This window comes from Rhodanobacter sp. FW106-PBR-R2A-1-15 (genome assembly GCF_058789735.1).
In genome coordinates this window covers 1-57,124 of record NZ_JBYTEM010000006.1, presented here as the reverse complement: position 1 = coordinate 57,124, position 57,124 = coordinate 1, and the positions used below count along the sequence as shown (strand labels likewise).

Here is a 57,124-nt window from a genome sequence, read left to right as displayed (position 1 = left end):
CGCTCAGCCTGGTCACCGGCGCCTCCTCCGGCATCGGCGCCGCGTTTGCCCGGCAACTCGCCACACTCGGCCACCAGCTGGTACTGACCGCGCGCCGCGTCGACCGGCTGGAAACTCTCGCTGCCGAGCTTCGCGAGCGGCATGCGGTCCAGGTCACCGTGCTGCCGCATGACCTGGCCGATCCAGCTGCGCCACGAACGCTGTGCGATGAACTCGACCAGCGTGGCCTGCCGGTGGACTGGCTGGTCAACAATGCCGGCTATGGTGTGCCCGGTACCTTCGTCGCGAACGACTGGGCCACCCATGCGGATTTCCTGCAGGTGCTGCTGACCGCGCCGACCGAACTGGCCTGGCGGCTGCTGCCGGGCATGCGCCAGCGCGGCCATGGCCGCATCATCAATGTCGCCTCGCTGGCCGGGCACGTACCCGGCCCGGCCGGACACACCCTGTATGCAGCCAGCAAGGCTTACCTGATCAAATTCTCGCAGTCGCTGGCGCTGGAGAACCACGCGGCCGGAGTGCACGTGTGCGCGCTGTGCCCGGGCTTCACCTGGTCGGAATTCCACGACGTCACCGGTACCCGGGACAAGATGAACCGGTTGCCCGGCTTCATGTGGCTGAGCGCGGAGGAAGTCGTGCGCCAGGGCATCGCGGCGGTCGAGCGCGGCGATGCCGTGCATATTCCCGGCAGGGTCAACCGCGCCATCAAGACGCTGGTGCAGCTGCTGCCGGACCGGCTGGCTCTGCGGCTTTCGGCGCGCGAATCGAAGCGCTACCGGAACACCCAGGTCTAGGCGTGCCGTAAAAAAGCGTCCCGCCACCAGCCACGACCTCGCCACGGCCACCGATCCCCATGTCCCTGTTTCCGACCCAGATGCGCCCATTGCCCTACCGCAAGCCCGTCGAGGGTCGCGACTACTGGGTGGTAGACGACGTGCTGCCGAAGGTCGGCGACGTGCGCGCGCGTTGCCTGGCCCGGTCCGACTGGGAAATGGGTTATCCGTACACCGGCGAAGTCTGGCCGCGAATGCGTGCCATGCCTGCGTTGCTGGATGTGGAACTGGCGACGCTGGAAGCAAGGGTATGCCAGCTCACCGGCGCGAAGAAGCTGTGGGTCGAGCAGTCCGAAGCCGGCACCCGGCTCAATCACAATTGCGTGCAGGTGGTCGGCGCGGTGGAGGGGGCGGTCAAGCCGCACACCGATTCGTCGAATCTGTGCCGCTATGCCGCGGTGCTGTACCTCAACCCCGACGTGCCCGAACACTGCGGCACCAGCTTCTTCCGCCAGCGCATGCCCGGCGGCCAGCTCGGCGGCAACATCGTGCTGCCGCCGCACCGCAACCTGGCCGAGGCGCTGGGCAATCGCTTCGTGCAGCCCAACGCCTTCGTCGAGGACGTGCGCGTGGGGCACCGCTGCAACCGCCTGCTGGTCTACAAGGCCAACCTGATTCACAGCGCCAGCGCGTACTGGGGTCTGGACGGGATCGCCAGCAAGCGCATGACCGCGGTGTTCTTCTGGATGGCCTGACCGTCGAACCAGCCCCGCCAGCTTCTCCGAATCTGGAATCCCGGCTCAGATCAGCTTGATCTCGCGCAAGCGCTGCAGCAGGTACTCGTGCGAGGTGATCGAGCTGTCGTAGCGGCGCGGGTTGTCCGCCGTGATGCATGAATCGAGCGGGTCCAGCACCACATCCGGATTCGGATGCAGGAAGAACGGCACCGAATAGCGCGGCTTGCGCGCGTTCTCATTCTTCGGGTTGACCACGCGATGCGTGGTGGACGGGAACACGTGGTTGGAGAGCCGCTGCAGCATGTCGCCGATGTTCACCACGATGGCGTCACCCTCGGTGGTGATCGGCAGCCACTCGCCCTCGCGGGTGAGCACTTCCAGCCCTTCGGCGCTGGCGCCGACCAGCAGGGTGATGAAGTTGATGTCCTCGTGCGCGCCAGCGCGCACGTTCGGCACGTTCTCGTCGGTGATCGGTGGGTAGTGGATCGGCCGCAGGATCGAGTTGCCGACGTCGGTCTTGTCCTCGAAGAAGTTCTCCGGTTCGCCGATGTGCAGCGCCAGCGCGCGCAGCACGCGGGTGCCGAGCTGGTCCAGCGCCTCGTATAGGCCGTAGCCGTATTGCCTGAAGTCGGGCACCTCGACAGGCCAGAGGTTCGGCGGCATCACGTCGGCGAATGTCGAGTCGCGCGGAATCTCGCGGCCGATGTGCCAGAACTCCTTGAGGTCGGCGTGCTGGCTGTCCTTGGCGGTTTCCACCTTGAACGGGGTGTAGCCGCGCGCGCCGCCACTGCCGGCGACGTGGTACTTCATCTTGGTTTCGGTAGTCAGTGCGAAGAAGCGCCGGAACGCGTCGTACGAGCCGTCGATCAGCTCGCGCGCGATGCCGTGGCCGCTGATGCAGCAGAAACCGAATTCGCGGTAGGCCGCGCCGATCTCGGCGACGAAGGCGTCGCGGTCGGTGTCGTAGCGGCGGATGTCGAGGGTGGGAACTTTCTTCATGGCTGTAGTCACCAGGTTGGCGTGCGGTCGGTGCATCCGCCACCGCGGGAGGCGGGGCACGTCGGGCCAGTCCATGGCGACCCGGTACAACTACAGGTTCACGAGCGTTCGGCGGCGGATTTTACCGTTCCGGCGAGCTGTTCCGCCAACTGCTGCACTTCCGCCGGGTCGGCGCCCTCGACGGTGACGCGCACCAACGGCTCGGTGCCGGAGGCCCTCAGCACCACCCGGCCGCGGCCGCGCAGCACCTGTTCCACTTCGGCCAGTGCCTGCTGCACCTGGTCGCTGGCCAGCGCCTCGCGGGCGCCGGCGGCGCGCACGTTCAGCATCACCTGCGGCATCTTCTGCAGGCCCTGCCGCGCGGTGGCCAGATCCTCGCCGGATCGCGCCAGCGCTTCGAACACCGCCAGCGCGGCGATGATCCCGTCGCCGGTGGTGGCGCGGTCCAGGCACAGGATGTGGCCGGAGGTCTCGCCGCCGAGCACGCCGCCCTGCTCCTTCAACTGCTGCAGCACGTAGCGGTCACCCACGTTGGCACGCAGCAGCGGTACGCCGAGTCCGGTCAGCGCCAGTTGCAGGCCATAGTTGCTCATCAGGGTGCCGACCACCGGCCCGTGGAGTTTCCCCTGCCCGTGCCAGCTGCGCGCCAGCAGGTAGAGGATGTCGTCGCCGTCGGCGAGCACGCCGTTCCGGTCAACCAGCTGCACGCGGTCGCCGTCGCCATCGAACGCGATGCCGATGTCGGCGCCATGTGCCAACACCGCCTGTTGCAGCGCCTGCGGATGGGTCGAGCCGACCTCGCGGTTGATGTTGAAGCCGTCCGGCCGGTCGCCGATGGCGATCACCTCGGCACCCAGTTCGATAAACACCTTGGGCGCCACCTGATAGGTCGCGCCGTGGGCGCAGTCCACTACCAGCCGCCACCCCTGCAGGCTGAAATCCTCGGCCACGGTGGACTTGCAGTACTCCGCGTAACGGGCCACCGCGTCGTCGATCCGGCGCGCCTTGCCGAGCCGCTCCGAGGCCACCGTGGCGAATGCGGCGTCGACCTCCTGCTCGATCGCCAGCTCGACCTCGTCGGACAGCTTCTCGCCGTCGGCGGAGAAGAACTTGATGCCGTTGTCGTGGTGCGGGTTGTGCGAGGCGCTGATCACGATGCCGGTCTGCGCGCGCATCGAGCGGGTCAGGTAGGCCACCGCCGGCGTCGGCATCGGGCCGAGCAGGCCCACGTCGGCACCGGCCGCGACCAGGCCCGCCTCCAGCGCGGCCTCGAACATGTAGCCGGAGATGCGGGTGTCCTTGCCGATCAGCACCTTCGGCCGCTTGCTGCCGTCACGCGCCAGCACGCTGCCGACGGCGCGCCCCAGCTTGAGCATGAAATCCGCGCTGATCGGCCACTGCCCGACCAGCCCGCGGATACCGTCGGTGCCGAAATACTTGCGTTGGGTCATGGGCTGCCTGATGGGGTGGTAGATGGGGAAAGGGAAACGGCAGCTCAATCGTCGTCCGGCCAGCGCGGCATGGCGGGTTTGTCGGCACGCCGCGGCACGGCATCGACCGCATGCACCGCCTGCCACACCGCCAGCGCGTCGACGGTTGCGGCCACGTCATGCACCCGCACCATGCGCGCACCGCGCTGAACGGCTACCAGCGCGGCTGCCACGGAACCGGCGGTGCGCTCGGCAGGCACCGCCCTGCCGGTCATCTCGCCGATCATCGTCTTGCGCGACAGCCCGATGTACGCACCACTGCCGAGATCGGCGAAACGTTCCAGCGCGCACAGCAGCGCCAGGTTGTGCTGCAGCGTCTTGCCGAAGCCGAAGCCCGGGTCGACCATCACCTTGCGCCGGTCGATGCCGGCCAGCTCGCAGGCGAACAGCCGATCGGTGAGGAAGCGGTGAACCTCACCCACCACGTCGTCGTAATGCGGCTCGGCCTGCATGCTGCGCGGCTCGCCCTGCATGTGCATCAGGCACACCGGCACGCCCAGCTCGGCCGCCGCGGCCATTGCGCCGTCGCGGCGCAGTGCGTACACGTCATTGATCATGCCGGCACCGGCGGCTACCGCCGCGCGCATCACCTCGGGCTTGGAGGTGTCGATCGCGATCGGCAGCGTGGTGCGCGCAATCAGCTGCTCGATCACCGGCAGCACCCGGCGCAATTCTTCCTCGACCGGCACGTCGGCCGAGCCGGGACGGGTCGACTCGCCGCCGACGTCGATCATGTCGGCGCCCTGCTCCGCCAGCGCCAGGCCATGCGCCACGGCCGCTTCCAAGCTGTCGTGCGTGCCGCCGTCGGAAAACGAATCGGGGGTGACGTTGAGGATGCCCACCACCCGCGCGCGGTCGAGCCGCAACAGGCGCCCGGCGCAATCCAGCACCGGCGCCAACAAATCGTTCGACATACTCATGACCTCATCAAATGTTCGGAAGCGGTGCCGCGCTCAGGCTTCGACCCGGCCGCCCAGCTCGCCCATGTAGCGACGATAATGGCGCAGCTCGGCGATCGAGTCGCGGATATCCGACAGCGCCGTATGCGCCGATTCCTTGCCGACGCTCTTGGCGATCTCCGGCGCCCAGCGCCGGGCCAGCTCCTTGAGCGTGGAGACGTCCAGGTTGCGGTAGTGAAAATAGCGCTCCAGCCGCGGCATCTGCCGATGCAGGAAGCGGCGGTCCTGGCAGATCGAGTTGCCGCACATCGGCGACTTGCCCGGCGGCACCCACACGCGCAGGAAATCCACCGTGGCCTGCTCGGCCATCGCGTGGTCGGTCTCCGATATCAGCACCTGCCGCCACAGACCCGACTTGTGGTGCTGATTGCAGTTCCAGCTGTCCATCGACTCCAGCCGGTCGATTTCGTGACGTATCGCGAAGGCCGGCCCGTCGGCCAGCACGTTCAGCTCCTTGTCGGTGACGATCGTGGCGATCTCCAGGATGGAGTCGTTGTCGGTGTCGAGGCCGGTCATCTCCAGATCGATCCAGATCAGGTTGTCTTCGTGCGCTTGGCTCATGGGCTCTCCTTGTGGGAGGAAGTTTATCAGCCCCATGCCGGCGTGGCTTTCGGCCATGCGATCATGGCCCGATGCAGACCTTTTTCTGGCACGACTACGAGACCTCCGGCGCCGACCCGCGGCGCGACCGCCCGCTGCAGTTCGCCGGCATCCGCACCATGCCGGAGTTGGAGATCGTCGGCGAGCCGGTGATGTTCTACGGCCAGCCGTCGCGGGAGATGCCGCCGCATCCCGACGCCTGCCTGATCACCGGCATCACGCCGCAACAGGCCGAACGCGAAGGGCTCGGCGAGGCGGAGTTCGCCGCCCGCGTGCACGAACAGCTGGCGGCGCCGGGCACCTGCGGCGTGGGCTACAACTCGCTGCGCTTCGACGACGAATTCACCCGGCAGATGCTGTACCGCAATTTCCACGAGCCGTACGGCCGCGAGTGGGAGAACGGCAATTCACGCTGGGACCTGATCGACCTGGTGCGTATGTGCCAGGCGCTGCGGCCCGAGGGCATCGTCTGGCCGACCCGCGAGGACGGCTCGCCCAGCTTCAAGCTGGAGCACCTGGCCAGCGCGAACGGGCTCACCCAGGAGCGCGCCCACGATGCGCTGTCGGACGTCCGCGCCCTGATCGAGCTGGCCCGGCTGATCCGCGTGCGCCAGCCGCGGCTGTGGGACTGGTACTACGCCCTGCGCCGCAAGCAGAAGGTGTTCGAGCTGCTCGACGTGGTGAACATGACACCGCTGCTGCACGTTTCCTCGCGCTACCCGGCCAGCCGCCACTGCCTGGCCGTGATCGCGCCGCTGGCGGCGCACCCGAGCCGGCCCGGCGAGGTGATCGTGTACGACCTGGCCACCGACCCCGCCGCCTGGCTGGCGCTGGACGAGGAGGAGATCGCCGACCGCATCTTCACCGCGCGCGCCGACCTGCCCGAGGACGTCGAACGCATCCCGCTGCGCACCGTGCGCACCAACCACGCGCCGGCGCTGGCGCCGCTGTCGGTGCTGCAGGGCGTAGACCTGTCGCGCCTGCAGCTGGACCTGGCCCGTTGCCAGGCCCATCGCGACGTGCTGCACGCCGTCGACGGGCTCGCCGAAAAGCTGCGCCGCGTGTTCCAGCGTGCGGCCGAACTGCCGCCGCCGGAAGATCCCGAGCTGGCCCTGTACGGCGGCGGCTTCCTGCCCGATGCCGACAAGCGCCTGCTGGCGCAGGTACGCGCCACGCCACCCAGCGAGCTGGGCACGCGCAGCTTTCCGTTCCGCGACCCGCGCTATCCGGAGTTGCTGTTCCGCTACCGCGCGCGCAACTGGCCGGAAACGCTGGACACGGAGGAATACGCGCGCTGGGAGAACTTCCGCCGCGCACGCCTGACCACCCACACGCCGCTGACCGGGCTCACCCTCGGCGACTATTTCGCCCGTCTCGCCGAACTGCGCCACGCCCCGCAGGCGCAGGACAAGCTGCCCCTGCTCGACCAGCTGCAGGCCTGGGGCGAACAGCTCGCCGCCAGCATTAACGATAATTCCTCCACGTAGGGCGGGCACCGCCCGCCTCTCCGGCATCCCGAAAATCCGGCGGGCACTGCCCGCGCTACCGAGTCTTTCGACAACCCGCCATGCCCCAACGCTATTTCACCCCCGCCACCTTCCGCTTCCTGCGCGCCGTCGAGCGCAACAACAACCGCGACTGGTTCCACGCGCACAAGGACGACTACGAGCGCCACGTACGCGAGCCGTTCCTGCAGCTGATCGCCGACCTGCAGGCGCCGCTGGGGAAGATCAGCCCGCACTACCGCGCCGACCCGCGCAAGAACGGCGGCTCGCTGTACCGCATCTACCGTGACACCCGCTACTCCAACAACAAGCTGCCGTACAAGTCGTGGCAGGGTTCGCGCTTCTTCCACCAGCGTCGGCACGAGATCCAGGCGCCCGGTTTCTACCTGCACATCGAGCCCGGCGAGTGTTTCGCCGGCGGCGGCATGTGGCACCCCGAACCCGATGCGCTGAAACACATCCGCGAGTTCCTGGTCGACAACCCCGCCGCGTGGAAGCGCGCCACGCAGGGCAAGGCGTTCCGCGAGCATTTGAAATTGGGCGGCGAATCGCTGGTACGCCCGCCGCGCGGCTACGACCCCGCCCACGAGCTGATCGAGGACCTCAAGCGCAAGGACTTCATCGCCACCACCGCATTCGATGAAGCGCTGGCCTGCTCGGAGGAACTGCTGCCGTGGACGGTGGCCACGTTCAAGCGCGTCGCGCCGCTGGTCGACTACCTCTGCGCGGCACAGGAGCTGGAGTTCTGACCATTCGACCGTAGGAGCCCGTTCGCGGGCGATGCCTTGAAAGCCGGGATTCGGGATTCGCAAGAGCATCGCCCGCGAGCGGGCTCCTACGCATGGCGGCGACGAAGCTGTGTGTACGCCACGGCGATCCCGATGATAGCGGTGAGCGCCACGTAGTGCGCCGGCGCCAGCACGCCGAACGGCTTCAGCAGCCAACCGATCAGCGGCGGCGTAAGCCCGCCGAACAGCGCATAGGCGATGTTGTACGAAAACGACAGGCCGGAAAAGCGCACCGGTGGCGGAAACGCCGCCACCATCAGCGCCGGCACCACGCCGACCACGCCCACGGCGAAGCCCGCCAGCGCGTACAGCGCGACGAAATGCACGGCACCGGCCTGCAGGTCGATGTACAGCGCGTAACCGCACGCCAACAACCCGATCGCACCGGCCAGCAGCGCACGCGCATGGCCGATGCGATCGGCCAGCCAGCCGTAGAAGAGGCAACCCAGCGCCAGCGCGAACGAAGCCACGCTGTTGCCGAGGAACGCACGCGCGGGCACCACATGGAACACCGACTGCGCCAGCGTCGGCGTCATCAGGATCAGCACCACGATCGCCGCGGTGAGCATCCAGGTCACCAGCACCGACAGCAGCACGCCGGGCAGGTGCCGTTCGAACACCAGCCGCAGCGGCAAGCCCGAAGCCAGCTCCTTGCGCGCATGCATCGCCTCGAACACCGGCGTCTCGCTGAGCCAGCGACGCAGCCACACCGCGACGAAGCCGAACACGCCGCCGGCCAGGAATGGCAGCCGCCAGCCATGGTCGAGCACCTCGGTCGGACTCATGCGGTCGTTGATCGCCGCGGCTACCAGCGAGCCGATCAGGATGCCCACGGTGAGCCCCGAGGTGAGGCTGGCGCAGGCAAAGCCGATCCGCTTCGGTGGCACATGTTCGGCCACGAACACCCACGCACCGGGCACCTCGCCACCCACCGCGATGCCCTGCACCACCCGCAGCAAAAGCAGCAATAGCGGCGCCAGCATGCCAATCTGGGCGTACACCGGCAGCAGGCCGATGGCCAGGGTCGGTACCGCCATCAGGAATACGCTGAGCGTGAACATCCGCTTGCGCCCCAGCGTGTCGCCGTAGTGCGCCATCACGATGCCGCCCAGCGGCCGCGCCAGGTAACCCGCGGCGAAGATGCCGAACACCTGCAACTGGGCCAGCCACGGTGTGGTGTCGGGCGGAAAAAACAGGTGGCTCAGCGGGATCGCGAAGAACACGAACACCACGAAGTCGTAGAACTCCAGCGCGCCGCCCAGTGCGGAGAGCAACAAGGTTTTCACGTCGCGCCGGCGCAGGCGGTCGGAGGGAAAATTGTCGACGGGTGCAGCCTGCATCGCGTGTGCATTCCGGCCATGACCAGCGCGCAACCTTAGCAGCGGCGCCCGCCGCTGCCATTGTGCGGTTGCGTCAAGACGCAGTCGTATGGCGCTGCTAGAGTCCATACCGTGCCGCACGGTCCGGGGGGATCGGACGGCACGTCCCGACGATGCCTCGCTGGCATCACCCGTAGTCGATCTGCCTGCAGCACAGGTGGCTTGGCGCACCTGTGGCTGCATGCGGCCGGCTCCACCCGCGGCGCTTCGCCGCTTCAAGGGGAGAGACTCAAGTGCGACGCACAACGACGATATTGTCCATGCTGCTGGCCTGCGCCACCGCGCAGGCCACCACCACCGGGGTAGCGCTGGTGCACGGCACCGGCAGCCAGACCGACGCCTACAACGACTACTGGCAGGCCGCCATGGTCGAGGGCGTGCGCAACGGCCTGACCGACCGCAGCAACCTGCTGGTGGTCAACTGCGACTTCAACCAGTACATGTGGGACGACCGCGCCGCCGGCTGCCTGGCCGGCCAGCTCACCAGCTTCATCCAGAACCGGCAAATTGACCGCCTGATCGTGATCACCCACTCCAACGGCGGCAACGTGATGCGCTGGATCCTGTCCAACCCGACCTGGGACGCGCGCTACCCGGCCATCATCAGCCGCATCGCCAAGGTCGACGCGCTCGCCCCGTCCAGCGCCGGCACGCCGCTGGCCGACGCGGTGATCGCCGGCAACGTGTTCGAATCCGCACTGGGCTGGCTGCTCGGCTACAAGACCGACGCAGTGCGCCAGCAACAGGTCGGCTGGATGGCCGTCTACAACCAGCAATACCTGCTCGGCACCAGCGGGCGGCCGGCGCTGCCGGTGCCGTTCCGCGCGGTAGTCGGCACCGACGTGGTGTCCGGCTTCTGGAGCAGCCAGGCCTATTGCGGCGGCTATGCGCAAAGCGTGGGGCTGGAGCTCACCCAGAACTGGCTGAACAGCTGCTCGGATGGCTTCATCGAGTGCTCCAGCGCGTCCGCCGCCGGTACGGTGTGGTTCCGCGACACGCAGCAGACCGGCGGCTCCGTGCTGAACCACAACCAGAGCCGGCGCGCCTGCTTTGGCCTCGAATCCATTCTCGCCAACGACGTCAGGGGATGATCGCCATGAAGCCAAGCATTCTTGCCAGCGCCCTGCTGGCGATCTGCCTCGCCGCGCCGGCGACGGCCGGCACCCAGGCCCTGCTGCCACCGCAGCAAGGCGACATGGTGCCGACCGTGTTGCAGGCACGCGTTGCCATGCCCCAGTCCGTGCAGGCGATGGCGGCGACGCCGCAGATGCATGTGGAACACGCCCCGCTCAGCGTGAACTGGCCGCTGCCGCACGACGTCGCGTTGCAACCACAGCCGCAACCATTCGCGCGCAGCAGCCGCGAGTACTGGCGCGACGTTTCGGCCAGCGAACTGCAGCAAGGTCTGCCGCTGCCACTGAGCGCACCTGGTGCCATCATCCGGCTCAGCCCCGGCGACGCCGCGGTCGGCAAGCTGGATCCGGCTGGCGTGCACCTGCAACTGGGACACCAGTCGCTGAACGCAAATACCGCCAGCCGCCAGGTTGTCGATGCCATCGCCCTGCACGCCGCCGGCATGGACGTGCCGGCCGCGTCGATGGCCATGCAGCTCAGGCCCGAACTCGGCAGCGGCGTCGCCATCTTGCGGGTGCCGGCAGCCAGCGGCCGCTACGTGGTGCACGTGTACGAGCCGCAGAGCCCGTTCACCGTCACCGCGAAAGCCGACCGCGACGATCTGCTGCTGGGGCGCGGCGTGCAGGTGCGCGTGGCGCTGCACGATCAGGGCCGCGACATGCCGCTGGGTTCGGTCGGCGGCCTGTTGCGCGCGCCCGACGGCAGCAGCACGCCGCTGAACTTCCGCCGCCAGGCCGATGGAAGCTTCACCGTCGATGTCCGCCCGCGCAGCATCCCGACCACGCCGGGACTTTGGGAAGTACATAGCTTCACCACAGGCAGGGACGCCGCCGGCAACGAGATCCGCCGCGATACCACCACCGTGTTCGCCGCGGCCGCACCGGTAGCCCGCCTCAGCGGGTTGGCCGACACCGCCCGCGCCGTCGACCGGGGCATCGACATCACACTGGGCCTGACCGCACAAACGGCCAGCCGCTACGCGGTCTCAGCCGTGCTGTACGGGCGCGGCGCCGATGGCTCGATGGTGCCGGCCGGGTTCGCGCAGTCGGCGGCGTGGCTGCCGACCGGCGACGGCCGGCTCACCCTGCACTACGACCCGGCCAGCCTGCAGGGGGTTGGCGCGCCGTACGAACTGCACGACCTGCGCCTGCAGGACCAGCCTGCAGTGGGCCTGCTGGAGCGTCGCGCGCTGGCGATGCGCTTCATCGCGCCGTAGCCACCTTCCGGAAGATCGTCAGCGATCATGCCGCGGCCCCTCCCGACCTCGGGGCCGCGGGTTTCGGGCAGCCGCATCAGGCTTCGGAAAACGCGAACGCCAGCACGTCGGCGATCGCGTCGGTGTCGGCCAGGCACATCAGCAGGCGTTCCACACCCAGCGCCACGCCGGCGCAATCGGGCAGCGCGTCGAGCACGCCGAGCAGGCGCTCGTCCAGCGGGACCTCGCGCAGGCCGCGTGCGCGGCGGCGGGCGTTGTCGCGTTCGAAGCGCGCGCGCTGCTCGGCCGCGTCATTCAACTCGTGGTAGCCGTTGGCCAGTTCGTAGCGGCCCAGGTACAGCTCGAAGCGCTCGGCCAGCGGCGGTTCGCCGGGGCGGATCCTGGCCAGCGCGCACTGGCTGGCCGGGTAGTCGTGGATCACCGTGATGCGGTCGCGCGGAAACGCCGGCTGCAGCTTGTGCGTGATCAGCAGGTCCAGCCAGTCGTCGTGACCCAGGCCCGCCGGATCGATGCCGGATTCGGCCAGCGGCGCGCGCAGCGTGTCGATGGCGGCATGCGCCGGGTCGATGCCCAGCTCGTCGAGGAACAGCTGGCGGTAGCTCGTCACCACCAGCTCGGCGCGCCGCCCCACCATCGCCAGCGCCGCCTCGACCAGCGCGACGGTTTCCTGCATCAGCTGGCGATGGTCCCAGCCGACGCGGTACCACTCCAGCATGGTGAACTCGGGATTGTGCCGCCCGCCCGCCTCGCCGTTGCGGAACACCCGGCCCAGCTCGTAGCAGTCGCCGATACCGGCGGCAAGCAGCCGCTTCAGCGGATACTCCGGCGAGGTGCGCAGCCAGCGCTCGCGCGCGCCGGCGTCGACGTGGCCGCTGAACATCGTGCTGAAGCCCTCGATGTTCGGCTCGGTATTGCCGGCGGCGGAAAGCATCGGCGTCTCCACCTCAAGCACGCGTTGCTCGGCAAAATACGCGCGCACCAGCGCGTACAGCCGTGCGCGCAGTTGCAGGGCGGCGAGCGGGGCAAGGCCCATCAGCCCGCCTCGTGCTTGCCGAGCAGGCCCAGCAGCTGCGCCTCGTCCCACACCGGGACGCCAAGCTCCTGCGCCTTGTCCAGCTTGGAACCGGCCGCCTCGCCGGCGACCACCACGCTGGTCTTCTTCGACACCGAACCGGACACCTTGGCGCCCAACGCTTCGAGTCGCTCTTTCGCCTCGTCGCGGCTGAGCGACGCCAGCGTACCGGTGAGCACGAAGGTCTGTCCTTGCAGCGGTGCCGTCGCCACTTTCGCCGAGTGCGGGATCGCCCTGAGCAGGCGCTGCATCGCCGCCTCGGCCTCGCGCAACCCGGCCAGGGCGACCGGGTCGGCGAGATGGTTTTGCAGGCTGGTCGCCGCGGCCTGCGGCACGCCAGCGGTGATCCAGTGCGCCGGCCCGCCGGACAGCAACTGGTCGAGCGTGGGGAAGTGTTGCGCCAGCAGCGCGCAACTCTTGGGGCCGAGCTTGTTGATGTCGGCCATGCCCAGCAACACGCCGAGGTCCAGCCGCGCGCGCAGCAGCGGCGACGGCGCGCCCTCGTCGCTGAAGGTGATGCCGTCGGCAAGCAGCGCGTCGACCACCTGCTCATTGCCCGCCTGCGCGAAGAAGCCGGCAATCGAGGTGGCCACTTCGCTGCCGATGTCCGGCAGCACACGCAGCACCGCCGCCGGCGTGCTGCGCACGAACTCCAGCCGGCCCAGCCACGCCGCCAGCGTCTTCGCCGTGCTTTCGCCGATGTGCATGATGCCCAGCGCGTACAGGAAGCGCGCCAGCGTGGTGTGCTTGCTGGCCTCGATCCCGGCCACCAGGTTTTCCGCCCACTTGGTCGCCACCTTGCCGGCCTTCACCGTTTCCGGCGTGGTGCCCCCAGCCTCCGCTGGGGCAGGCTTCCGCTCGTCGATGCGCCGCTTCATCTCGACGAAATCGTCCACGCCCAGGCCGTACAGGTCGGCCGGCGAGTGCACGATGTCCAGCTCCACCAGCGCCTCGGCGAAGCGTTCACCCAGGCCATCGATGTCCATGGCGCGGCGCGAGGCGAAGTGGATCAGCGCCTCCTTGCGCTGCGCGGCGCAGATCAGCCCGCCGGAGCAGCGATACGCCGCCTCGCCTTCCTCGCGCAACAGTTCCGAGCCGCACACCGGGCAGCGCGCGGGCATGTGCCAGGGATGCGTATGCGGCGGCCGCAGCTCAATCATCACGCGCACCACTTCCGGGATCACGTCGCCGGCGCGGCGCACGATCACCGTGTCGCCCACGCGCACGTCCAGCCGGGCGACCTGGTCGGCGTTGTGCAGCGTGGCGTTGGTGACGGTGACGCCGGCCACCTGCACCGGCGCCAGCCGTGCCACCGGGGTGGCGGCGCCGGTGCGGCCGATCTGGATCTCGATCGCCTCGACCGTGGTGGTCTGCTCCTGTGCTGGGAACTTGTGCGCGATGGCCCAGCGCGGCGCACGGGAGACGAAGCCCATCTTGCGCTGGCCGGCGTAGTCGTCCAGCTTGTAGACCACGCCGTCGATGTCGTACGGCAGGCTGTCGCGCTCGGCGCCGATGCGGTGGTAGTAGGCGATCAGCCCGTCAAAGCCACGCGCGGTATCCACTTCCGGCGATACCGGGAAGCCCCACTCGCGCAGCTGGCGCAGCGTGGCCGAATGGGTCGGCGGCAGCTCGCCGCCCTCGACCTCGCCCACCGCGTAGGCGAAGAAACTCAGCCGCCGTTTTGCAGTGACCGCCGGGTCGAGCTGGCGCAGCGAACCGGCCGCGCCGTTGCGCGGGTTCGCCAGCGGCTTCTCACCGTGCTTGCGCGCGTGTTCGTTGAACGCCTCGAAATCCTTGTGCAGCATGATCACTTCACCGCGCACTTCGAGCACGTCGGGCCAGCCCTTGCCGCGCAATTTCAACGGGATCGCCCGCACCGTGCGCAGGTTGGCGGTCACGTCTTCGCCGGTCTCGCCGTCGCCGCGGGTGGCGCCCTGCACGAACACGCCGTGCTCGTAGCGCAGGCTGATCGCCAGGCCGTCGAGCTTGGGTTCCACCGAGAAAACGGGTTCGCTCCGTTTCGTGGTCTGTTCGATGCGCCGCTCGAACTCGGCCACCTCGCGGAAGCGTTCGCGATCGCTGGCGCCGTCCTGCTCGAACGCGTTGCCCAGCGACAGCATCGGGATCGCATGGCGCACCTCGGCAAAGCCACCGCTGGCACGCGCGCCGACCTTGCGCGTCGGCGAATCGGCCGTGGCCAGCACGGGGTATTCGGCCTCCAGCGCCTCCAGCTCGCGCATCAGCCGGTCGTACTCGGCGTCGGTGATGTCCGGGTCGTCGAGCACGTGATAGCGGTAATTGGCCTGCTCGATCTGCGCCCGCAGCGCGGCGGCGCGGGCGACAGTCTCGGCCGGGGCCGGGCGTTCGGTCATGCGGGTCTCCATCGGATCTCCCCGCAGTTTAACGACACCGGCGCGCGATGCGACTCAGCGGTGGAAGTGCCCCGCCGCTTCCGGCTGGTAGGCGATCTTCAGCACCTTCAGGCGACGCTTGCGGCCGTCCGGCGTGGGCCAGTCGATCTGCTGGCCCTGCGCCAGCCCGAGCAACGCGCTGCCCACCGGCGCCAGGATCGACACCGTGCCGGGCGTACCGGCGGCCGCCGGATACACCAGGGTCAGGGTCAGCTTTTCGCGATTGCTCTCGTCCTCGAAGGTGACGGTGGAGTTCATCGTCACGATGTGCTCCGGCATCGCTGCCGGCTCGACCACATCGGCACGGTCCAGTTCCGCGCGCAGCGCATCGAGCTTGTCGGCCTCGACGGCCGGCAGGCGTTCCAGCAACGCTTCGATGCGTTCCATGTCGATGCGGGAAACAGTGATCGGTGGCTTGCTCATGACTTTTCCTGATACTCGCGGCTCCTGCCGCACAAAAGCACACGCCGGAACGAAGCCGCCCCGGCGCGTGTGGTTGTCAATGGCCGTCATGCCTATCTGGGCATGACTGGCAGTAAAACAAGACTCACTGTGCGGATACCGCCGACGAAAAGCAAGCTGTCGTAGCAGCTACTATGCCGGAAATGGCTCCCCACACCGCCGCGGACCCCCACGCCGTCGCCTCTGGCGCCCCCGTGCCAACGACGGAGGCGGCTGGTCTGCGCGAGATTTCCACCCGCGAGCGTTTCCGCGGCCTGCTGTGGCTGGTCGCCGCCGCGTTCTTCATGCAGGCGCTGGATTCCACCGTGGTCAACACCGCGGTGCCGGCGATGGCCGAGGCGCTCGGGGTGACTCCGCTGGGCATGCGCACCGCGCTGACCAGCTACGTGCTGACCCTGGCGATCCTGATTCCGGCCAGTCCGTGGCTGTGCGACCGTTTCGGCACGCGGCGGGTGTTCGGCGCGGCGATCATGGTGTTCGGCCTGGGCTCGCTGCTGTGCGGCATCGCGCAGACGCTGCCACAGCTGGTCGCCGCACGCGTGGTGCAAGGGGTCGGCGGCGCCGCGCTGATGCCGGTGGGGCGCTACGTGCTGGTGCGCAGCATCGACAAGCGCGAGTTCGTGCGGGCGATGAGCACGGTGGCCACGTTCGGCCTGCTCGGCTCGGTGCTGGGGCCGCTGCTGGGCGGCGTGATCGTGGAGTTCACCTCGTGGCGGCTGATCTTCCTGATCAACGTGCCGGTGGCGCTTGCCGGCGTGTGGATGAACCAGCGCGACATGCCCGACTACCGGCTCGACCGCGCGAACCGCTTCGACCTGCCCGGCTTCCTGCTGTTCGGTGCCGCCTCGGCCTTGCTGCTCACCGCCTCGGAGCTGGCCGGCAGCACACCGGCACCGTGGCTGTGGATGGGTCTGTGCGCGCTGCTCGCCGTGCTGCTCGGCGCAGTCTACGTATGGCACAGCCGGCACACCGAGCATCCGGTGGCGGACCTGACCTTGCTGAAAGTGCGCAGCGTATGGGTGTCGCTGGCCGGCGGGCTGTTCACTCGGCTCGGCATCTCCGGCATGTTCCTGCTGCTGGTGCTGTTCCTGCAGGTCGGTTGCGGCTGGTCGCCGCTGATGGCCGGTCTGATGATGGTGCCGCAGGCGCTGGGCTCGATCATCGCGAAGTGGGCAGTGAACCGGGCGCTGGTGCACTACGGCTACCGCCGCCTGCTGCTCGGCAACACGCTGATCGTGGCCGCGCTGCTGGCCGCGTTCGCCCTGCTCGGCCCGAGCTCACCGGTGTGGGTGATCGCATTGCTGACCTTCGCCTACGGCGGCTTCGCCGGCCTGCAGTACACCACCATGAACACGCTGATCTACACCGACCTGGACATCCGGCATGCCTCGATGGCCTCGTCGATGGCCTCGACCGTGCAGTACCTGGCGATGAGCTTCGGCATCGCGCTGTCTACCTTGCTAATGGAAGCGATGCTGCAGGGACATGCCCACGAGGACTACGTGGTGGCGTTCCGCTGGACCATGGTGTTGCTGGCGGCGATCACCGCAGCGGCCAGCAGCGTGTTCAGCCGGCTGCGTCACGACCGTCCGTTGCCCGATGCCACCGCACGCACCAGCGGCGCTGCCTGATGCGGGAACCTGCATGTAGCATGCAGTCTTTGTCGAAGGCCCAGGCACGCGCCGCATGCACCACGCCAGCGAGATCCTGTTCACCCTGTTCGTCGTGTTCGTCGCCGCCCAGGTCGGTGGCGAGATCGCGCAGCGGCTGAAGCTGCCCGGCGTGGTCGGCGAGATCGCCGCCGGCTGCGCGATCGGCCCCTCGCTGCTGGGCTGGATCACGCCCGAACAGATCGCCACCGGCACCCCGCTCGACGTGCTGGCCGAGCTCGGCGTGATCCTGCTGCTGTTCGCGGTGGGCCTGGAAACGCGGCTGGAGGACCTGAAGAAGGTCGGCAAGGTGGCGTTTACGGTCGGCGTGGTCGGCGTGCTGGTGCCGTTCGGCATGGGCAGCGTGTGGGCGCACGGCAACGGCCTCGACTGGGACCGCTCGCTGTTCGTCGCGGCCGCGTTCGTGGCCACCTCGGCCGGCATCACCGCGCGCGTGCTGCAGGAGCTGAACGCGCTGCAGCGCATCGAGAGCAAGGTGATCCTCGGCGCGGCGGTGATCGACGATGTCCTGGCCATGCTGCTGCTCGGCGTGGTGGTGTCGCTGCAGGGCGGCGGCAGCATCGACGCCGCGCATCTGCTGGTGGTGCTGGCCGGCGCGGTCGGCTTCATCGCGGTGATCGGCTGGGGCGGCGCGCGGGTGATGCGCTGGAACTCCGCCTGGCTGGACAAGCCGCTCGGCCCGCATTCGCCGCTGATGATCGTGCTGGCGCTGTGCCTGGGCCTGGCCTGGCTGTCCACCCGCTTCGGCCTGGCCGCGATCATCGGCGCGTTTCTGGCCGGCATGATCGCCTCGGAAACCCGCCAGCAGCACACCCTGGAAAAGCAGACCCAGCCGCTGCTGGCCCTGCTCACCCCATTCTTCTTCGTGGTCACCGGCAGCAAGGTCGACCTGCACGAGCTGGCCAGTGCCGAGGCGTTGTGGATGCTGGCCGTGGTCACCGCAATCGCCATCGTCTCCAAGTTGGTCGGCGGCTGGCTCGGCTCGCTCACGCTGGGCACGCGCAGCGCCACCATCATCGGCTTCGGCATGGTGCCGCGCGGCGAAGTCGGCATCGTGGTCGCCACGCTGGGCCTCGCCGCCGGCGTGTTCGACAACCGCATCTACGCGATCATCGTGGCGATGTCGCTGCTCACCGCGATGGTGACGCCGCCGGTGCTGGCGTGGCTGCTGAAACGCAGCGCCGGCGCCGGCCCGGTCGAGGTTCCCGACGTGCGCGGCTGAATGCCGCTTCGACGCGCCGGAGCCGACGGCGCTACGCTGTCCGCACCGGCGCCGCCGGACCCGCCGACACCGACCGGAACCGAAGCATGGACGAGACCACGCCCGACACTGCCGCGCCGCTGATCCGCAACCGCACCTTCGACGAGATCGCCCTCGGCGACAGCGCGACGGTCGAGCGCGTGCTGACCGCCGCCGACGTGCAGCTGCTGGCGACCCTGTACGGCGACGGCGATCCGCAGCGGCTGGATCCGGCATGCGCCGCCTCGCCCGCTTTCCACGACATGATCGGCCACGGCATGTGGGGCGTGGCGCTGATTGCCACCGCGCTGGGCACGCGCCTGCCGGGCGCCGGCACCACCTGCCTGGAACAGGCGCTGCGTTTCCATGCGCCGCTGCACATCGGCGACACGCTGGCGGTGCAGGTGCAGGCGATCGCGCGGGATGCCGCCACCCGGCAGATCCGCTTCGCCTGCCGCGGCGTCAACCAGCATGGCGTGCTGGCGATCGACGGCACGGTGGAGGTGCTCGCGCCCGCCGAGCACATCGAATACGCTGCCACCCGCCTGCCGGCAGTGCGGCTGCCCGACGGCGACGGCCGCCCGCTGGTGGCCCGCGCGCTGGCACTGGGTGCGATCCGCGTCGCGGTGGTGCATCCCTGCGACGAAACCAGCCTCGGCGCCGCACTGGACGCGCGCGCGGCCGGCTTGATCGAACCAGTGCTGGTGGCGCCGCAGGCGAAACTCGCGAAGGTGGCGCGCCAGGCCGGGCTCGATCTTGCCGGCATCGCCATCGAGGACGTGCCGCACAGCCACGCCGCCGCTGCGCGCGCAGTCGAGCTGGCCGCCGGCGGTCGCGTCGACGCGCTGATGAAGGGCAGCCTGCACACCGACGAGCTGATGGCCGCCGTGGTGGCTTCCGCGACCGGCCTGCGCACGGCGCGGCGCATCTCGCACTGCTACCTGATGCACAGCCCGGCGTATCCGCGCCCGTTCATCATCACCGACGGCGCGGTCAACATCGCGCCCACGCTGGAGGAGAAGGCCGACATCGTGCGCAACGCGATCGAGCTGGCGCACATCCTCGGCGTGACCACGCCGCGGGTGGCGATCCTTGCCGCGGTGGAGACGGTCAACCCGCGCATGCAGACCACGCTCGACGCCGCCGCGCTGTGCAAGATGGCCGACCGCGGCCAGATCACCGGCGCGGTGCTGGACGGGCCGCTGGCGTTCGACAACGCGATCTCCGCCGCGGCCGCGCGGATCAAGGGCATCGAATCGAACGTGGCCGGCCTGGCCGACATCCTGCTGGTACCCGACCTGGAAAGCGGCAACATGCTGGCCAAGCAACTGGAATACCTGGGCGGCGCGAGCAGCGCGGCAGTGGTGATGGGTGCGCGCGTGCCGATCGTGCTGACCAGCCGCGCCGATTCGCGCGAATCACGCATCGCCTCGTGTGCGCTCGCCGCGCTGGTGGCCCACCGTTACCGGCTCAGCCCGCCATGAACGACAGCAGTGCAGGCTCACTCATCCTGGTACTGAACTGCGGTTCGTCCAGCATCAAGTTCGCGCTGTTCGACGCGGACGCGACGCCGCTGGCGCGCGTGCCGACATGGGGCGGCAAGGTCGAGGGCATCACCGGCAATACCCCGGTGTTCAGCGAAAGCGGCGCCGCAGCCGAGACGCTGACGCTGGACTGCGAGCACCCCTACCATGCCGCGCTGACCTACCTGCGCCAGCGCATCGTGGCGCGGCTGCACGGCCGCCGCATCGTGGCGATCGCGCACCGCGTGGTGCACGGTGGCAGCAAGTACTTCGAGCCGGTGCAGGTCGATGCCGCGGTGCTGGCCGACCTGAAAAGCTATATCCCGCTGGCGCCGCTGCACCAGCCGTTCGCGCTGGAGGCGATCGACGCGCTGCTGACCGAACTGCCGCAGCTGCCGCAGGTGGCCTGCTTCGACACCGCCTTCCACCAGAGCATGCCGACGGTGGAGAAGATGCTGCCGCTGCCGCGCTCGGCGTGGGACCAGGGCCTGCGCCGCTACGGTTTCCACGGCCTGTCCTACGCGTACCAGGCGCAGGTGCTGGGCGAGCGCTACGGCGACGCCGCGCGCGGCCGCACCATCGTGGCGCACCTGGGCAGCGGCGCCAGCCTGTGCGCCATGCGCAACCTGCAAAGCGTCGCCACCACCATGGGTTTCTCGGCGCTGGACGGGCTGATGATGGGCACGCGCTGCGGCGCGCTGGACCCCGGCGCGGTGATCTACCTGATGGAGATCGGCAAGCTGTCGCTCGAACGGGTGGGCCGCATGCTGTACCACGAGTCGGGCCTGCTCGGCGTTTCCGGGGTGTCCTCCGACCCGCGCGAGTTGCTGCCGCGCGAAGGCGAAACGCCGGTGCGCGAAGCGCTGGCGTTGTACGTGCACAGCATCGTGCGCCAGGTGGGCGCGCTGGCGGCCACGCTGGACGGGATGGACATGCTGGCCTTCACCGCCGGCATCGGCGAGCACCTAGCGGTGATCCGCGAGCGCGTCTGCGCCGGCCTGGGCTTCCTCGGCGTGGTGATCGACCCGGCCGCGAATGCCGCCCACGCGCCGGTCATCTCCAGCGCCGCCAGCCGGGTCAAGGTGGTGGTGGAAGCCGCCAACGAGGAATGGGTGGCCGCGACGGCCACCGCGGCGCTCGTGCGCTGCTGAACGGCACTTCGACTCGAATTTTCTGCCTGTTTTTGTAGGAGCCCGCTGGCGGGCGATGCTGTCGCCCTGATGCTCCGGATGAAGATCCCAAACAACAGCATCGCCCGCCAGCGGGCTCTTACGAGAGCACGCCGGCGTCCTGCGCGCCCCATACCCAGTTGCGGATCTCCGGCAAATCCTCGCCGTTGTCGTCGATGTACTGCTTGTGCTCGAGCAGCTTGTCCAGCAGCTTCTGCTTGAGGTAGATGCCCCGCTCGCCCGCCTGCGGCACGCGGTCGATCACGTCGATCACCAGGTGGAAGCGGTCCAGCGCGTTCAGCACGGTCATGTCGAACGCGGTGGTGATGGTGCCCTCCTCCTGGTAGCCGTGCACGTGCAGGTTGTCGTGGTTGGTACGCCGGTAGGTGAGCCGGTGGATCAGGCTCGGGTAGCCGTGGTAGGCGAAGATCACCGGCTTGTCGCGGGTGAACAGCTGGTCGAAATCGTCGTCGCCCAGGCCGTGCGGGTGCTCGCTGGGCGACTGCAGCTTCATCAGGTCGACCACGTTGACCACGCGCAGCTTCAGCTCCGGCAGGTAGCGCCGCAGGATCGTCACCGCCGCCAGCGTCTCCAGCGTGGGCACGTCGCCGGCGCAGGCCATCACCGCGTCCGGCTCGCCGTGCTGGTCGCTGCTGGCCCACGGCCAGACGCCGATGCCCAGGCTGCAGTGACGCTGCGCCGCGTCCATCGCCAGCCATTGCGGCGCCGGGTGCTTGCCGGCGATCACCACGTTGACGTAATGCCGGCTGCGCAGGCAGTGGTCCATCACCGACAGCAGGCAGTTCGCGTCCGGCGGCAGGTACACCCGCACGATGCTGGCCTTCTTGTTGACCACGTGGTCGATGAAACCCGGATCCTGGTGGGTGAAGCCGTTGTGGTCCTGCCGCCACACGTGCGAGGCCAGCAGGTAGTTCAGCGAGGCCAGCGGGCGCCGCCACGGGATCGCCGCGGTCATCTTCAGCCACTTGGCGTGCTGGTTGAACATCGAATCGACGATGTGGATGAACGCCTCGTAGCAGTTGAACAAGCCATGCCGCCCGGTCAGCAGGTAGCCTTCCAGCCAGCCTTCGCACTGGTGCTCGCTGAGCATCTCCACCACCCGCCCCTGCGTGGCGAGGAACTCGTCGTTCGGCTTCAGCGGGGCCTCCCACTGGCGGTTGGTGGCCTCGAACACCGCATTGAGGCCGTTCGATACCGTCTCGTCCGGGCCGAACACGCGGAAGTTGCGCGACGACTCGTTCAGGCGGATCACGTCGCGCAGGAACGGCCCCAGCGCGCGGGTGTCGCCGCTGCCGCGCACGCCGGGCTGCGGCACCGCGAGCGCGTAGTCGCGGAAGTCCGGCAGGCGCAGGTCGCGCAGCAGCAGGCCGCCGTTGGTGTGCGGGTTCGCGCTCATCCGGCGCATGCCCTCCGGCGCCAGCGCGGCGATTTCCGGCCGCAGCCGGCCGTGTGCGTCGAACAGCTCCTCCGGCCGGTAGCTGCGCAGCCATGCCTCGAGCTGCCGCAGGTGCTCCGGCGGGCTGCTGGCGGAGACCGACAGCGGCACCTGGTGCGAGCGGAAGGTGCCCTCGTTCGGCTTGCCGTCCACCAGCTTCGGCCCGGTCCAGCCCTTGGGCGAGTCGAGCACGATCATCGGCCAGCGCGGCCGCGCGGTGACGCCGTGTTTGCGCGCATCGCGCTGGATCTGCCGGATCTGCGCCACCACCGCGTCCAGCGCCGCCGCCATCGCCTGGTGCATCGCCGCCGGTTCGCTGCCCGACACGAAAAACGGCGTCCAGCCGTAGCCGCGCAGCAATGGCTCCAGCTCGTCGCGGCCGATCCGCGCCAGCACCGCGGGGTTGGCGATCTTGTAGCCGTTCAGATGCAGGATCGGCAGCACCGCGCCGTCGCCCACCGGGTCGAGGAACTTGTTCGAATGCCAGGCGGTAGCCAGCGGCCCGGTTTCCGCCTCGCCGTCGCCGACCACGCAGGCCGCGATCAGCCCGGGGTTGTCGAACACCGCGCCGAACGCATGGCTCAGCGAGTAGCCGAGTTCGCCGCCCTCGTGCAGCGAACCGGGGCATTCCGGCGAGGCGTGGCTGGGTATCCCGCCCGGAAAGGAAAACTGCTTGAACAAGCGCTGCAGCCCCGCCTCGTCCTGGCTGATGTCCGGGTACACCTCGCTGTAGGTGCCGTCCAGGTATGCGTTCGCCACCACCGCGGGGCCGCCGTGGCCGGGGCCGGAGATGTAGAACATGTCCAGGTCGTACTGCCGGATCGCCCGGTTCAGGTGCGCATAGATGAAGTTCTGCCCCGGCGTGGTGCCCCAGTGCCCAAGCAACATGTGCTTGATGTGTGCCAGCGCCAGCGGCTCCTTCAGCAGCGGATTGGCGCGCAGGTAGATCTGCCCGACCGAAAGGTAGTTCGCGGCGCGCCACCAGGCGTCGATGCCGTACAGCTGGTCGGAGTCGAGCGGCGGATGGGCAAAGGCATCGGTAGTCATGGTCAGGCAACCCCGCACATGCAAAGAATCCGGTTCGGTGCACTATGTACACTGCGGCTTGTGAATTTCGCTGCGACACCTCGTCACACCCAGGATTCGACTGTTCCATCATCCGGGCGGGTACCCTTGCGCGGCGCCGGGCGGGACCACACAGCGGAACCAGCAGCATGGCCGTACGCGAAAACACCGAAGACGGCGGTCCGGAAGCCCCGCCCTGGAAAGACCTCGGCGCCGGCCTGATCACCGGCGCGGCCGACGACGACCCCAGCGGCATCGCCACCTACTCGCAGGTCGGCGCGGCGTTCGGCTACGGCATGCTGTGGTGCGTGTTCCTGACCATGCCGCTGATGATCGCGATCCAGGCGATCAGCGCCGGCATCGGCCGCGTCACCGGCCACGGCCTGGTGGACGGCATGCGCCTGCACTACCCGCGCAAGCTGGTGTATGCGCTGCTGGTGCTGATCTTCGTCGCCAACGTGATCAACCTGGCGGCCGACATCGGCGCCATGGGCGCGGCGCTGCAGCTGCTGATCGGCGGCCCGGCCCTGCTCTACGCCGCGCTGTTCGCCGTGCTGTCGCTGCTGCTGCAGGTGTTCATTCCGTTCACCCGCTACGCGCCGATCCTGAAAGTGCTCACCCTGAGCCTGTTCGCCTACGTGGCCACCGTGCTGGTGATCGACGTGCCCTGGCGCGCCGTGCTGAGGAGCATCGTGCTGCCGCCGATCCGCTGGGACGCCGCCTACGCCGTGGGTCTGGTCGCCCTGCTCGGCACCACCATCAGCCCTTATCTGTTCTGCTGGCAGGCCTCCGAGGAAGTGGAGGAGATCGAAACGAGCAAACAGCGCAAGCCACTGCAGGACGCGCCGCAACAGGCGCCAAGCGCGCTGCGCCGGATCGGCATCGACACCACGGTGGGGATGATCTTCTCCAACCTGATCGCGTTCTTCATCATCCTCACCGCCGCCGTAGTGCTGCACGCGCACGGCAAGACCGACATCCAGTCCTCGGCCCAGGCCGCCGAAGCGCTGCGTCCGCTGGCCGGCGAGCTGGCGTTCGCGCTGTTCGCCGCCGGCATCATCGGCACCGGCCTGCTCGCCGTGCCGGTGCTCGCCGGCGCCACCGCCTACGCCGCCGCCGGCGCCTTCGGCCAGCGCAGCGGGCTCGAACACAAGCCGCACGAGGCCAGGTTCTTCTACGGCGTGCTGATCGGCTCCGCCCTGCTCGGCATCGCGCTCAACCTCACCCCGCTCGACCCGATCAAGGCGCTGTACTGGAGTGCGGTGGTCAACGGCGTCGCCGCCGTGCCGCTGATGGTCGCGATGATGCTGATGGGCTCCAGCAACAAGGTCATGGGCGAATTCACCATGCCGTGGCCGCTGAAACTGTTCGGCTGGCTGGCCACGGCGGCAATGGCAGCGGCCGTGGCGGTGATGTTCGCCACCTGGGGAAACTAGACTCCGCCAGAGCAGTCGATCACTACTTGTACATATCGGCGGCAGTATCACGGCTGCCGGCGATGGACGGCCAAATGCGTGCCGACCTGCACCAGCCGGGCCGGGAAGCACAACCGGAAGTGTGTGCATCCATGCCGCTACGGCCCGGCGCAAGGCGGCATGCAGTCCCGCTACCCGCAGCGGCTTCACGGAACGGCTGGGCCGAACCATTCGGCGACACAACGGTCATTGGGTCGAGCGGCCCGCGAAAGCCTGCGTTTATGTCGGCCACGCGCAACCGCCCGCCCGTGGCGAAGCCATGGTTCTGTCCCACCCAAGGAAACTGCCCCGATGTGCGGAATTGTTGCTGCCGTGGCCCAGCGTGACGTCGCTCCGCTGCTGATTGCCGGCCTGAAGGCGCTCGAATACCGCGGCTACGACTCCTCCGGCGTGGCCGTGCTGGACGGCGGCGCGATCCATCGCGTGCGCGCCAAGGGCAAGGTACGCGAGATGGAGGCGCTGTACCTGGCCGACCCGCTGCCCGGCGGCACCGGCATCGCGCACACCCGCTGGGCCACCCACGGCGTGCCGAACGAGGCCAACGCGCACCCGCACATCGCCGGGCGGGTGTCGATCGTGCACAACGGCATCATCGAGAACCACGCCCGCCTGCGCGCCGAGCTGGAGGCCGCCGGCCATGTGTTCACCTCCGACACCGACACCGAGGTGATGGCCGCGCTGATCGACCGCCACCTCGACCAGGGCCTGAGCCTGCGCGAGGCGGTGCTGGCCACCGTGCGCGAGCTGGAAGGCGCCTACGCCATCGCCGTGCTCAGCCGCGACGAGCCCGGCCGCGTGGTCGGCGCCCGCCGCGGCGCGCCGCTCTTGGTCGGCGTGGGCATCGGCGAGAACTTCCTCGGCTCCGACGCGCAGGCGCTGGTCCAGGTCACCCACAAGATGCTCTACCTGGACGAGGGCGACGTGGTGGAGATCACCCGCGACAGCGTGCAGGTGTTCGGCCTGGACGGCGCGCCGGTGGAGCGCGCGGTGCACGAGAGCGAGCTGTCCACCGACGCGGTGGAGCGCGGCGAGTACCGCCACTACATGCAGAAGGAGATCTTCGAGCAGCCGCAGGCGGTGGCCAACACGCTGGAGGCGCGGCTGGGCCCGCACGGCGTGCTGCCGAACATCTTCGGCATCGACAGCGACGCGCTGCTGCAAGCCACCCGCGGCCTGCACATCGTCGCCTGCGGCACCAGCTACCACGCCGGCCTGGTCGCCAAGTACTGGATCGAGGAATACGCGCGGCTGCCGGTCAGCGTCGAGGTGGCCAGCGAATACCGCTACCGCGAGACGGTGGTGCCGGAGGGCACGCTGTTCGTGGCGATCTCGCAGTCCGGTGAAACCGCCGACACCCTGGCGGCGATGCGCGAATCGCGCCGGCGTGGCTACCTCGGCACGCTGGCGATCTGCAACGTGCCCGAATCCTCGGCGGTGCGCGAGGCCGACCTCAAGCTGATGACCCGCGCCGGCCCCGAGATCGGCGTGGCCTCGACCAAGGCCTTTACCACCCAGCTGGCCGGCCTCGCCCTGCTGACGCTGGAGCTGGCCCGCCGCCACGGCCTCGATGCCGACCGCTACGCCGCGCTGTGCGCCGAGCTGCAGCACCTGCCGCGGGCGATCGAGGAAACGCTGCAGATGGAGCCGGCGATCATCGTCCTGGCCGGCGAGTTCATCCACCGCCAGCACGCGCTGTTCCTCGGCCGCGGCGTGCAGTACCCGGTGGCAATGGAAGGCGCGCTGAAGCTCAAGGAGATCTCCTACATCCACGCCGAGGCCTATGCCGCCGGCGAGCTCAAGCATGGCCCGCTGGCGCTGGTCGACGAGCACATGCCGGTGATCGCGGTGGCACCGAACGGCCCGCTGCTGGACAAGCTGAAATCCAACCTGCAGGAAGTGCGCGCCCGCGGCGGCCAGCTGATCGTGTTCGCCGACGGCGCCGCCGGCATGGACGACATGGCCGGCACCGGCCGCATGCTGCGCGTGGCCTCCGGCGGCAACTTCATCGCCCCGGCCGTGTTCACCATCCCGCTGCAGCTGCTCGCCTACCACGTCGCCGTGCTGCGCGGCACCGACGTCGACCAGCCGCGCAACCTGGCGAAATCCGTGACGGTCGAGTAACTGCCGGGTCGTAGGAGCCCGCTGGCGGGCGATGCCTTTCAAAAGCATCGCCCGCTGGGCAGGTCAATCACCGTGGAGCAGGCGCGCAGCGAGAGGCTGCGCCGGGATTCACACTCCGGAGGCCAGCGTCACCGGCTGCCGCGCGAGCTTCTGCTCCCACAGCAGCGCCGTGCGCACGATGAAATCCAGGTCGTCGTACTGCGGCCGCCAGTCGAGCCGCTGCTTGAGGCGGTCGCTGCGCGCCACCAGCATCGGCGTGTCGCCGGCACGACGCGGCTGCTCGATCACCGCCAACGGGTGGCCGCCGACGCGTTGCACGGCGTCGATGACCTCGCGCACGCTGTAGCCGTGGCCGTAGCCGCAGTTGAGGGTCAATGACTCGCCACCATCGCGCAGGTGGTCGAGTGCCCGCAGGTGGGCTGCGGCCAGATCCTCGACGTGGATGTAGTCGCGGATACCGGTGCCGTCCGGCGTGTCGTAGTCGCTGCCGAAGATCGACACGCTGGCGCGCTTGCCTACCGCATGCTCGCAGGCCACCTTGATCAGCAGCGTCGAATGCAGCGTCGAATGCCCGATGCGGCCCTGCGGATCGCAGCCGGCCACGTTGAAGTAGCGCAGCGTGGCGTGGTGCATGCACCCGGTGGCGCAGATGTCGCGCAGCATGGTCTCGGACATCAGCTTGGACATGCCGTAGGGATTGATCGGCCGGGTCGGCGTGTCCTCGTCGGCCATGCCGCTTTCGGTGACGCCATAGACCGCGGCGGTGGAGGAAAAGATGAAGTGCCCCACGCCGGCTTCCGCGCAGCAGGCGAGCAGGCTTTGCGTGTTGCAGGTGTTGTTGCCGTAGTACTTGAGCGGATCGCTCAGCGATTCGGGCACCACCGTATGCGCGGCGAAATGCAGCACCGCATCGACGCGATGCCCGGCCAGCACGCGCGCGAGCAGCGCGCGGTCGCCGACATTGCCAACCACCAGTTCGGCGCCCCGCACCGCATCGCGGAATCCGGTGCTCAGGTTGTCCACGACGACCACGGGTTCGCCACGTGCGACCAGCTGCTGCACGACATGGCTGCCGATGTATCCGGCGCCGCCGGTGACGAGGACGCTGTGGTTCATGAGGGACTCCTTCATGGACGGCGAAGACGGCATGGCCACCTCACGACGCGGCGCCCACTGCCGGATGTGTCCCGCCGCGGCGAGCCATCGGGGCATCAGGGGCGACGGGCGCAGGAGTTCCCCAAACGGGCCGCCAAGCGCGCGGCAGCTCCCGGACGACTTCGCCGCACGTAGTTCCCACCTCGGCAGCGGAAACAAACTCGCTCCACCTTCGTGCGCTCGACTTCACGATCAGGACAAACTGGCGTGAAAATTGAATTCACATTTGCATTCACATTTTCATTACTTGCGCAGATTGAATGCCCGTTTGGTCAATATTCACTGTCAGGCAATTCGTACGTACAATGATCCAAAGCCGCGTTACGGTCCCTGCCGCTGGCAGTTACCAATATCCCAAGGGCAACTAGACGAACTTTTTCACGACTGCAGGCATTGGATAATCAAAAGCAGACAACAGGCTTCTTTGCCTGACTATCGACCCCATTACCTTGGCCCGCGTCAGACAGCGGTTTTCGGCGCTTCCGGCGCAGGCCTTCGGTAAAACGGGACAGGAAGAACCCGCCCGCCATTTTCTTGCGTTCTAACCGACGTCGGCTGGCCTGGCTCCGGGAGCAAGTCGGCACTGTGTTCAAACGGATACTGATCGTCTGCACGGGCAATATCTGCCGCAGCCCCGTGGCCGAGTACCTGTTTCGACAGCGCATGGCAGGGCGCGACATCGAGTTCGCCAGTGCCGGGCTCGGCGCGCTCGTCGGCAGTCCCATGGACGCGACGGCCCTGCAATTGCTTGCCGAGAACGGTATCGACGGCAGCATGCACCGCGCGCACCAGCTGACACCCTCCACTCTGCGCGGCGCCGATTTGGTGCTGGGCATGGAAAAAGGCCATGTGGCGGCAATGGTACGGCTTGCACCCGAGGTCCACGGCAAGGTTTATCTGTTCAACAAATGGCTGCACGGTAAAGATATTCCCGACCCTTATCGCCAACAACGGAAAGTATTCGAGCATGTTCACCAGATAATCACGCAGGGCATCAGTAGCTGGGAACCCTATCTGTGATTTCCGAATTTTCACGCCAGGGGTCGAACGCCCCGATGTGTCAGGTTCCGTGTGAGCATATCTTGCAGCCGATGTGCTCAGGCAGGTGGGCGAACACTACGTGCGCCAGGACGTGGGCCGCAATTCGGCGGAAGCGGCGAACAGCCCGAAGTTCGTTCGCGAGCAGTTGCCCAACATGCGCTGCGACCTGGAGCGGGCCACAGCGGCGCTCAACCCCTGCCAGATCCGGACGCATCCGGTCGACATCAGCATGCAGACCCAGAGTCTGCTGGACCAGGAAGTGGCGATCGAGGCCAACATCCAGAAGTTGCGCCTGCAACAGGCGGACATGCAGCGCCAGGTCACTCCCGAACACCCGGCCTACAAGGCGCTGATCCAGCAGATCGGCCAGTTGGAAGGGCAGAAGGCCGGGATCGACAAGCGGGTGAACAACCTGCCCCCAGCAGCAGCTGAAGCTTACGCGCGACATGCAGGCGAGCAACGACACCCATACCGGCCGGCTCAACCAGGCCCGGCGGCTGGACATTGCCCGGGCGGGCACGGTCGGCAATATGCGCATTATCCTTCGCTTGGCACGATACTGGCTTTCCCAGCCCCATCCATAGAACCGCCTGCCTTGCCACGAATGCTCAAGACCATGGAAAACGACGAGAACAAGCCGCGGATGTGGGGGGAAAAACTCCAGAGGGTTCTGGCTTACCTTTTGTCTGGCGCTGAGCGCAATCGCCGGCTGGCTGATGTTCCAGCTGAACGTGCTGCGCTGACGCCGCGCGCTTCGACGCCTGACCGTACGGATCGCCGCCCTGGCGACGCCACCCGGCCCGCTGGGCTCCTGCCCTCATCCCATTCGTGGCTCCTCACCGGTTCGCGGACGCCGGCGTGCACGATTCATGCACAGTCCACCTTGGCATAGTCGGCGCCATGTCAGTGCCAGCGCAGCGTGAACCTCCGTCGCGCCACGTACGCAGACCTTCTGCGAGTGGCCATGACGGTGCGTGAATGCAGGATTGCCAGCGGACCAAACGTTGGGATCTCCGTCGCCCGGCACGCAGCCGCCGTGTTCCAATGGCTGCGGTCCGTTTGCGTGCAACGTGTGCCTCCACGATTCCGCGGTCGCTGGCACCTTACCTGAACGCTGATCCACAAGCGTGCTCGGTCGTGGCTGCAACTGCCGGATCGACGCGCGCATCAGCGCCGCGTCCCACCCAAGCATCCGAGGTGACCGTATGCGGAACATCCAGAACACCAAGCTCGCCATCGTGGGCTTGGGTTATGTCGGCCTGCCGCTCGCCGTGGAATTCGGCAAGCACTACGACACCGTCGGCTTCGACATCAACCAGGTCCGCATCGACGAGCTGGCTTCCGGCCACGACAAGACGCTGGAAGTCGATGCGGCGGAACTGGCCGCAGCCAGGCAGCTGCGCTTCACTGCCGAGCTGGATGATCTGCGCGACCGCAACACCTACATCGTCACCGTGCCCACGCCGATCGACCTCGCCAAGCGCCCGGACCTGACACCGCTGATCAAGGCCAGCGAAACCCTGGCCAAGGTGCTCAAGCCCGGCGACGTGGTGGTGTACGAATCAACCGTGTATCCCGGCTGCACGGAAGAGGTGTGCGTGCCGATCCTGGAGAAAGGCTCGGGCCTGGTCTACAACCGCGATTTCTTCGCCGGCTACAGCCCCGAACGCATCAACCCCGGCGACAAGCAGCATCGCGTCACCAGCATTCGCAAGGTCACCTCGGGCTCCACGCCTGAGACGGCCGATTTCGTCGATCGCCTGTACGGCTCGGTGATCACCGCCGGTACGTACCAGGCCAGTTCGCTGAAGGTGGCCGAAGCGGCCAAGGTGATCGAAAACACCCAGCGCGACCTGAACATCGCGCTGGTCAACGACTTGGCCATGCTGTTCAACAAGCTCGGCATCGACACCCTGGAGGTGCTGCAGGCGGCGGGCACCAAGTGGAACTTCCTGCCGTTCCGTCCGGGTCTGGTCGGCGGCCATTGCATCAGCGTGGACCCGTATTACCTCACCCACAAGGCGCAGGAGGTGGGCCACCATTCCGACGTGATCCTCGCCGGCCGCCGCACCAACGACGGCATGGGTCCGTACATCGCCGGCGAAGTGATCAAACTGATGGTGTGCAAGGGCATCAATCCGGTGCACGCGCGCGTGCTGATCCTTGGCCTGGCGTTCAAGGAGAATTGCCCGGACCTGCGCAATACCCGGGTGGTCGACATCGTGCTGGCGCTGCGCGGCTACAACGCCCAGGTCGATGTCCACGACCCGTGGATCAACGCCGCCGAAGCGGAGCATGAGTACGCCATCACGCCCCTGACCCAACCACAAACCGGTAGTTACGACGCCGTGATCATCGCGGTTGGCCACCAGCAATTCGTCGGCATGGGCCCGGCCGGCATCCGCGCGTTCGGCAAGGCCGCCTCAGTGCTGTACGACGTGAAATGCCTGCTGCCGCGCGAAGCGGTCGACGGCCGCCTCTGAACGGGACTTCATGCCATGAAAGTACTGGTCACCGGCACCGCCGGCTTCATCGGCTCGCACGTCGCCTTGCAATTGCTCGAACGTGGCGACGAAGTCATCGGCCTCGACAACCTCAACGACTACTACGACGTCAACCTGAAGAAGGCGCGACTGGCACGCTTCATCGCGCACCCCGGCTATGCGCACGTGCATGCTGATCTTGCCGACCGCGCGGCGGTGGAAAATGCCTTCGCCGCGCACAAGCCGCAGCGCATGATCAACCTCGCGGCGCAGGCTGGCGTGCGCTATGCGGCCGAGAACCCGCACGCGTACGTGGCCAGCAACGTCACCGGTTTTCTGCACGTGCTGGAAGGTTGCCGTCGGCACGGGGTGGAGCACCTGGTGTTCGCCTCCACCAGTTCGGTGTATGGCGCCGACACCGCCATGCCGTTCTCGGAGCATCAGCCCACCGAACATCCGCTGACCCTCTACGCCGCCACCAAGAAGGCCAACGAGCAGATGGCGCACAGCTATGCGCACCTGTACGGCCTGCCGTGCACGGGCCTGCGCTTCTTCACGGTCTACGGACCGTGGGGACGCCCGGACATGGCGCTGTTCCTGTTCACCAGGGCGATCCTGGCCGGGGAACCGATCAAGGTGTTCAACCATGGCCGGCACAAGCGCAGCTTCACCTACGTGGACGACATCGTCGAAGGCGTGATCCGCACGCTGGACACACTGCCGGCCAGGAACAGCCACTGGAACGGCAACGCTCCCGACCCGGCCAGCAGCGGGGTTGCGCCGTACCGCCTGTACAACATCGGCAACGCGGAAACGGTGGAGCTGATGCGCTACATCGCGGTGCTGGAGCAGTGCCTGGGACGCAAGGCGCAGATGGAGATGCTGCCCATGCAGGCCGGCGACGTTCCCGACACCGAGGCGGACGTGTCGGAACTGATCCGCGCGGTTGGCTACGCGCCGCAGGTGTCGATAGACACCGGCATCGCCAACTTCGTGAGCTGGTATCGCGACTACTACCGCGTGTAGCCGCTCCCTGCCGAGCGCGGGCCGGCGCATTGCCGATGCCGGGCAGTTTTGTGATTATCCGGGGCATCGAAAGAAATCACGCAAAGGACTGCCATGGCGCAATATCGGGTGAAACTCTCCGGACACCCCGTGCCCGGCCATACCACTGAAAGCATTGCCGAGGCGCTCAAGCAGCAGATGGGACTCGGCCCCGCCCAGGTGCGGGCGTTGCTTCCGCCGGCGAAACGCGTGGTCAAGGCCGGGCTGGATGCGCAGGAGGCGGAGCGCTGGCACCAGGCGCTGACCCGGGCGGGGTTGGCCGCCAGCAAGGAGGCGCAAGCGGCCCCGGAGGCTGCTCCCGCCAAACCCGGCGACCCGCTCGAAAGCCTGCGACCATGCCTCGCCCAAGGATTCTCCAGGCGTCGGCCGAGCCCGCTCTACCGTATGCATCTGAGCGTGGTGACGATTTGCTGCGTGCTCATGCCGCTGCTCTACCTGGCTCTGGTGACCGGGCTGGGATATGCCTTGTACTGGTATCTCGGCCACGCTCACCTGCTCATCGGCCGACGGGTGCACGGTATCTGGCCGCTGCTCCTCGTCTATGGCGTACCCGGCGTGAGTGGCGGCATCCTGCTGCTGTTGCTGGCTCGCCCCATCCTGTCTGGAGACAGCGGCAGGGACCGTTCCCTGACACTCGACCCGGCCGACGAGCCGCGCTTGACCGAAGCCGTCCAGGCACTCACCGGCGCCATCGGCATCCGCCCGCCGGTGGCGCTGAAAATGTCCAACCAGGTCAATGCCAGCGTGCACTTCGAAGGTGGCTGGCCCAGATTCTTCAGCGGCCGCAAGGTACTGACCATCGGCCTGCCGCTGGTGGCAGGGCTGACCAGCCAGCAGTTCCTCGGCGTGCTGGCCCACGAGTTTGGCCATTTCGCCCAGCGCTTCGGCATGCGCTGCAGCTTCCTGGTCAATCACGTCAATGCATGGCTGGACGTGCGTGCGCACCAGCCCGGTCCCTGGGATGAACGCCTGCAGCGCTGGGCCGAGGAAAGCGGCGACACCGTGATCCGGATCGTGGTCTTCATCACCCAGCTCGGCATCAGGGCCTCGCGCCTGCTGTTGCACGGGCTGTTTCTGCTGAGCTTCCGCCTGTGGCGCTCGCTGTCGCGGCAGATGGAATTCGACGCCGACCGCTACGAGGTGATGCTTGCCGGCAGCGAGAACTTCCGCGAAACCGCACTGCGCCTGCGCGCGCTGAGCCAGGCCTTCAGCGAGATCGACGAACAGAACGCCCGCACCTGGCGCGAGCACAAGCTGCTGCCGAACATTCCGCAAGCCGCCGCCGCCCACGTCGCCACGTTCGACCCGCAAACCTGGGCAAGACTGAAACGCAGCCTCGGCTACGGCACCACGCGTTCCTGGGATACCCACCCGGCCGACCTGGAACGCATCCGCAGCGCGCAGGACCTGCAGGCGGCCGGCCTGTTCCACGACGACCGACCCGCAGCCATCCTGTTCGAGCGCTTCGCCGAGCACTGCGAAAACGCCACCCGTGCGTACTACCGACAACTGGGGGTCGACTACCAGACCGCCGAACTCTGCGACAGCCAGACCGTGACCGACATCCATTCGCAGCGCACCACCGCCGTGGACGACCTGCGCCGATGGAGTGGACGGCAATGGCGCAGCCTCCCCTGGCTTCCGCTGCAACTGGCATTGCCGGATGCACAGGCGCCGTTGTCCTGGCAGGCTTGCGTCGACGAACTGCGCCAGGATTCGCCCGCGATCGCACGGGACTGGGAGGCCGCGGAACAGGAGAACAAACGGCGCATGCGCCTGGCCTTCTCCGGCACGCTGGACCGGCATGACATACCGAGCCACCTGAATCGCGTGGAAGCCTTCGACGAAGAGCGTCATCTGCCCGAGTACCAGCGGATCGCCGAATGGAAAACCCCAGCGCGCCAGTCACTGATCCGCGTGGCGGGCCTCTACCGCCGCCGCATCGAACACGCCCTCGGCAGGGAGCGCGTGGCGACCGAGTTGGTGTTCGCCCTCAGCCCCTTGTACAACGATATCGAATGTCTGCAGGAAGCCTGGTTCGTGGCGAGCCGGTTTCCGGACAGCAAGGATCCCGCACAGCATGCCTGGCTGAGCCGCTTTCGCCACGATGCGGACGTGGCCTGCCAGGACTACGCCATGCGCCTGCTGCGCAAATGCGACGGCATCCCCCAGACGCTGCTCGAAGGTGGCAGCGTGGGTGGCTACCTGCGCAAGCGCTGCCCGCGCCTGGACCATCTATCCGCCAGCCCCAGGGAGTTCGCCGGATTCGCCGGACTGCTGCTCGATGGGCTGAATTACGCCTACCAGGCGGCATTCGCGGAGCTGGCGCAGCGATGCGCGGAAGCGGAGCGATCGCAGGGATCGACGGGTAAGCCCGAGGCTGCGCCAAATACCGCAGCGGTCCGGCGCATGGACCGTCTCCCCGGACCCGCCCGGGGAGACGGTGCTGCAAGGCGACGACGGTCAGAAGCTGGCCGTCACTCGCGCGTACCAGAAGGCGCCGTTGAAGCCGAACGGCGAGGTGAGCGCGTACCTGACGCCGAGGAATTGCAGCGTGGCGTTCTGCTCCTTGCCGGGGTAGGTGTCGAAGACATTGTTGCCGCCGACGGCCACCGAGAAGGTGTCGTTGAACTTGTAGCGCGCCTCCAGGTCCACCAGCGTCTTGCCGCTGTAGTGGCTCACGTCGTCCGGCGGGTTGTTGCTGCCGAACAGGCCCACCGTGGTGCTCCAGCCGCCGTAGCGGTTGATCCGCGCGATAAAGTCGAACTGGCTCAGGCCGTAGTCGAAGCTCAGCACCGCGCGGCTCTTCGGCACCTGGTGCTCGAGGTCGTACACGAAGTCGTTGTTGAGCGTGTTCGGCTTCACCTTGACCACGTCCTGCGTGTTGCGGTTGTAGCGGAAGTCGATGTTGAGCTTGCCGTTGCCAAGCTGGTGCCGCGTGTCGAGCACGAAGTCGATGCCATGGATGTCGGATCCGAACGCATTGCCGAAATAGCTGGCGTCGCTGCCGAGCAGCAGCTGCGCGTTCGGGTAGCCGCCGGCAGCGAGCTGGTCGACGGTGGACTGGGTCACGCTCTTGCTGACCAGGCCGATGCGGTCGCGGATCTTGATCCGGTAGTAGTCCAGGGAGGTCGTGACGCTGTCGGTCGGCGTCCACACCGCGCCGACAGACAGGCTCTTCGACGTTTCGGTCCGCAGCGGCGTCGAACCCAGCGCGCGCGCCACCGGGTTGTTCACCGGATAGGTGCCGCTGGGAACCAGGCCGCCCTGGGCGGTCGCCGTGGTGGTGACGTTGAGCGTGTTCGCCTGGCCGGGGGTCGGCGTGCGGAAGCCGGTGTTGAACGTGCCGCGCAGCGCGAACGTGTCGGTGAACGCGTAGCGGCTGGAAAGTTTATACACCACCTTGGAGCCGTAGCCGTTCGCATGCTCGTAGCGCACTGCCGCCGCGCCCGACCACTTGTCGGTGAGGTTCGTTTCGGCGTCGAAGTAGGCCGAGTCGCTGTTCTGCGTGAAGCGCCCTGCCGCATTGGCCGGAAAGCCCTGGAAGGCATCCGAGCCCACGCCGAACACCGAGGCGGTCGGCCCCACCTCGGTCGAGCCGGCGTCGCCCCGATGGATAATGTAGGTTTCCTGGCGCCACTGCGCGCCGAAGGCTAGCGTGAGCGGCGAGTCGTCGAACGAACGGACGAAATCCGCGCCGGCGCCCTGCTCGCGCTGGGTCAGCTTGCCGGGACGAAAGGTGGTGGGCGACAGGTTGCCCAGGCTCGGGTTGATCGAACCCTGCAGGCGGTAGTCGACCTCATTGCTGCCGTTGCGGTAATGCACGTCCCACTGCAGGTTGCCCTGGGCGCCGCCACGCACGCCGCCGACCACTTGGTGATCGGCGATGTCGGCGCCGAACAGCGGGCTGTAGCCGCCGGGGAACTGCGTGTAGATCGGATTGAGCAGCATCCAGCCGCTTGGGCTGGCGGCGTTGGCCGTCAGGTAGTTCGCCGGGTTGCCGCCACCGGCCACGATGTTGTCCACCAGCGACTGCGGCGCGTTGGCCGGCGTCAAGCTGCCGTTGGCGTAGCTGACCAGGGTGGAGCGGCCGGCGATGCCGTACTGCGGCGCCAGCACCGGGGTGCGGTAGAAGAAGCTGGACAGCACCTTCTTGTCCATGAAGTTGCCGTAGCCGTACAGCTGGATGTCGCTGGTCAGCGGCAGACCGGCGTTGACGAACAGCTTGTTCGTCTTCGTCTCGGGGTCGCCCCAGCGCTGACCCAGGCCGTTGTACGGCACCAAGTTAGCGCCCACCACCGCCGCCACCGCCGCCGCGCGCGCCTGCGGCACGCCGCGCGAAGTGGGGTCGGTGGTTTCGCGCTCGGCGCTCACGTGCACGAAGCCGTCGGTGCCGAGCCGGAACCCCGCATCGGCGTCGTAGCGCCGCAGCTCGCCGTCGCCCTTGCCGTACTTGCCCAGCTCCGCGCTGAGCGTCACGCCCTCGGGCGCCTTCTTCAGGATCACGTTGACCACGCCGGCGATCGCGTCCGACCCGTACAGCACTGAGGCGCCGTCGCGCAGCACCTCCACGCGCTCGACCGCGTTGGACGGGAACACCGAGAAGTCGACCGCCTGCGCGCCCTGGTTGAAGGTGCCGAGCGGGTCGATCTGCAGGTTGACCAGCGCCGAACGGTGGAAGCGCACGCCGTCGACCAGCACCAGGGTCTGGTCGGGCGACAGGTTGCGCAGCGACACCGGCCGCACGAACGCCGTGCCGTCGGCGATCGGAAAGCGCTGGGTGGTCAGCGACGGCACGATGTTGGTCAGCGTGTCGGTGAGATCCGCCGATGGCTGGTTCGCGATCTGGCTGCCGCTGAACGCGTCGATCGGCGAAAGGGATGCAGTCGGCGACAAGCCGGCGCGATGCGTGCCGGTCACCACGACTTCCTGCAGGGTAGTGGTCGACTTGGCCTTTGCCGCGTTGTTGCGCCCCTGCGTCGTGGTCGCCTGGCTGGCCGCGGCCTGCCCGCTGTCCGACGCCCCCGGATCCTGCGCCTGCGCCGCGCACGCCACCAGCGCTGCTGCGGCAAGCGCCGCGCGCACGGCGCGCAAGAGCACCACGTTGAGCCCTGCATGGTTATGCATTTTGTCTCCCCTCCGGATGGCCGTTGAAATTCCCCTTCACGGAAACTACTCCGACCCCTTGCATCGAAAAAGCCCTGCAAGAACTTGCAATGGTGGAATGGTTCAATTGGACGGCCATAACGGCAACGCACTCCGTTCTGAAGCAGTGCTGGAAGGCTGCATTGGCGCGCGCGTGATGCGGAGAAGATCGCATGCATGCCAGCTCATCGAAGGCGATCGGCAACGCGGCGAAAAAAATCACGCAACAAAAAAGCCCATGGCATGGGGTTCATGGGCTTTCTGTACTTCCGGTGGAAGTAATGACGAGCAGGAAGCCGATGGGCCAGGCCTTCCCGAAACCGGCCAGATGACTCCGGTTGCGACAAACCGCAGCCGGCTAGATCGGCCCGCCTTCGAGCGACCAGCGCACGGCATCCGCCGCGTGGATCGCCGTGGTGTCGAACAGCGGCACGCGGGTGTCGGTCGGCCGAATCAGCAGGGAGATCTCGGTACACCCGAGGATGATCGCCTGTGCGCCGTTGCCGACCAGGCGGTCGATGATGCCCAGGTATTTCTTGCGCGACTCTTCGCGCACGATGCCCAGGCAAAGTTCGTCGTAGATCACTGCGTGCACCACGGCGCGATCCTCCTCGCCGGGAATGAGTACCTCGAGCCCATGGCTCTCCAGGCGCTTCCGATAGAAGTCCTGCTCCATGGTGAAGCGGGTTCCCAGCAGGCCGATGCGGGTCAACCCGGCGGCCTTGATCGCTGCGGCCGTGGGATCGGCGATATGCAGCAAGGGAATCGAGACGGCCGACTGCACCTGTGCCGCCACCTTGTGCATGGTGTTGGTGCAGATCACCAGGCCTTCGGCTCCCGCCCGCTCCAGTGCAGATGCGGCTTGCGCCAGGACCTCGCCAGCCTTCTCCCACTCGCCGGCGTGCTGCAATTGCTCGATCTCGTGGAAGTCCACGCTGAAGAGCAGCAGCCTGGCCGAGTGCAACCCGCCGAGCTGCTGTTTGACCCCCTCGTTGATCTCCCGGTAGTAGGAGACGGTGGACTCCCAGCTCATGCCGCCAATCAATCCGAGTGTTCTCACTTGTGCGGTCTCCTCGCTGATCGGTGGTGCCTAGCGCCGCGATGAGAGGCAGGTATCCAACGATCGAATGCGCTCAGGCAGCCTGCCGCGAGCGGAGCTGCTGCCTCGATGCAGTCGGCCATGTCTTTCGGGAACATAGCATGGCGACCCTGGAGGCCGGCGGCCCGCAGGTGCTGGTCATGCCGCTGGTTTGCCAGCGCGCTGGATGTCAGCGCAACCGGCAACCCGATGCCCTACACGTTCCAAGGTGATGACGCCCGACAAGCCGTTCGGCGCGGCCGTCGTGTACCTGCTGACCGGCATTTTCCAGGCGTTCCCGCAGGCGCGGTACGGGAGCACCGTGATCAACGGCCTGGCCACGTGATGCCGATGGGCTCGCAGCGCAAGGTCATGGGTGGATTCACCACGCCGTGGCCGCTGAAACGGTTCGGCTGGCTGGCCACCGCCGCGATGGCGGCGGGGATGTTGGTGATGCAAAGGAAATGAGGCCTGCCCCGGCGCGGCCCGGGTGGCGACCGGTCGACCCTCGCCGGAACCGGCCGCCTCCCTTCAATCCGCGGTTCGCCGGCACCCGGCGCTCAACGGCACACCAGTACCGGAACCTCGCTTTCCAGCAGCGTCTTGTGCGTCTCGCTTCCGAGCAGCAAGCGGGTCATGCCGCGCCAGCCATGCGATGCCATGACCACCAGGTCGCAATGCTGGGTCCGTGCGGTCTGTACGATCGCCTCATGCGGATGGTCGTTGAAGAGATAGCTGCTGCCGCATTCGATGCCGGCCGCCTTGGCCAACTGCTGCACCTCGGCCAGATAACGTTCGGCACGCGCAACGGCGTCCCGCGAGTAGCTGGCCTCGGTGGCTGTCACCATCTCGGCCATATAGGCGATGGTGTGGAATGGCGGCACCACATGCAGCGCATAGACCTTTGCCTTGCACGTTTGCGCCAGTTCGAGACCGAGCTTGACCGCGCGCAACGAAAGCTCCGAACCGTCGATGGGAAGAAGGATGTGCTTGAACATGGCTGACTCCTCGAGTGGATTACCCCCGGTGGCGGGTACCGTCATCACCCGTGGCCGGTTCGCGGCCGGTCACGGGTTCTGATTCGTCAATGGCAAGGCCGCCCGGCCCGCCAAAGGGCCGGCGGATGCGCGGCGTTGACCTCGCGTCGGCGTGGCAGCGGATCGCCGCCCCTGCGGCGACGTAACCTTCAGCCATCCCCGCCCGGATGAAACCGGGGCGAACCGGGCTGATCGGCATGCAGCCAACCATGCAACCCGACGCCCTGCTCATGCGCATCGGCCGCGCCGCCTTTCGGGAAGCGCGCCAACGTGCCAAACCGGCCGTGCCAGCGAGGCCGCAGGGGGATGACAGGGGGACGCCGCCGAGGTCATCGGCGGCACGCCGTCGTGCCATCGCCTGCCCGGCGCAGAAGGAGCACATGTTCTTCACCTTTACACCCCCAACGCGCCCTTCCCCACCCGCCGAGCCGCGCAGGCACCCCGATGCCCCATGCGCCGCCGGCTGCCCCGGCTTTCCAGTCTGCCCATGTCCGTGCCTTCCATACCGACCGCTGCAGTATGTGCACGCCCGCCGAGGCGATGTTGACCGCGATCAAGTGGAAACCACGTCGCACCGGGTTGGGTTCGGTCAAGCGGGCGCATCCTGGCAGGCTCACCGGGATTCGACGACCGTGCCCCGCCCAGCCGCCAGGCACGTGGCATCGCTACCGTCGGGCGGACACCGGATCGCCGTTCGTCGCCATCCTCATCGCGCGGCTTGGCGGTGTCTGTCCGCCGGGGGGCAACACGACGGAATGATCGGGCCGGCAGGGAATGGCGTGGGCAAACAGCCCGAAACGCAGGACGGGCTGGAAAGCGGATCCGAGCCCATCATGGTTCCCGACGTCCGCCGCCTTACGTCCCGGATGCCCGCGGGCCGACCACTCAGTCCACCGGCGCACTCAATCACCTGTCAGGTCATGCCCGCATCAGGCCGATGCCGCCAGCCCGGCACAGACCGCTGCGGTGTGATCGTCGGCAGGAAACGTGCATTCGATGCGCAGTTCGTCCAGCGTCACGTCGCGCGGCATCGAGAACGTCGTGATGGTCTCGAAGAAACGCAGCTCGCCCAGCCGGCTGCGGAATACCAGCGTGAGCACAGGCGCCGGCATGCCCTGCAGATCGCGGAAGCGCCAGTGCGCGGGTACGTCGCGATAGGCCAGCACGTCGACCAGCAGATCCTGCAGCGTGCGATCGCTTGGCACGGCGGCAGCGAGCTGCTCATGGACGTGGCGAATGAACTTTTCCGCCACCTCCGGCCAGTTGACGATCACCGAACGGAAGTCGTCCGGATCGAACACCTGGTGTAGCAGGTTGGCATGCCGGCTCTCGCGACCGTCCATCAGCAGGCGATTGACCCGCGTCGCCGCCCCGTTGGCCATCAGCACGTTCCATTGCCGGTCGATGACGAAGGCGGGGTAAGGCTCCTGGTGCGCGATGATCAACTCGATCGCCTGCCGCATCCGCTCCAGCGCCGGCGCCGCCAGTGCGTTCTCCTGATACTGCGGCGCGTAGCCAGCGGCCAGCAGCAGCGTGTTGCGCTCGCGCAGCGGCATGGCGAACACATCCGCCAGCCGGCCGATCAAGTCGCGGCTGGCGCGCGCCTTCCCCGTTTAGACATAGCTCAGGTGCCGGGCAGAGATGCCCGCTTCCAGCGCCAGCTCGAGCTGGCTCATGCGTCGGGCGGTGCGCCACTCGCGCAGCAACGCGCCAATCGGCGGATGCGGCTGCGCAGAGCCCGCGTACGTCGACACCATACTTCCACCTGCTGCAGGAAAGTCCGCCGCATGTTAGCGGGCGTGAAACGGGGGAAGCATGGGCCGGAATGCACGTCGAGGAACCCGGCGTGCGCGACGCGGCTGCCGGAGCGAGGGATTCATCTGCGATGGTCCCGGTGGTGGCGTTCGCCACAAATGAAGAGGCCCCGCAAGCGGGGCCTCTTCGGTCGACACTGGAGGAGTCGCGTGTGGCACTTCGAAGCCAAAACTGCCCCTGACGCCCGGGTTTGACAGACACCTTTTCTGGCAGGTGGGCGGCATCTGTACGGTAGAGCAGATCGCCGAATCGCTATTCGTCGTCGCCATCCTCATCGCGCGACTCGCCGGCGTCTATCCACCGGGGGCAACAAAAGCAGAATGATTAGGCTGGCGGAAACGGCGCAGGGAAACAATTCAAAGCGAGGCGGGTTCGGGAAAGTGAACCTGACCCCGTTTGTGCACCTTGCGTGCGCCATAGGCTTCGCGCGATGTAACATGGACGCGCCGGACGTGGGCGGCCAAGGCCAGATCGTCGCGCTGACGCGCACTAGGCTGACGGTGGCACCAGGCGTAGTAGCCGCTGCGCCCGGCCGACAGGGTGCGGCACATGCCTGCCAGCGAGAACTGATCTGCGTGGCGGCGCATGAACTCGTACTTCATGGCAGCTCCTTCGCGAAGTACGCCGCCGCTTTTTTTAAAATGTCCCGCTCCTCCGTTACGCGCGCCAGCTCGCGCTTGAGACGCACGATCTCGGAGTCCTGATCGGCCTTGCGCCCGGAGCCGGGGAACGACATCTCTCCTGAGCGCATCCGCTCGGCCTTCCACTTATAGAGCTGGTTGCGGCGTATGCCCAAGTCGATCGCCACCTCCGAGGCCGGGCGCTCGCCCGCATCGAGAAGGCGCACCGCCTCGCGCTTGAACTCCGCCGTAAATCGTTGCCGATTGACCATCTGACACCTCCCGGGGGATTGTCCCCGTTCAAAGGTGTCCGTCAAAGTCGGGCCAGCTCAACCTGCCCCCGTTTGTGCCTATAGGCCGTGGACTATAGGCCACAATGTCACGAAATTGCCTGCATGGTAACGTCCCAGCCTTCTGACATCAGCACGCTCTTCGGACAGGTTCTCCAGCGTTATAGATCAGATGCGGGGGTCAGCCAGGAGGAGCTTGCGCACCGAGCAGGTGTCGATCGAACGTTCATTTCTAGGATGGAACGCGGTGTTCGACAGCCGACGATCACCACCTTGATTGCTGTGGCCGAAGCGCTGGGCACGACGGCTACTGAGCTGGTCCGAGCTACCGAGAAGGAGCTGGGTGGTAGAGCTATCGGGCGTGGATAACGCTCTCCGCCTACGCATCAATCGGCCGAGAGCGTCTTGACCGAATTTTCAGAAAAACTTCCTTCCGCCTACATACTTGGCGGGGCGAGATCCTTATCATCGCTAGCGCAGCACAGGGGAAATAACGATGGAACAAGTGGAACGAAAAGAGCCGATCAAGCACGTTGAAGCTCCGGGCTACGTGGCAGCGGTTGCAACTGGCATAACACTTAACGGCCCTACGCCGGACAACATGATGCACGTCACCTTCTTTCGTGACGTGGCTGTTCCCACCGAGGATTCGTCTGCGATCGTGAAGGCGCAGCCAGGCGACGCGCCGGGAAGTCACCTAGCTGAAGGGGCCGAGGCCAAGATGACGTTCAAGGTTGAACGTCACAATCTGGCCACCATCTCTATGCAACGCTCCCAGCTTGAGGGCTTTGGCGAAGCGCTTGTGCGCATGAAGGCATTCTTTGACCAGAAGAATGCTGAAAAGGCGGCAAAGGCCTAGGCCAATGTCCCAAAATGACAGCGCTCAACTCGTTCAGGTACTGACGCCTCCGCCGATCTTCGCGGACTACAACACGGGCCCAAACGGGATGCGAACGCTCACAGTTAACCTGTCGAGCATGTTCCCAAATGGGGCGCAGTACACTTACAACAGCCAGGCGCCGGACAACGGCTCAGGAGGCGGGATGTCTGACCAGTTCATCGCAGATCTGGCCGGTCGCGTAGGTCGTATCGAAGCGTCGATCACGACAATAACGGCCGATGTTAGCTCTCTGAAAAGCGACATGAAGCATGTTGCCACCAAGACATGGATCCTGTGGGGCGTGGTCGTCACGTTAGTGGGGGTTTTCGGGTCTGTGTTCGGCGGCATCGCTTGGCTCGTCCAACAGTATCTGGGCCCGATAATGGCCAACTTGGCGCACTGATACCGCGCCAAAGGCTTACCAAGCCCGCTCCGGCGGGCTTTTTCGTGCCCTAAGCAAGCTCCGGCATGCTGTAACCAGCACCCTCGAACGTCGCCGCACCGCCCTACCCTCTTAGGCATGCCCCGCAGAGTCCACTGCGCGAAGTACTTCTCCTTCGACCTCCTAGCCAACTGGCGCCCTACGCGGAGCGGAGAGCCTGTAGGCGCATCCCGACGCCTAACGAAAACGCCCCGCAGGTGCGGAGCGCTGGGGATGGATGGTAAGAATCAAGCGAACTGGCGAGCCCGAAAAATGGCGATCATGTCATCGACGGACAAAGCGTGTCCAACCCCAGTCCTGCACGGATGGGAAGGAAAGCATCGAGCATGCGTCGGCTAGTCTGCAGGGTCGGGGGATGCGAGTTGAGATCCAAGAACGGGGTCAGGTTCACTTTCCCCTTGAGGATGGCGGAGAGAGTGGGATTCGAACCCACGGAAGGTTTGACCCTTCGCCGGTTTTCAAGACCGGTGCCTTAAACCGCTCGGCCATCTCTCCGTAGAACCTTGCATGGCAGCCTTGCACTGCCGACGACGCGACGAGTCTATCAGGAACCCTGCGACGGACGGCCGCTGCTGCCCTTCTTCGACAGCGCCACCAGGCAAACCACCAGGATCGCTACCGGAATCAGCGCACCAAGCAGCGGCACCAGCAGTATCGGTTCGCGCACGACCATCGGCACCAGTTGGGTGGCGCTGGCGAAGGCGACGATGGCGAGGCGCCGGCGGCGGCTGTGGCGGGCGAACCAGAAGCTGGCGAGCACCAGCGCCATGGCTACCACGGACAGGTCGAGATCCAGCACCGGCATCCGCCATACGCCATCGAAGCCGAGGCGCATGCCGATCACCGTGGCCAGCACTGCCAGCAGGAAGAAGCTGGTGTAGAACTCCACCCTGCCCCAGTGGCCTTGCCCGGATGCCGGCGTGTTCACGTGATGCTGTCCAGACCGGCCAGGTACGGGCGCAGCACCTCGGGCACGTCGATCGAGCCGTCGGCGTTCTGATAGTTCTCCATCACCGCGATCAGGGTGCGGCCGATGGCGAGGCCGGAGCCGTTGAGCGTGTGCACCAGCTCGGGCTTGCCGGTATCCGGGTTGCGCACGCGGGCCTGCAGGCGGCGCGCCTGGAAGTCTTCGCAGTTGGAGCAGCTGGAGATCTCGCGGTAGGTCTGCTGGCTGGGCAGCCACACTTCGAGGTCGTAGGTCTTGACGGCGGTGAAGCCCATGTCGCCGCTGCACAACAGCACCTTGCGGTACGGCAGGCCGAGTTTCCGCAGCACCTTCTCGGCGTGGCCGACCATTTCCTCCAGTTGCGCATGCGACTGGTCGGCGCGGGCGATCTGCACCATCTCGACTTTCTCGAACTGGTGCTGGCGGATCATGCCGCGGGTGTCGCGGCCGTAGCTGCCGGCCTCGGCGCGGAAGCACAGCGTGTGCGCGGTCATGCGCAGCGGCAGCGCGCCGGCGTCCTGGATGGTGTCGCGCACCAGGTTGGTCAGCGGGACTTCGGCGGTGGGGATCAGGTAGCGCTTGGTTTCGCCGACGTCGGTGGCGAACAGGTCGTCCTCGAACTTCGGCAGCTGGCCGGTGCCCTGCATGCTGTCGGCGTTGACGATCACCGGCACGTTGCATTCGAGGTAGCCGTGCTCGCCGGTGTGCAGATCCAGCATGAACTGGCCGAGCGCGCGATGCAGATGGGCGAGCTGGCCGCGCAACACGGTGAAGCGCGCGCCGGACAGCTTGGCGCCGGCGTCGCCGTCGAGCCAGCCGTGGCGCTCGCCCAGCTCGACGTGGTCCTTCACCGCGAACGCGAACTCGCGCGGCGTGCCCCAGCGGGCGACTTCGACATTGTCGTGTTCGTCCTTGCCGACCGGCACGGAGGCGTGCGGGATGTTCGGGATGCCCAAGGCGACCCCGGCCAGCTTCGCCTGCACCTCGGCAAGCTGGACCTCGTTCGCCTTGAGCCTGTCGCCGATGCCGGCGACTTCGGCCATCAACGATGTGGTGTCCTCGCCTTTCGCCTTGGCCTGGCCGATCGCCTTGGAATGCGTGTTGCGCAGGTTCTGCAGCTCCTGCGTTTCGGTCGCCAGCTGCTTGCGCGTGCTCTCCAGCGACTCGACCGCGGCCACGTCGAGCGTGTAGCCGCGGGTTTCAGCGAGGCGCGCGGCGGTTTCGGCAAGGTGCGAACGCAGCAGGGCGGGATCCAGCATGATCGAAGTCCGGGTGAAGGCTTGAACCGTGAATTATCGCTGCCGCGTGGTGGTGGCCGCAATGCGAGTTCGGGCGGCGTGAGAGGCTTCACCCCTCCCCAGCCCTCCCCTGCTGCACGCAGGGGAGGGAGCAAAGCATCGGAACGAACTGATCAGCCAGCGTCCGCGGCGGCCCAGCCACCAAGCCATGGCGGCGCCAGCCAGCATCCCGCCGACGATCGGTGTGCAGCACTATCGCTCGGGGGAGGACATCGCCCGCGAGCAGGGCTCCTACGCCTTGCGCGCCTTGGCGCGGGCGGCGCGCAGGGCCAGCAGCTTTTCGCGCAGCTGCAGCTCCAGGCCGCGCTCGACCGGTTCGTAGAAGATGCTGCCGGCCAGCGCGTCGGGCAGGCATTGCTGGTCCAGCGCGATGCCGCCTTCGGCGTCGTGGTCGTACTGGTAGCCCTTGCCGTAGCCGAGGCCCTTCATCAATTTGGTGGGCGCGTTGCGCAGGTGCATCGGCACCTCCAGCGTGCCGCCCTGGCGCACCGCATCGCGGGCCTTGTTGTAGGCCATGTAGGCGGCGTTGCTCTTCGGCGCGACAGCCAACCAGATCGCCAGCTGGGCCAGGCCCAGTTCGCCCTCCGGGCTGCCCAGGCGCTCGTAGGTATCCCACGCATCCAGCGCCATGCGCCAGGCGCGCGGCTCGGCCAGGCCGACGTCCTCCACCGCCATGCGGGTCATGCGCCGGGCCAGGTACAGGGGGTCGACGCCACCGTCGAGCATGCGGCACAGCCAGTACACCGCCGCGTCGGGATCGGACGAGCGCACCGACTTGTGCAACGCCGAGATCTGGTCGTAGAACTGCTCGCCCTGCTTGTCGAAGCGACGGGTGCGGTCGGCCAGTACCTGGATCAGGGTCGCTTCGTCGATGCGGCGGTCTTCGGCCAGCTCGGCGGCGATTTCCAGCAGGGTCAGCGCACGGCGCACGTCGCCATCGGCGGCCTGGGCGATCGAGTCCAGTGCCTCCTCGCTCACCTGCAGCTGCAGCGCGCCGAGGCCGCGTTCGTCGTCCACCAGTGCGCGCTTCAGCGCCGCGATGATGTCGCCGGTGGACACCGGCTCCAGCACATGCACGCGGCAGCGCGAGAGCAGCGCGGAGTTCAGCTCGAACGAGGGGTTCTCGGTGGTGGCGCCGATGAAGATGATCACGCCGCGCTCGATGTGCGGCAGGAATGCGTCCTGCTGGGTCTTGTTGAAGCGGTGCACCTCGTCGACGAACAGCACCGTGCGCCGCCCTTGCGCGAAGTTCAGCTCGGCCTCGGCCAGCGCCTTGCGCACGTCCGGCAGGCCGGACAGCACGGCGGAAATCGCGCGGAAATCCGCGTCGGCGTAGCGCGCCACCAGCAGCGCCAGCGTAGTCTTGCCGCAGCCGGGCGGCCCCCACAGCACCATCGAGTGGATCTTGCCGGCCTCCAGCGCGCGGCGCAGTGCCTTGTCCGGGCCGACCAGGCGCTGCTGGCCGACGATCTCGTCGAGGCTGCGCGGGCGCATGCGTTCGGCCAGCGGCTTGAGCGCATCGGGTTCGGCGAACAGGCCGGCGCCGGGTGTGGGGACGGGACGGGGCATGCCCGTATGATACGTCATGCCGCTGCTGCCCCATGGCGTGGCCAGGCGGCTATCGGGGCCACGCTGCCGCGTGCCGGGTCGACGACCGCCGCGCCCCGCGCGGCGGTCACACTTAGTCGGAGCGGATTCCCACCGTCACCGTGTACTGGCGGTAGATGCTGTAGCCCACGCCACACAGTCCGGTGAGCGAGGCCAGGACATGGTGGTGCGGAACACCATGCCGCTGCAGGTGTTGGCCATGCCGTTCCGTAACCCGATCCCCAGCGGAGCCAGATAGGGCCCTGAAGGCCGACCGGCATCCGGCAGCAGCACCTGTTGTGCGGCTGACAGATTTGACACAGCCGCTCAGTGCGACAAGCCGGCACGTTGAACCACCACAACAGGTCCGTCCGGCGGCTGACTCCTGACATGGTATGCGTGCCCGCATGAGGGCTGCCTTGTCCAGCTCGATGCAGCCACCTCGGGTGCTCAACGAAGCCCGTGTTTGTCCGGGCGGCGATCGGGCCGCCGCCACGCTGTTTCCCGTCGTCCTGTCCGGGCCCATCCCATGCAGCCATAGCATGGACAGGTGACGCTGGCAGCCGCTAGCGCGTCCGCGACCTTTTGGCTGCAGTCGCGGTCTTTTCAGCAAGGTCGTACTCGCTTTGCCAGGAGTGTCCGGACTTCTGCTCGATATAGTCCCGGATCAGCTGACGCACCACCTGCGACGGCGTGGTGTCGTCTCCTGCACACAAGCGCTCGAACACCGCCTTCTTGCGTGGATCGATCAGGACAGTCAGGCGGGCCGTACGGCTTTCTGTTGGCATGCGAGTATCATCGGCTGTACACTGAACCATCATCTTATGATAATAAAATTATCATGACAAACGTTCAGCCGGTACCGCTCAACAGCCGCTCAGCCAGCGACCTGCTCGAGTCCACCGTATGCATGGGGTAAGTGCACTGACGGCAACCACAACACTGACCGCGTTGCTGGGTCTGGTCGCTTCGTGGTTGCTGATTGGTGCACTCGGCCTAGTCCAGTCCAATCGCATCGGTTGGGTCGCACGCACACTGTTTCCGCTGGGCGCGTTGGTCGCGCTGGGCGTGGCCGGCATGGGCGCCGTGTCCCTGGGCACGGGCTTTGCCGCGCAGACCAGCGTGCTTGCCTTCGGCCTTCCAGACATGCCGTTTCATGTGCGTCTGGATGCGCTGTCAGGCTTCTTTTTGCTGCTGCTTGGAACTGCGGGGGCTGGCATCTCGATCTTCGCCGCCGGTTACTTCCGGCACGGCGAAGGTACGGCGCCGGGGCTGCTCTGCCTGCAGTACCACGTATTTCTGGCCAGCATGGCGCTGGTCGTGCTGGCCGATGACGCCTATCTGTTCATGGTGGCGTGGGAAACGATGGCGCTCAGTTCGTATTTCCTGGTGACCACCCAGCACCGTATCCCGGAGATCCAGCGCGCCGGCTTCCTGTACCTGCTGATGGCGCACGTGGGAGCACTGGCACTGCTGCTTTGCTTCGGTGTGCTGCACGGCGGCAGCTGGCTGATGACGTTTGACTCGATGCGTGCAGCCACCCTGTCGCCGGCCTGGGCCGCGGCGGCCTTCCTGCTGGCCTTGTTCGGTTTCGGTGCCAAGGCGGGCCTGGTGCCCCTGCATGTGTGGCTGCCGGAAGCCCATCCGGCCGCGCCATCACCGGTGTCCGCGATGATGAGTGGCTTGATGCTCAAGGTGGCGGTCTACGGCATGTTGCGGATCAGTTTCGATCTGCTCCACGCCGGCCCATGGTGGTGGGGCATGCTGACGCTGACAGTGGGACTGGTCACGGCGCTGTTCGGTGCGGTGTTCGCTGCCGTACAGACCGACATGAAGCGGTTGCTGGCCTATTCCTCCATCGAGAACATCGGCCTGATCTTCGCTGCGCTTGGCCTGGCGCTGCTGTGCTACGCGTTCGACATGCGCCTGCTGGCGGCGTTGGCACTCGCCGCGGCGTTGCTGCATGCACTCAACCACGCACTGTTCAAGAGCCTGCTGTTTCTCGCCACCGGCTCGGTGCTGCACGCCACCCGCGAGCGCAGCCTGGGCAAACTCGGCGGGCTGATCCGGCGGATGCCATGGGTCGCCACGCTGGCCCTGGTCGGCACCCTGTCCCTCGCCGGGTTGCCACCGCTCAACGGTTTCGTTTCCGAATGGCTGCTGCTGCAGGCATTCCTGTCCACGCCGTCCATCCCGCATGCGTTCATCAACATGATCGTGCCGCTGGGCGCGGCCGTGGTGGCACTCACCGCCGCGCTGGCCGGCTACGTGATGGTCAAGTTCTACGGTGTCATATTTCTCGGCCAGCCACGCGAACCTTCACTGATGCAGGCCCACGATGCAGGTTGGCTGGAACGGGTGGGGCTGGCCTGGTTGGCGTTGGGCTGCATCCTCATCGGCGTGTTTCCGCAAGTCGCGCTGGATGCCATCGCCGGCGTGACCCAGACCCTGCTCGGCACCGTGATCCAGCGCGGCCCGGCGCCATGGTGGATCGCTCCGGTGGCGCAGGCGCAGGCTTCTTACAATGGCCTGTGGCTGCTGTTGGGCATGGCCGGCGTGATCGCGATGATGTTCGTCCTGGTACGGCGGATGTACCACGGTCGTGTGCGCCGGGTGCCACCGTGGAATTGCGGTTACCCCGAGCTGACCCCGCGCATGCAGGACACCGCCGAAGGATTCGGTCAGCCGATCCGGCACATGTTCGGGCCGTTTTTCCGCATCGAGCGCGAATTGCCTGCAGCGGATGACCAGTTCCCGCATTACCGCATCCAGATCGATGACCACTTCTGGCATGGCCTGTATCTTCCGCTGGCCCGCATCGTCGGCTGGCTGGCCGATGCGCTGTCCATGCTGCAGCGTGGCCGTCTGGCCATCTATCTGATGTACAGCTTCCTGACCCTGATTGTCTTGCTGGTGTTCGTCCTGTGAACGCGCTCGCACTCGTCAGCCAGCTCGGCGGCGTGGTACTGGCCGTGGCACTGGCACCGCTGTTGGCCGGCTGGGTCGCCCAATGCCGGGCCTGGCTGCAGAGTCGGTCAGCCCCTTCCCTGCTGCTGCCCTACCGCACCTTGCGCAAGCTGTTCCGCAAGGATGCGGCGCTGGCCACGCAGGCCTCGCCCTTGTTCCGCGCCACGCCCTACGCCGTGTTCGGCGCCATGGCCACGGCGGCGGCGATCATTCCCTCGGTGACCACCGACCTGCCCCTCGCCCGGGTGGCCGACGCCATCGCGTTGGTCGGCCTGTTCGCGACGGCACGCATGTTCATCGCCCTGGCGGCGATGGACATCGGTACGGTCTTCGGCAGCATGGGCGCGCGACGCGAGATGATGATCGGATTTCTCGCCGAGCCGGCGCTGCTGATGGTGTTGTTCAACGCGTTTCTGATGTTCGGCAGCACGGCGTTGCCCACCATCGTGAAAGGCACCCTGGACGCTGACGGGCTGACGTTGCATCCGAGCCTGGCCTTCGCCGGTGTCGCTTTCGTGATGGTGTTGCTGGCCGAGAACGCCCGTATTCCGATCGACAACCCCGGCACGCACCTTGAAGTGACCATGATCCATGAGTCCATGGTGCTGGAATATTCCGCGCGCCATCTGGCCCTCATCGAATGGGCGTCCTGGTTGAAGCTGTTCAACTATGCGTGCATCGGTTTCACGCTGTTCGTGCCCTGGGGCATCGCGCCGCACACGGCCGGCCCATCGGGTTCGTTGCTTGCCATCGTGTGGTTGCTGGCCAAACTGGCCGTCGCCGGCGCGGTGTTGGCGGTGATTGAAACGGTCTCGGCCAAGCTGCGCATCTTCCGGGCGCCGGAGTTCCTGAGCATGGCGTTCCTGCTCGCCGTGCTGGGCCTGCTCGTTCACCTTCTGCTGCAATCCTGAATGATGCCTCCACTCAACCTCGCCACCCAGCTGCTGCACGTGCTCGCCGCCGGCCTGCTGATGATCTCGTTCTCCATGCTCGCCCAGCGGCGGACGCGGCGGCTGATCGTGCTGCTGGCCTGGCAGGGTGTGGTGCTGACCGCGTCCACGCTGCTGGTCGCCGTCACAGCGCACCTGCAGCATCTGTATTACTCCGCCGCGCTGACCCTGATCGAAAAGGTCTGGCTGATGCCGTGGATCCTGCTGCGGCTGATGCGTCGCCTGGGCATCGAGGGCGACAGCGATCCGCTGGTGAACATTCCCACCCTGATGCTGGTCGGGCTGGGTCTGGTGATCTTCGCGTTCGGGCTGGCCCAGCCGATCAGTTCGCTGGCCACCACGGTCACCCGACAGACGCTGGGCATCGCGATGGCGGTGATCCTGCTGGCCTTCCTGATGATGATTGCCCGCCACAAGGCGGTGACCCAGGTGATCGGTTTCCTGTCGATGGAGAACGGCTTGTTCTTCGCCGCCACCAGCACGACCTATGGCATGCCGATGGTGATCGAGCTGGGTATTGCGCTCGATCTGCTGGTCGGCGTGTTCATTTTCGGCATCTTCTTCTTCCAGATCCGCGAGCAGTTCGACAGCCTCGACCTGCATCAGCTCGAAGCACTCAAGGAGGACTGACGTGGAGCTTGCGTGGGTGCTGGGTACTCCCCTGTTCGGTGCGATCGTGCTGGCCGTGCTCGGCGCGCGGCGCTCCGCCGCCGAACTCAACGTCGTGATCAGCCTGGCGACGTTGATCGCCGCCGCGGCGCTGGTACTCAGGATCATCGGCCAGGGTTCGATGACCGTGGCCCACGAACAGTTCTTCGTCGATCCGTTCAACGTGTTCCTGATCGCGCTGACTGCGCTGATCGGCTTCACCACGGCAGTGTTTTCGCGCCCCTACATGCGTATCGAACAGGATCACGGCCGGCTCAACACGCACCGCCTGCGGCTCTATCACAGCATGTACCAGCTGTTCATGGCCGCCATGCTGGTGGCGCTGTCGACCAACAACATGGGGCTGCTGTGGGTCGCGATGGAGGCGGCGACGCTGTCCACCGTGCTGCTGGTGTCGTTGTACCGTACCCGCGCCAGCATCGAGGCGGCCTGGAAATATTTCATCCTGTGCGGCGTCGGCATCGCGCTGGCGCTGTTCGGCACGATCCTGTTGTACTTCGCGGCGGAGCGGCTGCTCGGTGGCGAGGGCATGCGAGCGCTGTTGTGGACCCACCTCAACGCGGCGAAAGGGCAGCTCGATCCGACGGTGATCGGGCTCGCGTTCGTCTTCCTGCTGGTCGGCTACGGCACCAAGGTCGGTCTCGCCCCCCTGCACAACTGGCTGCCCGATGCCCACGCGGAGGGTCCCACCCCGGTCTCGGCGGTGCTGTCGGGGCTGCTGCTCAACGTGGCGATGTACGCCGTGGTCCGTTGCAAGATCCTTGCGGCCGGCGCGATGCACTCGGCGCTGCCCGGACGCATGCTGATGGCGTTCGGTTTGTTCTCGACGGTGCTGGCGGCGTTCCTGCTGTGGCGTCAACGCGACATCAAGCGCCTGTTTGGCTACTCCTCGATCGAGCACATGGGCATCATCACCTTTGCGTTCGGCATGGGCGGGCCGCTGGCAAATTTCGCCGCACTGCTGCACATGACGGTGCACTCGTTGACCAAGTCGGCGATCTTCTTCGCCGCTGGCCATGCCTCGCAGATCGCGGGCACCCAGCGCATCGACGGCATCCGCGGCCTGCTGGCGGTGAGTCCCACCGTCGGCTGGGGATTGATGCTGGGCTCGCTGGCGATCCTCGGCACCCCGCCATTCGGCGTATTCACCAGTGAATACATGGTCCTGATCACGGCCATGCGCGACCATCCGTGGGCGACACCGTTCCTGCTCATCGCCCTGGCCGTGGCATTCGCCGCGATCTTCTTCAAGGTGCAGCCGATGGTATTCGGCGAAACGGATGCACGGCGCCTGCCGCACCCGCCGGCACTGGTGCCTGTGTTTGTGCACCTGTCGATCGTGCTGATGCTCGGCCTGTACATACCGCCGGCCCTGGCCCAGTGGTATCGGCTCGCCGCGAGCCTGATCGGATGAATCCCATGTGGCCTGACTTTCTCGACACCGAATGCGTGCCCTTGCCCTCCAACGTGGCGGCCTGCCGCGTACAGGTCGATGCCGCTCGCTGGTGCGAGGCCGCGGATGCGATGCGCGAGGCAGGTGCGGACCTGCTGTCGCTGTGGGGCAGCGATGATCGTGATCGCGACCAGTGCCTGCGCGTGCACGCGGCCTACCTGCTGCGCGATCGGCTGGTCGTGGTGGAGCACGCGATGCCCGCCGACCAGGCCATCTACCCCTCGCTGGCCACACGCTTTCCGGTGGCCGGGCGGCTGCAGCGCGCAACCTACGATCTGCTCGGCATCCGCGCCGACGCCGGCGATACACGGCCGTGGTTGCGCCACGGCGGCTGGCCGGAAGGTGTGTTCCCACTGCGCCGCGACGTCGCGGCGACCCAGACCTGGCCAGTGACCAGCTCGCCGTATCCATTCATCCCGGTCAGCGGTGACGGCGTGCACGAGATGACCGCCGGGCCGGTGCATGCCGGCACCATCGAGCCGGGGCGTTTCCAGCTGGCCGTGGTAGGCGAAAAGGTGCTGCGCCTGGAGGTTCGCCTCGGTTACACGCACAAGGGCATCGCCAAGCGCTTCGAGGCACTGGCCCAGCGCGACGCCCACCGCCTGGCCGCCCATATCTGCGGCGATTCGACGGTGGCTTTCAGCTGGGCGTATTGCGCCGCGCTGGAATCGATCACCGCCAGCACACCCTCGCCGCGCGCCCTCGTCCTGCGTGGGTTGGCGCTCGAACGCGAACGCATCGCCAATCATCTGGGCGATCTTGGCGGACTGGCCAACGATGTCGGCTTTGCCTTCGGCCAGACCCAGTTTTCGAGCCTGAAAGAGCAGCTTTTGCGGCACAACGCGGAGCTGTTCGGCCAACGCTACCTGTTTGATTTTGTGGTACCCGGCGGCGTCGCCAGCGACCTGCCGGCACGCGCGCTGCCGGGCATGCTCGACGAGATCGCGGCACTGGAACACGCGGTAGGCGAGCTGCGCGGAATCTACGCTCGCCACGAAGGCCTGCAGGATCGTTTCCTTGGTGCCGGCCGCTTGACCCCCGCCCAGGCTGCTGCATTGGGAGCGATAGGCCTGGCCGGGCGTGCTTCCGGCGTCGCCCGCGACCTGCGCGTGGACCAGCCATGGTCGCCGTACGATCATTCGTCGCCGGCAGTGGCCACCAGCACCGAAGGTGATGTGGCGGCGCGCGTGCAGGTACGCTTCGAGGAGACGCTGCAATCACTGCGGCTGTGCCGGCAATGGCTGCAGGCGCTGCCAGCCGGTGAGCTGGCCTGCGACGTGCCGGTGGCGCCCGCCGGCCAGCTCGGCATCGGCCTGATCGAAGGCTGGCGCGGCCCGGTCATGCTGGCGCTGGAAACCGGCCCCGCCGGTGGCATCCGGCGCTGCCGCGCGCATGATCCCTCGTGGCAGAACTGGCCGCTGCTCGAAGTCGCCATTCTGGGCAACATCGTGGCGGACTTCCCGCTGATCAACAAATCCTTCAACCTTTCCTACAGCGGGCACGACGGGTAAGCGCGCATGTTCGATATCCTTTCACGCATTCGTCGAACCGGCCGCCTGAGCGAGCCGTATCCGGTGCCGGATACCGACGAGACGGCGTCCACTGCAATCCAGCGTGAGCTGCACGCGGTGTTCGGGCGCGCCTTGTGCATTCGCCATGTCGACGCCGGCTCCTGCAATGGTTGCGAGCTCGAAATCCACGCGCTGAGCAACGCCTACTACAACCTGGAAGGCGCCGGCATCCGGTTTGTGGCCAGTCCGCGCCATGCCGACCTGCTGCTGGTCACCGGACCGGTCTCGGTCAATATGGAAGACGCACTCAGGCAAACCTATGAAGCGATGCCCGATCCCAAGTGGGTGCTCGCCGTGGGGGACTGCGCGGCCTGCGGCGGCCTGTTCGGCGCCAACTATGCGACCCGCGGACCGGTCAGTGCCATCATTCCGGTGGATGCCGTGGTCGCCGGCTGCCCGCCCACGCCACTGGCGATCATGCGGGGCCTGCTGCAGATAACCAGCAAGCGGCCTGCATAACTTCTCCGCGCTACCCGGGCAGCGGCCTCATGTGTGACTGGTGAGCGCGAAGATGTTCTGCTCGTGCGCTGGAAACAGCCAGCTGGCTTCGCTCGTCCGCAGGGCTGGCGCATCAATCCTTCAGCGGCTGTACGTCGATCACCGGCGCGTCGCCGATCACGTCGGCACCCTTCGGTGGCACGAAGTTGAAGGTGTCCGGCGCAATCGGCACGTTGCGCTGCCAGCCGGAGAAGCGGATCTCGGTGGTGGAACCGAGCTGGTCGCGGAAGCTCATGCGGGCCAAGCCGTTCGCGTCGAAGCCGAGGTCGGCATAGTCGAACTGCGGATCCTTCGCCGTGGAACTGAGCCGCAGCCAGAGCAGGCCGTCGTGCTCGCCCCGCTCGGCCACCTTGAAGTCGCGGTCCATCTGCTTGAGGTCGGTCAGCACGGTGAGCGGGCTGTGCGCCTCCTCGCTCGACTGGATACGCACGGTGACCTGCTCCAGTTCCGGGTCGTACATCCACACCCGGCTGCCGTCGGCGACGATGGTCTGCTTGTACGGCGCGGTGGTGTCCCAGCGAAACTGGCGCGGCGCCTGCAGCGCCAGCGTGCCGGAGCTGTTCTTGCGGGTGTGGCCATTGAGGTCGGTCAGGGTCTGGCTGAAGTGGCCGGTGAGCGAATGCAGGCCGGTGGCGAACGCATCCAGCCGCGAGCGCGCCGGGCCGGTGGCGGCCTGGGCCACGGCGTTCAGCGACAGCGTCAGCACGACGGCGGACAGGGCAAGGATGAAGCGTTTCATCGGATTCCCGGAAGGTGGTGATGTGTCGCAATTGTGGATAGCGCTGGCTTAACCGAACCGTAGGAGCCCGCTGGCGGGCGATGCTCTTCGGTGCATCGAAAGGCATCGCCCCCGTCTCTTATCCCCCTCTTACGCTTCCACCGATAACTCC

At 67.1% G+C, this 57,124-nt stretch carries 49 protein-coding genes, 1 tRNA gene and 1 pseudogene (1 of these 51 cut by a window edge); 27 read left to right on the top strand and 24 right to left on the bottom strand.

What is annotated here, in order from left to right; genetic code table 11:
• Both AC3WTD_RS05185 and AC3WTD_RS05180 read left to right on the top strand, forming a co-directional pair.
• Positions 1-794, top strand: the 3' portion of a protein-coding gene (locus tag AC3WTD_RS05185; RefSeq protein WP_492613115.1) for an SDR family NAD(P)-dependent oxidoreductase. It extends 16 nt beyond the left edge of the window; 794 of the gene's 810 nt are visible here — the last part of the coding sequence; its start codon lies off the left edge, out of view; the stop codon is at positions 792-794.
• 59 nt (positions 795-853) lie between these two features.
• The gene (locus AC3WTD_RS05180; RefSeq protein WP_492613114.1) at positions 854-1,528 is read left to right on the top strand and encodes a DUF6445 family protein; all 675 of its coding nucleotides are present in this window, start codon (positions 854-856) and stop codon (positions 1,526-1,528) included.
• 45 nt (positions 1,529-1,573) lie between these two features.
• Here AC3WTD_RS05180 and AC3WTD_RS05175 read toward each other — a convergent pair whose 3' ends face one another.
• From AC3WTD_RS05175 to orn, 4 genes are all read right to left on the bottom strand, one after another.
• Positions 1,574-2,509, bottom strand: coding sequence for an isopenicillin N synthase family dioxygenase (locus tag AC3WTD_RS05175; RefSeq protein ID WP_027492465.1), 936 nt, complete (start codon positions 2,507-2,509; stop codon positions 1,574-1,576).
• Positions 2,510-2,607: 98 nt separating this feature from the next.
• Positions 2,608-3,960, bottom strand: coding sequence for a phosphoglucosamine mutase (gene glmM, locus AC3WTD_RS05170; protein WP_492613113.1), 1,353 nt, complete (start codon positions 3,958-3,960; stop codon positions 2,608-2,610).
• Positions 3,961-4,004: 44 nt separating this feature from the next.
• Positions 4,005-4,919 carry a dihydropteroate synthase gene (folP, locus tag AC3WTD_RS05165; RefSeq protein ID WP_037089483.1) on the bottom strand — a complete coding sequence of 305 codons (915 nt, stop codon included), beginning with the start codon at positions 4,917-4,919 and terminating at the stop codon, positions 4,005-4,007.
• 33 nt (positions 4,920-4,952) lie between these two features.
• Positions 4,953-5,519, bottom strand: coding sequence for an oligoribonuclease (orn, locus tag AC3WTD_RS05160; RefSeq protein ID WP_027492462.1), 567 nt, complete (start codon positions 5,517-5,519; stop codon positions 4,953-4,955).
• Between the two features lie 71 nt (positions 5,520-5,590).
• On the opposite strand from orn, the gene sbcB reads away from it, so the two are divergent.
• Positions 5,591-7,045 carry an exodeoxyribonuclease I gene (gene sbcB / locus AC3WTD_RS05155; protein ID WP_492613112.1) on the top strand — a complete coding sequence of 485 codons (1,455 nt, stop codon included), beginning with the start codon at positions 5,591-5,593 and terminating at the stop codon, positions 7,043-7,045.
• An 80-nt stretch (positions 7,046-7,125) separates the two neighbouring features.
• Complete coding sequence (locus AC3WTD_RS05150) at positions 7,126-7,812, top strand: DUF2461 domain-containing protein (protein WP_027492460.1); 687 nt, start codon at positions 7,126-7,128, stop codon at positions 7,810-7,812.
• Positions 7,813-7,898: 86 nt separating this feature from the next.
• Here the strand turns inward: AC3WTD_RS05150 and AC3WTD_RS05145 are convergent, their stop codons facing one another.
• Positions 7,899-9,191 carry an MFS transporter gene (locus tag AC3WTD_RS05145; protein WP_492613111.1) on the bottom strand — a complete coding sequence of 431 codons (1,293 nt, stop codon included), beginning with the start codon at positions 9,189-9,191 and terminating at the stop codon, positions 7,899-7,901.
• Positions 9,192-9,490: 299 nt separating this feature from the next.
• Here AC3WTD_RS05145 and AC3WTD_RS05140 point away from each other — a divergent pair, with 299 nt between their 5' ends.
• A complete protein-coding gene (locus AC3WTD_RS05140) occupies positions 9,491-10,321 on the top strand; it encodes a hypothetical protein (RefSeq protein WP_185754622.1) in 831 nt (276 codons plus the stop codon).
• Positions 10,322-10,326: 5 nt separating this feature from the next.
• Positions 10,327-11,580 (top strand): DUF4785 domain-containing protein, encoded by a 1,254-nt coding sequence (locus tag AC3WTD_RS05135; protein ID WP_492613110.1) that lies wholly within the window; start codon positions 10,327-10,329, stop codon positions 11,578-11,580.
• A 76-nt stretch (positions 11,581-11,656) separates the two neighbouring features.
• Here AC3WTD_RS05135 and epmA read toward each other — a convergent pair whose 3' ends face one another.
• Genes epmA through rnk form a run of 3 tightly spaced genes read right to left on the bottom strand, consistent with a single transcriptional unit; the run spans position 11,657 to position 15,486 of the window.
• Positions 11,657-12,613, bottom strand: a complete 957-nt coding sequence (gene epmA / locus AC3WTD_RS05130) for an EF-P lysine aminoacylase EpmA (protein ID WP_492613109.1) — start codon at positions 12,611-12,613, stop codon at positions 11,657-11,659.
• Entirely contained in the window at positions 12,613-15,024 is a 2,412-nt protein-coding gene (gene ligA, locus AC3WTD_RS05125) for an NAD-dependent DNA ligase LigA (protein WP_492613108.1), read from the bottom strand. Before ligA ends, epmA begins: the two co-directional genes overlap by 1 nt.
• Positions 15,025-15,078: 54 nt before the next feature.
• Entirely contained in the window at positions 15,079-15,486 is a 408-nt protein-coding gene (gene rnk, locus AC3WTD_RS05120) for a nucleoside diphosphate kinase regulator (RefSeq protein WP_027492454.1), read from the bottom strand.
• Between the two features lie 173 nt (positions 15,487-15,659).
• Between rnk and AC3WTD_RS05115 the strand changes: the two genes are divergently transcribed.
• The 4 genes from AC3WTD_RS05115 to AC3WTD_RS05100 all read left to right on the top strand — a co-directional run bounded on the left by AC3WTD_RS05115 (position 15,660) and on the right by AC3WTD_RS05100 (position 21,109).
• Positions 15,660-17,156: an MFS transporter gene (locus AC3WTD_RS05115; RefSeq protein ID WP_051257551.1), complete on the top strand. Its 1,497-nt coding sequence runs from the start codon at positions 15,660-15,662 to the stop codon at positions 17,154-17,156.
• 55 nt (positions 17,157-17,211) lie between these two features.
• Positions 17,212-18,417, top strand: a complete 1,206-nt coding sequence (locus tag AC3WTD_RS05110) for a cation:proton antiporter (protein ID WP_027492452.1) — start codon at positions 17,212-17,214, stop codon at positions 18,415-18,417.
• Between the two features lie 86 nt (positions 18,418-18,503).
• Positions 18,504-19,919 (top strand): bifunctional enoyl-CoA hydratase/phosphate acetyltransferase, encoded by a 1,416-nt coding sequence (locus AC3WTD_RS05105; protein WP_492613107.1) that lies wholly within the window; start codon positions 18,504-18,506, stop codon positions 19,917-19,919.
• Entirely contained in the window at positions 19,916-21,109 is a 1,194-nt protein-coding gene (locus AC3WTD_RS05100) for an acetate/propionate family kinase (protein ID WP_492613106.1), read from the top strand. Before AC3WTD_RS05105 ends, AC3WTD_RS05100 begins: the two co-directional genes overlap by 4 nt.
• 118 nt (positions 21,110-21,227) lie before the next feature.
• Here the strand turns inward: AC3WTD_RS05100 and AC3WTD_RS05095 are convergent, their stop codons facing one another.
• Complete coding sequence (locus tag AC3WTD_RS05095) at positions 21,228-23,630, bottom strand: phosphoketolase family protein (RefSeq protein ID WP_492613105.1); 2,403 nt, start codon at positions 23,628-23,630, stop codon at positions 21,228-21,230.
• Positions 23,631-23,797: 167 nt separating this feature from the next.
• Between AC3WTD_RS05095 and AC3WTD_RS05090 the strand changes: the two genes are divergently transcribed.
• Both AC3WTD_RS05090 and glmS read left to right on the top strand, forming a co-directional pair.
• Complete coding sequence (locus AC3WTD_RS05090) at positions 23,798-25,084, top strand: NRAMP family divalent metal transporter (protein ID WP_492613104.1); 1,287 nt, start codon at positions 23,798-23,800, stop codon at positions 25,082-25,084.
• Between the two features lie 330 nt (positions 25,085-25,414).
• A complete protein-coding gene (glmS, locus tag AC3WTD_RS05085) occupies positions 25,415-27,244 on the top strand; it encodes a glutamine--fructose-6-phosphate transaminase (isomerizing) (protein WP_492613103.1) in 1,830 nt (609 codons plus the stop codon).
• A 108-nt stretch (positions 27,245-27,352) separates the two neighbouring features.
• On the opposite strand, the gene galE is transcribed toward glmS, so the two are convergent.
• The gene (gene galE, locus AC3WTD_RS05080) at positions 27,353-28,360 is read right to left on the bottom strand and encodes a UDP-glucose 4-epimerase GalE (protein ID WP_492613102.1); all 1,008 of its coding nucleotides are present in this window, start codon (positions 28,358-28,360) and stop codon (positions 27,353-27,355) included.
• 624 nt (positions 28,361-28,984) lie between these two features.
• Between galE and AC3WTD_RS05075 the strand changes: the two genes are divergently transcribed.
• The 5 genes and pseudogenes from AC3WTD_RS05075 to AC3WTD_RS05055 all read left to right on the top strand — a co-directional run.
• A complete protein-coding gene (locus AC3WTD_RS05075) occupies positions 28,985-29,419 on the top strand; it encodes a low molecular weight protein-tyrosine-phosphatase (RefSeq protein ID WP_492613101.1) in 435 nt (144 codons plus the stop codon).
• A gap of 85 nt (positions 29,420-29,504) precedes the next feature.
• Positions 29,505-30,332: a hypothetical protein gene (locus tag AC3WTD_RS05070; protein WP_492613100.1), complete on the top strand. Its 828-nt coding sequence runs from the start codon at positions 29,505-29,507 to the stop codon at positions 30,330-30,332.
• A 313-nt stretch (positions 30,333-30,645) separates the two neighbouring features.
• Positions 30,646-31,923 carry a Vi polysaccharide biosynthesis UDP-N-acetylglucosamine C-6 dehydrogenase TviB gene (gene tviB / locus AC3WTD_RS05065; RefSeq protein WP_492613099.1) on the top strand — a complete coding sequence of 426 codons (1,278 nt, stop codon included), beginning with the start codon at positions 30,646-30,648 and terminating at the stop codon, positions 31,921-31,923.
• A 15-nt stretch (positions 31,924-31,938) separates the two neighbouring features.
• Positions 31,939-32,949: an NAD-dependent epimerase gene (locus tag AC3WTD_RS05060; RefSeq protein ID WP_492613098.1), complete on the top strand. Its 1,011-nt coding sequence runs from the start codon at positions 31,939-31,941 to the stop codon at positions 32,947-32,949.
• Positions 32,950-33,042: 93 nt separating this feature from the next.
• A pseudogene (locus AC3WTD_RS05055) lies at positions 33,043-34,335 on the top strand (M48 family metallopeptidase); the annotation flags it as partial.
• Positions 34,336-34,893: 558 nt separating this feature from the next.
• Here AC3WTD_RS05055 and AC3WTD_RS05050 read toward each other — a convergent pair.
• Positions 34,894-35,223, bottom strand: coding sequence for a hypothetical protein (locus tag AC3WTD_RS05050; RefSeq protein WP_027492739.1), 330 nt, complete (start codon positions 35,221-35,223; stop codon positions 34,894-34,896).
• Between the two features lie 228 nt (positions 35,224-35,451).
• Entirely contained in the window at positions 35,452-38,115 is a 2,664-nt protein-coding gene (locus AC3WTD_RS05045) for a TonB-dependent receptor plug domain-containing protein (protein ID WP_492613097.1), read from the bottom strand.
• A 191-nt stretch (positions 38,116-38,306) separates the two neighbouring features.
• Between AC3WTD_RS05045 and AC3WTD_RS05040 the strand changes: the two genes are divergently transcribed.
• On the top strand, positions 38,307-38,465 hold the full coding sequence (locus AC3WTD_RS05040) for a hypothetical protein (protein ID WP_492613096.1): 159 nt from the start codon (positions 38,307-38,309) through the stop codon (positions 38,463-38,465).
• Between the two features lie 26 nt (positions 38,466-38,491).
• On the opposite strand, the gene AC3WTD_RS05035 is transcribed toward AC3WTD_RS05040, so the two are convergent.
• The 6 genes from AC3WTD_RS05035 to AC3WTD_RS05010 all read right to left on the bottom strand — a co-directional run bounded on the left by AC3WTD_RS05035 (position 38,492) and on the right by AC3WTD_RS05010 (position 42,955).
• Positions 38,492-39,193 (bottom strand): aspartate/glutamate racemase family protein, encoded by a 702-nt coding sequence (locus AC3WTD_RS05035; protein WP_027492737.1) that lies wholly within the window; start codon positions 39,191-39,193, stop codon positions 38,492-38,494.
• Positions 39,194-39,771: 578 nt separating this feature from the next.
• Positions 39,772-40,209: a universal stress protein gene (locus AC3WTD_RS05030; RefSeq protein ID WP_027492736.1), complete on the bottom strand. Its 438-nt coding sequence runs from the start codon at positions 40,207-40,209 to the stop codon at positions 39,772-39,774.
• Positions 40,210-41,177: 968 nt separating this feature from the next.
• A complete protein-coding gene (locus tag AC3WTD_RS05025) occupies positions 41,178-41,804 on the bottom strand; it encodes an MmyB family transcriptional regulator (protein ID WP_492613095.1) in 627 nt (208 codons plus the stop codon).
• Between the two features lie 57 nt (positions 41,805-41,861).
• Positions 41,862-42,002 carry a helix-turn-helix domain-containing protein gene (locus AC3WTD_RS05020; protein ID WP_492613094.1) on the bottom strand — a complete coding sequence of 47 codons (141 nt, stop codon included), beginning with the start codon at positions 42,000-42,002 and terminating at the stop codon, positions 41,862-41,864.
• A 417-nt stretch (positions 42,003-42,419) separates the two neighbouring features.
• Positions 42,420-42,665 carry a hypothetical protein gene (locus AC3WTD_RS05015; RefSeq protein WP_492613093.1) on the bottom strand — a complete coding sequence of 82 codons (246 nt, stop codon included), beginning with the start codon at positions 42,663-42,665 and terminating at the stop codon, positions 42,420-42,422.
• Complete coding sequence (locus tag AC3WTD_RS05010; protein ID WP_492613092.1) at positions 42,662-42,955, bottom strand: transposase; 294 nt, start codon at positions 42,953-42,955, stop codon at positions 42,662-42,664. The genes AC3WTD_RS05015 and AC3WTD_RS05010 overlap by 4 nt, the downstream gene beginning before the upstream one ends.
• A gap of 123 nt (positions 42,956-43,078) precedes the next feature.
• On the opposite strand from AC3WTD_RS05010, the gene AC3WTD_RS05005 reads away from it, so the two are divergent.
• The 3 genes from AC3WTD_RS05005 to AC3WTD_RS04995 all read left to right on the top strand — a co-directional run bounded on the left by AC3WTD_RS05005 (position 43,079) and on the right by AC3WTD_RS04995 (position 44,256).
• Entirely contained in the window at positions 43,079-43,342 is a 264-nt protein-coding gene (locus AC3WTD_RS05005) for a helix-turn-helix domain-containing protein (protein ID WP_492613091.1), read from the top strand.
• Positions 43,343-43,469: 127 nt separating this feature from the next.
• Positions 43,470-43,832 (top strand): hypothetical protein, encoded by a 363-nt coding sequence (locus AC3WTD_RS05000; RefSeq protein ID WP_492613090.1) that lies wholly within the window; start codon positions 43,470-43,472, stop codon positions 43,830-43,832.
• Positions 43,833-44,016: 184 nt separating this feature from the next.
• Positions 44,017-44,256, top strand: a complete 240-nt coding sequence (locus AC3WTD_RS04995) for a hypothetical protein (RefSeq protein WP_492613089.1) — start codon at positions 44,017-44,019, stop codon at positions 44,254-44,256.
• 444 nt (positions 44,257-44,700) lie between these two features.
• Here the strand turns inward: AC3WTD_RS04995 and AC3WTD_RS04990 are convergent.
• The 5 genes from AC3WTD_RS04990 to AC3WTD_RS04970 form a co-directional block, all read right to left on the bottom strand.
• Positions 44,701-44,790 (bottom strand) — tRNA-Ser (locus AC3WTD_RS04990).
• Positions 44,791-44,839: 49 nt separating this feature from the next.
• Entirely contained in the window at positions 44,840-45,223 is a 384-nt protein-coding gene (locus tag AC3WTD_RS04985) for a hypothetical protein (protein ID WP_027492734.1), read from the bottom strand.
• The gene (serS, locus tag AC3WTD_RS04980) at positions 45,220-46,500 is read right to left on the bottom strand and encodes a serine--tRNA ligase (protein WP_492613088.1); all 1,281 of its coding nucleotides are present in this window, start codon (positions 46,498-46,500) and stop codon (positions 45,220-45,222) included. The genes AC3WTD_RS04985 and serS overlap by 4 nt, the downstream gene beginning before the upstream one ends.
• A 270-nt stretch (positions 46,501-46,770) precedes the next feature.
• Positions 46,771-48,108 (bottom strand): replication-associated recombination protein A, encoded by a 1,338-nt coding sequence (locus AC3WTD_RS04975; protein WP_492613087.1) that lies wholly within the window; start codon positions 48,106-48,108, stop codon positions 46,771-46,773.
• Between the two features lie 584 nt (positions 48,109-48,692).
• Positions 48,693-48,914 carry a hypothetical protein gene (locus AC3WTD_RS04970; protein WP_027492731.1) on the bottom strand — a complete coding sequence of 74 codons (222 nt, stop codon included), beginning with the start codon at positions 48,912-48,914 and terminating at the stop codon, positions 48,693-48,695.
• A gap of 118 nt (positions 48,915-49,032) precedes the next feature.
• Between AC3WTD_RS04970 and hyfB the strand changes: the two genes are divergently transcribed.
• Genes hyfB through AC3WTD_RS04940 form a run of 6 tightly spaced genes read left to right on the top strand, consistent with a single transcriptional unit; the run spans position 49,033 to position 56,195 of the window.
• Entirely contained in the window at positions 49,033-51,054 is a 2,022-nt protein-coding gene (gene hyfB / locus AC3WTD_RS04965; protein WP_492613086.1) for a hydrogenase 4 subunit B, read from the top strand.
• Positions 51,051-52,004: a respiratory chain complex I subunit 1 family protein gene (locus tag AC3WTD_RS04960; RefSeq protein WP_492613085.1), complete on the top strand. Its 954-nt coding sequence runs from the start codon at positions 51,051-51,053 to the stop codon at positions 52,002-52,004. Before hyfB ends, AC3WTD_RS04960 begins: the two co-directional genes overlap by 4 nt.
• Complete coding sequence (locus AC3WTD_RS04955; RefSeq protein WP_027492728.1) at positions 52,005-52,673, top strand: formate hydrogenlyase; 669 nt, start codon at positions 52,005-52,007, stop codon at positions 52,671-52,673.
• Position 52,674: 1 nt separating this feature from the next.
• Positions 52,675-54,126, top strand: coding sequence for a hydrogenase 4 subunit F (locus tag AC3WTD_RS04950; protein ID WP_235642131.1), 1,452 nt, complete (start codon positions 52,675-52,677; stop codon positions 54,124-54,126).
• A 5-nt stretch (positions 54,127-54,131) separates the two neighbouring features.
• Positions 54,132-55,676: a hydrogenase large subunit gene (locus tag AC3WTD_RS04945; RefSeq protein ID WP_492613084.1), complete on the top strand. Its 1,545-nt coding sequence runs from the start codon at positions 54,132-54,134 to the stop codon at positions 55,674-55,676.
• Positions 55,677-55,682: 6 nt separating this feature from the next.
• Positions 55,683-56,195: an NADH-quinone oxidoreductase subunit B family protein gene (locus AC3WTD_RS04940; RefSeq protein WP_027492726.1), complete on the top strand. Its 513-nt coding sequence runs from the start codon at positions 55,683-55,685 to the stop codon at positions 56,193-56,195.
• Positions 56,196-56,307: 112 nt separating this feature from the next.
• On the opposite strand, the gene lolA is transcribed toward AC3WTD_RS04940, so the two are convergent.
• Positions 56,308-56,973: an outer membrane lipoprotein periplasmic chaperone LolA gene (gene lolA, locus AC3WTD_RS04935; protein ID WP_027492725.1), complete on the bottom strand. Its 666-nt coding sequence runs from the start codon at positions 56,971-56,973 to the stop codon at positions 56,308-56,310.
• Positions 56,974-57,124: the final 151 nt, after the last annotated feature.

Bases quoted from the DNA above. Each gene is read 5' to 3' on its own strand.
- AC3WTD_RS05180 (WP_492613114.1), top strand. From the start codon at position 854: ATGTCCCTGTTTCCGACCCAGATGCGCCCATTGCCCTACCGCAAGCCC.
- AC3WTD_RS05175 (WP_027492465.1), bottom strand. From the start codon at position 2,509: ATGAAGAAAGTTCCCACCCTCGACATCCGCCGCTACGACACCGACCGC.
- glmM (WP_492613113.1), bottom strand. From the start codon at position 3,960: ATGACCCAACGCAAGTATTTCGGCACCGACGGTATCCGCGGGCTGGTC.
- folP (WP_037089483.1), bottom strand. From the start codon at position 4,919: ATGAGTATGTCGAACGATTTGTTGGCGCCGGTGCTGGATTGCGCCGGG.
- orn (WP_027492462.1), bottom strand. From the start codon at position 5,519: ATGAGCCAAGCGCACGAAGACAACCTGATCTGGATCGATCTGGAGATG.
- sbcB (WP_492613112.1), top strand. From the start codon at position 5,591: ATGCAGACCTTTTTCTGGCACGACTACGAGACCTCCGGCGCCGACCCG.
- AC3WTD_RS05150 (WP_027492460.1), top strand. From the start codon at position 7,126: ATGCCCCAACGCTATTTCACCCCCGCCACCTTCCGCTTCCTGCGCGCC.
- AC3WTD_RS05145 (WP_492613111.1), bottom strand. From the start codon at position 9,191: ATGCAGGCTGCACCCGTCGACAATTTTCCCTCCGACCGCCTGCGCCGG.
- AC3WTD_RS05140 (WP_185754622.1), top strand. From the start codon at position 9,491: ATGCTGCTGGCCTGCGCCACCGCGCAGGCCACCACCACCGGGGTAGCG.
- AC3WTD_RS05135 (WP_492613110.1), top strand. From the start codon at position 10,327: ATGAAGCCAAGCATTCTTGCCAGCGCCCTGCTGGCGATCTGCCTCGCC.
- epmA (WP_492613109.1), bottom strand. From the start codon at position 12,613: ATGGGCCTTGCCCCGCTCGCCGCCCTGCAACTGCGCGCACGGCTGTAC.
- ligA (WP_492613108.1), bottom strand. From the start codon at position 15,024: ATGACCGAACGCCCGGCCCCGGCCGAGACTGTCGCCCGCGCCGCCGCG.
- rnk (WP_027492454.1), bottom strand. From the start codon at position 15,486: ATGAGCAAGCCACCGATCACTGTTTCCCGCATCGACATGGAACGCATC.
- AC3WTD_RS05115 (WP_051257551.1), top strand. From the start codon at position 15,660: ATGCCGGAAATGGCTCCCCACACCGCCGCGGACCCCCACGCCGTCGCC.
- AC3WTD_RS05110 (WP_027492452.1), top strand. From the start codon at position 17,212: ATGCACCACGCCAGCGAGATCCTGTTCACCCTGTTCGTCGTGTTCGTC.
- AC3WTD_RS05105 (WP_492613107.1), top strand. From the start codon at position 18,504: ATGGACGAGACCACGCCCGACACTGCCGCGCCGCTGATCCGCAACCGC.
- AC3WTD_RS05100 (WP_492613106.1), top strand. From the start codon at position 19,916: ATGAACGACAGCAGTGCAGGCTCACTCATCCTGGTACTGAACTGCGGT.
- AC3WTD_RS05095 (WP_492613105.1), bottom strand. From the start codon at position 23,630: ATGACTACCGATGCCTTTGCCCATCCGCCGCTCGACTCCGACCAGCTG.
- AC3WTD_RS05090 (WP_492613104.1), top strand. From the start codon at position 23,798: ATGGCCGTACGCGAAAACACCGAAGACGGCGGTCCGGAAGCCCCGCCC.
- glmS (WP_492613103.1), top strand. From the start codon at position 25,415: ATGTGCGGAATTGTTGCTGCCGTGGCCCAGCGTGACGTCGCTCCGCTG.
- galE (WP_492613102.1), bottom strand. From the start codon at position 28,360: ATGAACCACAGCGTCCTCGTCACCGGCGGCGCCGGATACATCGGCAGC.
- tviB (WP_492613099.1), top strand. From the start codon at position 30,646: ATGCGGAACATCCAGAACACCAAGCTCGCCATCGTGGGCTTGGGTTAT.
- AC3WTD_RS05060 (WP_492613098.1), top strand. From the start codon at position 31,939: ATGAAAGTACTGGTCACCGGCACCGCCGGCTTCATCGGCTCGCACGTC.
- AC3WTD_RS05050 (WP_027492739.1), bottom strand. From the start codon at position 35,223: ATGGTCCAGGCGCGGGCAGCGCTTGCGCAGGTAGCCACCCACGCTGCC.
- AC3WTD_RS05045 (WP_492613097.1), bottom strand. From the start codon at position 38,115: ATGCATAACCATGCAGGGCTCAACGTGGTGCTCTTGCGCGCCGTGCGC.
- AC3WTD_RS05040 (WP_492613096.1), top strand. From the start codon at position 38,307: ATGCATGCCAGCTCATCGAAGGCGATCGGCAACGCGGCGAAAAAAATC.
- AC3WTD_RS05030 (WP_027492736.1), bottom strand. From the start codon at position 40,209: ATGTTCAAGCACATCCTTCTTCCCATCGACGGTTCGGAGCTTTCGTTG.
- AC3WTD_RS05025 (WP_492613095.1), bottom strand. From the start codon at position 41,804: ATGCCGCTGCGCGAGCGCAACACGCTGCTGCTGGCCGCTGGCTACGCG.
- AC3WTD_RS05015 (WP_492613093.1), bottom strand. From the start codon at position 42,665: ATGAAGTACGAGTTCATGCGCCGCCACGCAGATCAGTTCTCGCTGGCA.
- AC3WTD_RS05010 (WP_492613092.1), bottom strand. From the start codon at position 42,955: ATGGTCAATCGGCAACGATTTACGGCGGAGTTCAAGCGCGAGGCGGTG.
- AC3WTD_RS05005 (WP_492613091.1), top strand. From the start codon at position 43,079: ATGGTAACGTCCCAGCCTTCTGACATCAGCACGCTCTTCGGACAGGTT.
- AC3WTD_RS05000 (WP_492613090.1), top strand. From the start codon at position 43,470: ATGGAACAAGTGGAACGAAAAGAGCCGATCAAGCACGTTGAAGCTCCG.
- AC3WTD_RS04995 (WP_492613089.1), top strand. From the start codon at position 44,017: ATGTCTGACCAGTTCATCGCAGATCTGGCCGGTCGCGTAGGTCGTATC.
- serS (WP_492613088.1), bottom strand. From the start codon at position 46,500: ATGCTGGATCCCGCCCTGCTGCGTTCGCACCTTGCCGAAACCGCCGCG.
- AC3WTD_RS04975 (WP_492613087.1), bottom strand. From the start codon at position 48,108: ATGCCCCGTCCCGTCCCCACACCCGGCGCCGGCCTGTTCGCCGAACCC.
- AC3WTD_RS04970 (WP_027492731.1), bottom strand. From the start codon at position 48,914: ATGCCAACAGAAAGCCGTACGGCCCGCCTGACTGTCCTGATCGATCCA.
- hyfB (WP_492613086.1), top strand. From the start codon at position 49,033: ATGCATGGGGTAAGTGCACTGACGGCAACCACAACACTGACCGCGTTG.
- AC3WTD_RS04955 (WP_027492728.1), top strand. From the start codon at position 52,005: ATGATGCCTCCACTCAACCTCGCCACCCAGCTGCTGCACGTGCTCGCC.
- AC3WTD_RS04945 (WP_492613084.1), top strand. From the start codon at position 54,132: ATGTGGCCTGACTTTCTCGACACCGAATGCGTGCCCTTGCCCTCCAAC.
- AC3WTD_RS04940 (WP_027492726.1), top strand. From the start codon at position 55,683: ATGTTCGATATCCTTTCACGCATTCGTCGAACCGGCCGCCTGAGCGAG.
- lolA (WP_027492725.1), bottom strand. From the start codon at position 56,973: ATGAAACGCTTCATCCTTGCCCTGTCCGCCGTCGTGCTGACGCTGTCG.